The 56,440-nt window shown below is 56.1% G+C and carries 54 protein-coding genes (1 of these 54 cut by a window edge); 34 read left to right on the top strand and 20 right to left on the bottom strand.

The annotated features are described in order from the left end of the window. The 6 genes from ACLGE8_RS21030 to ACLGE8_RS21005 all read left to right on the top strand — a co-directional run. Positions 1-185: the 3' portion of a DUF2065 domain-containing protein gene (locus tag ACLGE8_RS21030; RefSeq protein ID WP_411000982.1), read on the top strand. It extends 13 nt beyond the left edge of the window; 185 of the gene's 198 nt are visible here — the last part of the coding sequence; the start codon falls outside the window, past its left edge; its stop codon occupies positions 183-185. A gap of 102 nt (positions 186-287) precedes the next feature. Further along, complete coding sequence (purA, locus tag ACLGE8_RS21025) at positions 288-1,586, top strand: adenylosuccinate synthase (RefSeq protein ID WP_035893315.1); 1,299 nt, start codon at positions 288-290, stop codon at positions 1,584-1,586. Positions 1,587-1,813: 227 nt separating this feature from the next. Continuing rightward, complete coding sequence (gene nsrR / locus ACLGE8_RS21020; RefSeq protein WP_035893314.1) at positions 1,814-2,239, top strand: nitric oxide-sensing transcriptional repressor NsrR; 426 nt, start codon at positions 1,814-1,816, stop codon at positions 2,237-2,239. A gap of 38 nt (positions 2,240-2,277) precedes the next feature. Next, positions 2,278-4,800, top strand: a complete 2,523-nt coding sequence (gene rnr / locus ACLGE8_RS21015) for a ribonuclease R (RefSeq protein WP_411000980.1) — start codon at positions 2,278-2,280, stop codon at positions 4,798-4,800. An 81-nt stretch (positions 4,801-4,881) separates the two neighbouring features. Beyond that, positions 4,882-5,613, top strand: a complete 732-nt coding sequence (gene rlmB / locus ACLGE8_RS21010; RefSeq protein ID WP_035893302.1) for a 23S rRNA (guanosine(2251)-2'-O)-methyltransferase RlmB — start codon at positions 4,882-4,884, stop codon at positions 5,611-5,613. A 185-nt stretch (positions 5,614-5,798) separates the two neighbouring features. Further along, positions 5,799-7,421 carry an isovaleryl-CoA dehydrogenase gene (locus ACLGE8_RS21005; RefSeq protein ID WP_411000978.1) on the top strand — a complete coding sequence of 541 codons (1,623 nt, stop codon included), beginning with the start codon at positions 5,799-5,801 and terminating at the stop codon, positions 7,419-7,421. A 60-nt stretch (positions 7,422-7,481) separates the two neighbouring features. On the opposite strand, the gene yjfN is transcribed toward ACLGE8_RS21005, so the two are convergent. Continuing rightward, positions 7,482-7,769: a DUF1471 family protease activator YjfN gene (gene yjfN, locus ACLGE8_RS21000; protein ID WP_305067772.1), complete on the bottom strand. Its 288-nt coding sequence runs from the start codon at positions 7,767-7,769 to the stop codon at positions 7,482-7,484. A 116-nt stretch (positions 7,770-7,885) separates the two neighbouring features. Then, positions 7,886-8,194: a biofilm peroxide resistance protein BsmA gene (bsmA, locus tag ACLGE8_RS20995; protein ID WP_220439642.1), complete on the bottom strand. Its 309-nt coding sequence runs from the start codon at positions 8,192-8,194 to the stop codon at positions 7,886-7,888. A gap of 205 nt (positions 8,195-8,399) precedes the next feature. Here bsmA and yjfP point away from each other — a divergent pair, with 205 nt between their 5' ends. Beyond that, positions 8,400-9,137, top strand: a complete 738-nt coding sequence (gene yjfP, locus ACLGE8_RS20990; RefSeq protein ID WP_411000976.1) for an esterase — start codon at positions 8,400-8,402, stop codon at positions 9,135-9,137. Here yjfP and ulaR read toward each other — a convergent pair. Beyond that, positions 9,134-9,889, bottom strand: a complete 756-nt coding sequence (gene ulaR, locus ACLGE8_RS20985; RefSeq protein ID WP_411000974.1) for an HTH-type transcriptional regulator UlaR — start codon at positions 9,887-9,889, stop codon at positions 9,134-9,136. The two genes, yjfP and ulaR, sit on opposite strands and share 4 nt — an antisense overlap. Before the next feature lie 222 nt (positions 9,890-10,111). Beyond that, on the bottom strand, positions 10,112-11,176 hold the full coding sequence (gene ulaG, locus ACLGE8_RS20980) for an L-ascorbate 6-phosphate lactonase (RefSeq protein WP_411000972.1): 1,065 nt from the start codon (positions 11,174-11,176) through the stop codon (positions 10,112-10,114). A 362-nt stretch (positions 11,177-11,538) separates the two neighbouring features. Between ulaG and ulaA the strand changes: the two genes are divergently transcribed. The 6 genes from ulaA to ACLGE8_RS20950 are packed head-to-tail and all read left to right on the top strand — an operon-like array spanning position 11,539 to position 15,944. Beyond that, on the top strand, positions 11,539-12,939 hold the full coding sequence (gene ulaA / locus ACLGE8_RS20975) for a PTS ascorbate transporter subunit IIC (protein ID WP_411000970.1): 1,401 nt from the start codon (positions 11,539-11,541) through the stop codon (positions 12,937-12,939). 12 nt (positions 12,940-12,951) lie between these two features. After that, the gene (gene ulaB, locus ACLGE8_RS20970; RefSeq protein ID WP_259834116.1) at positions 12,952-13,257 is read left to right on the top strand and encodes a PTS ascorbate transporter subunit IIB; all 306 of its coding nucleotides are present in this window, start codon (positions 12,952-12,954) and stop codon (positions 13,255-13,257) included. A 9-nt stretch (positions 13,258-13,266) separates the two neighbouring features. Then, entirely contained in the window at positions 13,267-13,734 is a 468-nt protein-coding gene (gene ulaC, locus ACLGE8_RS20965) for a PTS ascorbate transporter subunit IIA (RefSeq protein ID WP_411000968.1), read from the top strand. Positions 13,735-13,746: 12 nt separating this feature from the next. Next, complete coding sequence (gene ulaD, locus ACLGE8_RS20960; RefSeq protein ID WP_411000966.1) at positions 13,747-14,397, top strand: 3-keto-L-gulonate-6-phosphate decarboxylase UlaD; 651 nt, start codon at positions 13,747-13,749, stop codon at positions 14,395-14,397. A 9-nt stretch (positions 14,398-14,406) separates the two neighbouring features. Further along, the gene (locus ACLGE8_RS20955; protein WP_411000964.1) at positions 14,407-15,261 is read left to right on the top strand and encodes an L-ribulose-5-phosphate 3-epimerase; all 855 of its coding nucleotides are present in this window, start codon (positions 14,407-14,409) and stop codon (positions 15,259-15,261) included. Further along, positions 15,261-15,944 carry an L-ribulose-5-phosphate 4-epimerase gene (locus tag ACLGE8_RS20950; RefSeq protein ID WP_411000962.1) on the top strand — a complete coding sequence of 228 codons (684 nt, stop codon included), beginning with the start codon at positions 15,261-15,263 and terminating at the stop codon, positions 15,942-15,944. The genes ACLGE8_RS20955 and ACLGE8_RS20950 overlap by 1 nt, the downstream gene beginning before the upstream one ends. A 124-nt stretch (positions 15,945-16,068) precedes the next feature. Here ACLGE8_RS20950 and ACLGE8_RS20945 read toward each other — a convergent pair whose 3' ends face one another. After that, positions 16,069-16,344: a DUF1471 domain-containing protein gene (locus ACLGE8_RS20945; protein WP_411000960.1), complete on the bottom strand. Its 276-nt coding sequence runs from the start codon at positions 16,342-16,344 to the stop codon at positions 16,069-16,071. 339 nt (positions 16,345-16,683) lie between these two features. Between ACLGE8_RS20945 and rpsF the strand changes: the two genes are divergently transcribed. The 5 genes from rpsF to ACLGE8_RS20920 all read left to right on the top strand — a co-directional run bounded on the left by rpsF (position 16,684) and on the right by ACLGE8_RS20920 (position 19,194). After that, positions 16,684-17,079: a 30S ribosomal protein S6 gene (gene rpsF, locus ACLGE8_RS20940; protein WP_035893279.1), complete on the top strand. Its 396-nt coding sequence runs from the start codon at positions 16,684-16,686 to the stop codon at positions 17,077-17,079. 6 nt (positions 17,080-17,085) lie between these two features. After that, entirely contained in the window at positions 17,086-17,400 is a 315-nt protein-coding gene (priB, locus tag ACLGE8_RS20935) for a primosomal replication protein N (protein WP_062776065.1), read from the top strand. Positions 17,401-17,404: 4 nt separating this feature from the next. Beyond that, positions 17,405-17,632, top strand: a complete 228-nt coding sequence (gene rpsR / locus ACLGE8_RS20930) for a 30S ribosomal protein S18 (protein ID WP_002210155.1) — start codon at positions 17,405-17,407, stop codon at positions 17,630-17,632. Between the two features lie 39 nt (positions 17,633-17,671). Then, positions 17,672-18,121 carry a 50S ribosomal protein L9 gene (rplI, locus tag ACLGE8_RS20925; RefSeq protein ID WP_064546889.1) on the top strand — a complete coding sequence of 150 codons (450 nt, stop codon included), beginning with the start codon at positions 17,672-17,674 and terminating at the stop codon, positions 18,119-18,121. Positions 18,122-18,267: 146 nt separating this feature from the next. Next, on the top strand, positions 18,268-19,194 hold the full coding sequence (locus ACLGE8_RS20920) for a DMT family transporter (protein ID WP_411000957.1): 927 nt from the start codon (positions 18,268-18,270) through the stop codon (positions 19,192-19,194). A gap of 121 nt (positions 19,195-19,315) precedes the next feature. Here the strand turns inward: ACLGE8_RS20920 and ACLGE8_RS20915 are convergent, their stop codons facing one another. Then, positions 19,316-19,957, bottom strand: coding sequence for a LysM-like peptidoglycan-binding domain-containing protein (locus ACLGE8_RS20915; RefSeq protein ID WP_411000955.1), 642 nt, complete (start codon positions 19,955-19,957; stop codon positions 19,316-19,318). 199 nt (positions 19,958-20,156) lie between these two features. Here ACLGE8_RS20915 and fklB point away from each other — a divergent pair, with 199 nt between their 5' ends. The 3 genes from fklB (at position 20,157) to nudI (ending at position 23,171) form a co-directional block, all read left to right on the top strand. Continuing rightward, positions 20,157-20,777 carry an FKBP-type peptidyl-prolyl cis-trans isomerase gene (gene fklB / locus ACLGE8_RS20910; RefSeq protein ID WP_220439636.1) on the top strand — a complete coding sequence of 207 codons (621 nt, stop codon included), beginning with the start codon at positions 20,157-20,159 and terminating at the stop codon, positions 20,775-20,777. Between the two features lie 302 nt (positions 20,778-21,079). After that, positions 21,080-22,486 carry a D-serine/D-alanine/glycine transporter gene (cycA, locus tag ACLGE8_RS20905; RefSeq protein ID WP_411000953.1) on the top strand — a complete coding sequence of 469 codons (1,407 nt, stop codon included), beginning with the start codon at positions 21,080-21,082 and terminating at the stop codon, positions 22,484-22,486. Positions 22,487-22,745: 259 nt separating this feature from the next. Beyond that, a complete protein-coding gene (gene nudI, locus ACLGE8_RS20900) occupies positions 22,746-23,171 on the top strand; it encodes a nucleoside triphosphatase NudI (protein WP_411000951.1) in 426 nt (141 codons plus the stop codon). 36 nt (positions 23,172-23,207) lie between these two features. Here nudI and ytfE read toward each other — a convergent pair whose 3' ends face one another. Then, positions 23,208-23,870 (bottom strand): iron-sulfur cluster repair protein YtfE, encoded by a 663-nt coding sequence (ytfE, locus tag ACLGE8_RS20895; RefSeq protein ID WP_411000949.1) that lies wholly within the window; start codon positions 23,868-23,870, stop codon positions 23,208-23,210. A gap of 230 nt (positions 23,871-24,100) precedes the next feature. Here ytfE and ACLGE8_RS20890 point away from each other — a divergent pair, with 230 nt between their 5' ends. Continuing rightward, positions 24,101-25,750 carry a methyl-accepting chemotaxis protein gene (locus tag ACLGE8_RS20890; protein WP_411000947.1) on the top strand — a complete coding sequence of 550 codons (1,650 nt, stop codon included), beginning with the start codon at positions 24,101-24,103 and terminating at the stop codon, positions 25,748-25,750. Positions 25,751-25,824: 74 nt separating this feature from the next. On the opposite strand, the gene ACLGE8_RS20885 is transcribed toward ACLGE8_RS20890, so the two are convergent. From ACLGE8_RS20885 to ACLGE8_RS20875, 3 genes are all read right to left on the bottom strand, one after another. Then, positions 25,825-26,793, bottom strand: a complete 969-nt coding sequence (locus tag ACLGE8_RS20885) for a DMT family transporter (protein WP_411001000.1) — start codon at positions 26,791-26,793, stop codon at positions 25,825-25,827. A gap of 76 nt (positions 26,794-26,869) precedes the next feature. Next, a complete protein-coding gene (locus tag ACLGE8_RS20880) occupies positions 26,870-27,694 on the bottom strand; it encodes an AraC family ligand binding domain-containing protein (protein ID WP_411000945.1) in 825 nt (274 codons plus the stop codon). Positions 27,695-27,775: 81 nt separating this feature from the next. After that, complete coding sequence (locus ACLGE8_RS20875) at positions 27,776-28,624, bottom strand: SDR family oxidoreductase (RefSeq protein WP_411000943.1); 849 nt, start codon at positions 28,622-28,624, stop codon at positions 27,776-27,778. 84 nt (positions 28,625-28,708) lie between these two features. Here ACLGE8_RS20875 and ACLGE8_RS20870 point away from each other — a divergent pair, with 84 nt between their 5' ends. Beyond that, a complete protein-coding gene (locus ACLGE8_RS20870) occupies positions 28,709-29,095 on the top strand; it encodes a winged helix-turn-helix transcriptional regulator (RefSeq protein ID WP_411000941.1) in 387 nt (128 codons plus the stop codon). Between the two features lie 106 nt (positions 29,096-29,201). Here ACLGE8_RS20870 and ACLGE8_RS20865 read toward each other — a convergent pair whose 3' ends face one another. Continuing rightward, positions 29,202-31,145 carry a bifunctional 2',3'-cyclic-nucleotide 2'-phosphodiesterase/3'-nucleotidase gene (locus ACLGE8_RS20865; RefSeq protein WP_411000939.1) on the bottom strand — a complete coding sequence of 648 codons (1,944 nt, stop codon included), beginning with the start codon at positions 31,143-31,145 and terminating at the stop codon, positions 29,202-29,204. Positions 31,146-31,357: 212 nt separating this feature from the next. Between ACLGE8_RS20865 and cysQ the strand changes: the two genes are divergently transcribed. Then, positions 31,358-32,104, top strand: coding sequence for a 3'(2'),5'-bisphosphate nucleotidase CysQ (gene cysQ / locus ACLGE8_RS20860; protein WP_411000937.1), 747 nt, complete (start codon positions 31,358-31,360; stop codon positions 32,102-32,104). On the opposite strand, the gene ACLGE8_RS20855 is transcribed toward cysQ, so the two are convergent. Further along, positions 32,101-32,655, bottom strand: a complete 555-nt coding sequence (locus ACLGE8_RS20855) for a YtfJ family protein (protein ID WP_411000935.1) — start codon at positions 32,653-32,655, stop codon at positions 32,101-32,103. The two genes, cysQ and ACLGE8_RS20855, sit on opposite strands and share 4 nt — an antisense overlap. A 321-nt stretch (positions 32,656-32,976) precedes the next feature. Here ACLGE8_RS20855 and ACLGE8_RS20850 point away from each other — a divergent pair, with 321 nt between their 5' ends. Further along, positions 32,977-33,183: a DUF1107 domain-containing protein gene (locus ACLGE8_RS20850; RefSeq protein ID WP_035893246.1), complete on the top strand. Its 207-nt coding sequence runs from the start codon at positions 32,977-32,979 to the stop codon at positions 33,181-33,183. 70 nt (positions 33,184-33,253) lie between these two features. Here the strand turns inward: ACLGE8_RS20850 and ACLGE8_RS20845 are convergent, their stop codons facing one another. The 6 genes from ACLGE8_RS20845 to ACLGE8_RS20820 all read right to left on the bottom strand — a co-directional run bounded on the left by ACLGE8_RS20845 (position 33,254) and on the right by ACLGE8_RS20820 (position 40,948). Continuing rightward, complete coding sequence (locus ACLGE8_RS20845) at positions 33,254-34,597, bottom strand: hemolysin family protein (RefSeq protein ID WP_411000933.1); 1,344 nt, start codon at positions 34,595-34,597, stop codon at positions 33,254-33,256. 260 nt (positions 34,598-34,857) lie between these two features. Further along, complete coding sequence (locus ACLGE8_RS20840) at positions 34,858-36,402, bottom strand: MFS transporter (protein WP_411000931.1); 1,545 nt, start codon at positions 36,400-36,402, stop codon at positions 34,858-34,860. Positions 36,403-36,493: 91 nt separating this feature from the next. After that, positions 36,494-37,513: a Gfo/Idh/MocA family protein gene (locus ACLGE8_RS20835; protein WP_411000929.1), complete on the bottom strand. Its 1,020-nt coding sequence runs from the start codon at positions 37,511-37,513 to the stop codon at positions 36,494-36,496. 12 nt (positions 37,514-37,525) lie between these two features. Then, positions 37,526-38,593, bottom strand: a complete 1,068-nt coding sequence (locus tag ACLGE8_RS20830; protein ID WP_411000927.1) for a Gfo/Idh/MocA family protein — start codon at positions 38,591-38,593, stop codon at positions 37,526-37,528. A 2-nt stretch (positions 38,594-38,595) separates the two neighbouring features. Then, a complete protein-coding gene (locus ACLGE8_RS20825) occupies positions 38,596-39,774 on the bottom strand; it encodes a Gfo/Idh/MocA family protein (protein WP_411000925.1) in 1,179 nt (392 codons plus the stop codon). A 19-nt stretch (positions 39,775-39,793) separates the two neighbouring features. Then, positions 39,794-40,948, bottom strand: a complete 1,155-nt coding sequence (locus ACLGE8_RS20820; protein WP_411000923.1) for a Gfo/Idh/MocA family protein — start codon at positions 40,946-40,948, stop codon at positions 39,794-39,796. Between the two features lie 191 nt (positions 40,949-41,139). Here ACLGE8_RS20820 and ACLGE8_RS20815 point away from each other — a divergent pair, with 191 nt between their 5' ends. Next, on the top strand, positions 41,140-42,198 hold the full coding sequence (locus ACLGE8_RS20815; RefSeq protein ID WP_411000921.1) for a LacI family DNA-binding transcriptional regulator: 1,059 nt from the start codon (positions 41,140-41,142) through the stop codon (positions 42,196-42,198). Here the strand turns inward: ACLGE8_RS20815 and msrA are convergent. Next, a complete protein-coding gene (gene msrA, locus ACLGE8_RS20810) occupies positions 42,195-42,839 on the bottom strand; it encodes a peptide-methionine (S)-S-oxide reductase MsrA (protein WP_411000919.1) in 645 nt (214 codons plus the stop codon). The two genes, ACLGE8_RS20815 and msrA, sit on opposite strands and share 4 nt — an antisense overlap. A 269-nt stretch (positions 42,840-43,108) precedes the next feature. Here msrA and tamA point away from each other — a divergent pair, with 269 nt between their 5' ends. From tamA to ACLGE8_RS20795, 3 genes are read left to right on the top strand one after another with little or no spacing between them, the layout of a single operon-like run. Continuing rightward, the gene (gene tamA / locus ACLGE8_RS20805) at positions 43,109-44,842 is read left to right on the top strand and encodes an autotransporter assembly complex protein TamA (RefSeq protein ID WP_411000917.1); all 1,734 of its coding nucleotides are present in this window, start codon (positions 43,109-43,111) and stop codon (positions 44,840-44,842) included. Continuing rightward, complete coding sequence (gene tamB / locus ACLGE8_RS20800) at positions 44,839-48,615, top strand: autotransporter assembly complex protein TamB (protein ID WP_411000915.1); 3,777 nt, start codon at positions 44,839-44,841, stop codon at positions 48,613-48,615. Before tamA ends, tamB begins: the two co-directional genes overlap by 4 nt. 2 nt (positions 48,616-48,617) lie before the next feature. Continuing rightward, positions 48,618-48,962, top strand: a complete 345-nt coding sequence (locus tag ACLGE8_RS20795; RefSeq protein ID WP_411000913.1) for a gamma-glutamylcyclotransferase — start codon at positions 48,618-48,620, stop codon at positions 48,960-48,962. 110 nt (positions 48,963-49,072) lie between these two features. On the opposite strand, the gene ppa is transcribed toward ACLGE8_RS20795, so the two are convergent. Beyond that, complete coding sequence (gene ppa, locus ACLGE8_RS20790; protein ID WP_005134479.1) at positions 49,073-49,600, bottom strand: inorganic diphosphatase; 528 nt, start codon at positions 49,598-49,600, stop codon at positions 49,073-49,075. 402 nt (positions 49,601-50,002) lie between these two features. Between ppa and ytfQ the strand changes: the two genes are divergently transcribed. From ytfQ to ACLGE8_RS20765, 5 genes are all read left to right on the top strand, one after another. Further along, positions 50,003-50,959, top strand: a complete 957-nt coding sequence (ytfQ, locus tag ACLGE8_RS20785; protein WP_123651118.1) for a galactofuranose ABC transporter, galactofuranose-binding protein YtfQ — start codon at positions 50,003-50,005, stop codon at positions 50,957-50,959. A 128-nt stretch (positions 50,960-51,087) separates the two neighbouring features. Beyond that, positions 51,088-52,590, top strand: coding sequence for a galactofuranose ABC transporter, ATP-binding protein YtfR (ytfR, locus tag ACLGE8_RS20780; protein WP_411000911.1), 1,503 nt, complete (start codon positions 51,088-51,090; stop codon positions 52,588-52,590). 10 nt (positions 52,591-52,600) lie between these two features. Further along, positions 52,601-53,626 carry a galactofuranose ABC transporter, ATP-binding protein YtfT gene (ytfT, locus tag ACLGE8_RS20775; RefSeq protein WP_411000909.1) on the top strand — a complete coding sequence of 342 codons (1,026 nt, stop codon included), beginning with the start codon at positions 52,601-52,603 and terminating at the stop codon, positions 53,624-53,626. Beyond that, the gene (gene yjfF, locus ACLGE8_RS20770; protein ID WP_411000907.1) at positions 53,613-54,614 is read left to right on the top strand and encodes a galactofuranose ABC transporter, permease protein YjfF; all 1,002 of its coding nucleotides are present in this window, start codon (positions 53,613-53,615) and stop codon (positions 54,612-54,614) included. The genes ytfT and yjfF overlap by 14 nt, the downstream gene beginning before the upstream one ends. Positions 54,615-54,700: 86 nt before the next feature. Continuing rightward, complete coding sequence (locus tag ACLGE8_RS20765) at positions 54,701-56,263, top strand: methyl-accepting chemotaxis protein (RefSeq protein WP_411000998.1); 1,563 nt, start codon at positions 54,701-54,703, stop codon at positions 56,261-56,263. Positions 56,264-56,440: the final 177 nt, after the last annotated feature.

Here is a 56,440-nt window from a genome sequence, read left to right as displayed (position 1 = left end):
TCTGGCTGGCGCTTGCGCTGGTGTTAGTGCTTGAAGGCCTGGGGCCGATGCTGTATCCGAAGGCCTGGCGCAAGATGATTGCTACGATGAGCCAATTACCGGATACGATGTTACGTCGATTTGGCGGCGGTCTTGTGGTTGCGGGAGTCGTGATCTACTACATGTTGACGAAAACGATTGGCTGATTAAAAAGAGAACACTAAAGCGCGATTTTGTGGGTAAAAAGTGCTGTATATCTGAAAAAGCGATGGTAGAATCCATTTTTAAGCAATCGGTGATTTTGAAAAATGGGTAACAACGTCGTCGTACTGGGCACCCAATGGGGTGACGAAGGTAAAGGGAAGATCGTCGATCTTCTTACTGAGCGTGCAAAATATGTTGTTCGCTATCAGGGTGGTCACAACGCGGGCCATACTCTCGTAATCAACGGTGAAAAAACCGTCCTCCATCTTATTCCATCAGGTATTCTCCGTGAGAATGTAACCAGCATCATCGGTAACGGTGTTGTGCTGTCTCCGGCTGCGCTGATGAAAGAGATGAAAGGCCTGGAAGACCGTGGTATCCCGGTTCGCGAACGTCTGCTGCTTTCCGAAGCATGCCCGTTAATCCTCGACTATCACGTCGCGCTGGATAACGCTCGCGAAAAAGCGCGCGGTGCGAAAGCTATCGGTACTACCGGTCGTGGTATCGGTCCTGCTTACGAAGATAAAGTGGCTCGTCGCGGTCTGCGCGTGGGCGACCTCTTCGATAAAGCAACCTTCGCCGACAAACTGAAAGAAGTGATGGAATATCACAACTTCCAGCTGGTGAACTTCTACAAAGTTGACGCGGTTGACTACCAGAAAGTGCTGGACGATGTGATGGCGGTTGCCGACATCCTGACCAGCATGGTTGTTGACGTTTCTGATCTGCTGGATCAGGCTCGTCAGCGCGGTGACTTCGTGATGTTCGAAGGCGCGCAGGGTACGCTGCTGGATATCGACCACGGTACCTATCCGTACGTGACCTCTTCCAACACCACCGCAGGTGGCGTAGCAACCGGTTCTGGCCTTGGCCCGCGCTATGTTGACTACGTACTGGGCATCATCAAAGCGTACTCCACTCGCGTGGGTGCCGGTCCATTCCCGACCGAACTGTTTGATGAAACCGGTGAGTTCCTGTGCAAGCAGGGTAACGAATACGGTGCCACTACCGGCCGTCGTCGTCGTACCGGCTGGCTGGACTCCGTTGCCGTGCGTCGTGCTGTACAGATCAACTCCCTGTCTGGCTTCTGCCTGACCAAACTGGACGTTCTGGACGGCCTGAAAGAAGTGAAAATCTGCGTAGGCTACCGCATGCCAGATGGCCGCGAAGTGACCACCACTCCGCTGGCAGCTGATGATTGGGAAGGTATCGAGCCAATCTACGAAACCATGCCGGGCTGGTCTGAAACCACCTTTGGCGTGAAGGAACGTAGCGGCCTGCCACAGGCAGCGCTGGACTACATCAAGCGTATTGAAGAACTGACCGGTGTGCCGATTGATATTATTTCAACTGGCCCAGACCGTACCGAAACCATGATCCTGCGCGACCCGTTCGACGCATAATTCTGGTTCGTCGTGCAGCGCCCGATGGCGCTGCGCTTATCAGGCCTACTACTCGGTAGGCCGGATAAGACGCAAAGCGTCATTATCCGGCTTAATCGTGCGTTAAATCCTCGCTTTTTCCTTCCCGAACTGAAATAAATTAGCGGCTCAGTCGCTGGCTGGTTTATCATCAATATAATTAATATCAACAGGCTCACCCTGTTTTTCCCCTTTTTCCTGAGGTTGATGTGCAGTTAACAAGTTTTACCGATTATGGACTACGTGCGCTGATTTATATGGCGTCGCTGCCGGAAGGCAACATGACCAGCATCTCGGAGGTAACCGAGGTCTACGGCGTGTCGCGTAACCATATGGTTAAAATAATCAACCAGCTCAGTCGCGCCGGATACGTGATGGCCGTGCGGGGAAAAAATGGCGGGATCCGTCTGGGCAAACCAGCAAAGGATATCCGCGTCGGAGACGTGGTGCGTGAACTCGAACCGTTATCGCTGGTGAACTGCAGCAGCGAGTTTTGCCATATTACGCCTGCCTGTCGTTTGAAACAGGCGCTTGCTCAAGCCGTGCAATGTTTTCTCAAGGAGTTGGATAACTACACACTGGCTGATTTGGTTGAAAAGAATCAACCGCTATATAAATTATTGCTGGTGGAGTAACGACTCCCGCCAGCAGCGATGATGACGGAGGAACCGACATGTCAAAAGATCCTTTCCTGGAACGCGAAGCAGAAAAATATTCGAATCCTATCCCGAGCCGGGAATTTATCCTCGAACACTTAACAAAACGCGAAAAACCGGCCAACCGTGAAGAACTGGCCGTCGAACTCAATATTGAAGGCGAAGAGCAGATTGAAGCGCTGCGCCGTCGCCTGCGCGCCATGGAGCGCGATGGGCAACTGGTCTTTACCCGCCGCCAGTGCTATGCGCTGCCGGAACGTCTCGACCTGCTGAAAGGTATGGTTATCGGTCACCGCGATGGCTTCGGCTTCCTGCGCGTTGAAGGCCGTAAAGACGACCTGTATCTGTCGAGCGAACAGATGAAAATGTGCATGCACGGCGATGAAGTGCTGGCACAGCCGCTGGGCGCGGACCGCAAAGGCCGCCGCGAAGCGCGTATCGTCCGCGTACTGGTGCCGCGTAATGCGCAGATCGTCGGCCGCTACTTTACCGACGCTGGCGTGGGTTTTGTGGTCCCGGACGATAGCCGCCTGAGCTTTGATATCCTCATCCCGCCTGAGTCGGTGATGGGGGCGCGCATGGGCTTTGTGGTGGTGGTCGAACTGACCCAGCGCCCAACCCGCCGTACCAAAGCGATTGGTAAAATCGTTGAAGTGCTGGGTGACAATATGGGTACCGGCATGGCCGTTGAGATGGCGCTGCGCACCCATGAAATTCCATACGTCTGGCCACCAGCGGTTGAAGCGCAGGTTGCCGGGCTGAAAGAGCAGGTGCCTGAAGAGGCGAAAGTGGGTCGTGTCGACCTGCGCGACCTGCCGCTGGTGACCATCGACGGCGAAGACGCCCGTGACTTCGATGATGCGGTCTACTGCGAGAAAAAACGCGGTGGCGGCTGGCGCCTGTGGGTTGCCATTGCTGACGTCAGCTACTATGTGCGTCCGCCGACGCCGCTGGACGGTGAAGCGCGCAACCGTGGTACCTCGGTCTACTTCCCAACGCAGGTTGTGCCGATGCTGCCGGAAGTGCTCTCCAACGGCCTGTGCTCGCTGAACCCTCAGGTTGACCGCCTGTGTATGGTTTGCGAAATGACCATTTCGTCGAAGGGCCGATTAACCGGCTTCAAATTCTACGAAGCGGTGATGAGCTCCCACGCACGTCTGACCTACACCAAGGTCTGGCATATGCTGCAGGGCGACCAGGAGCTGCGCGAACAGTATGCGCCGCTGGTGAAACACATTGAAGAGCTGCATAACCTCTACAAGGTGCTGGATCAGGCTCGCGCAGAACGCGGCGGGATCTCGTTTGAGAGTGAAGAAGCGAAGTTCATCTTCAACGCTGAACGCCGCATTGAGCGTATCGAACAGACTCAACGTAACGACGCGCACAAACTGATCGAAGAGTGCATGATCATGGCGAACATCTCGGCGGCGCGTTTCGTCGAGAAAGCTCAGGAGCCTGCGCTGTTCCGTATTCACGACAAGCCAACGACCGAAGCGATTACCGCGTTCCGTTCGGTGCTGTCTGAACTTGGGCTCGAATTGCCTGGCGGCAACAAACCGGAGCCGCGCGACTACGCCGAGCTGCTGGAATCCGTTGCCGACCGTCCTGACGCCGAAATGTTGCAAACCATGCTGCTGCGTTCGATGAAGCAGGCTATCTATGACCCGGAAAACCGCGGTCACTTTGGCCTGGCGCTGCAGTCCTATGCGCACTTCACTTCGCCGATCCGTCGTTATCCTGACCTGTCGCTTCACCGCGCCATCAAGTATCTGCTGGCGAAAGAGCAGGGCCACAAGGGCAACAGCACCGACACCGGCGGCTACCATTATTCGATGGAAGAGATGCTGCAACTGGGTCAGCACTGTTCGATGACCGAACGTCGCGCTGACGAAGCCACCCGCGATGTCTCTGACTGGCTGAAGTGTGACTTCATGCAGGATCAGGTCGGTAACGTCTTTAACGGCGTTATCGCAAGCGTGACCGGCTTTGGCTTCTTCGTACGTCTGGACGAGCTGTTCATTGATGGTCTGGTGCATGTTTCTTCACTGGATAACGACTACTACCGCTTTGACCAGGTCGGTCAGCGCCTGATTGGTGAATCCGGCGGCCAGACCTATCGTTTGGGCGACCGCGTGGAAGTGCGCGTGGAAGCGGTCAACATGGACGAGCGTAAAATCGACTTCTCGCTGATCTCAAGCGAGCGCGGTCCGCGTAACGTCGGTAAAACTGAACGCGAGAAAGCGAAGAAAGGCAGCGGCGGCAAGCCGAGCGCCAGCCGTCGTCGTCAGGCGGGCAAGCGCACTAACTTTGAGCCGGACAGCGCCTTCCGCGGCGAGAAGAAAGGTAAAGCGAAAGCTAATTCCAATCAGACAGCGAAGAGTGGCAAAGTCAGCGCGAATCAAAACGCTGAGCAAGGCAAAGCGAAACCAGCCTCGGACAAAGCAGGGGCTAAAAAAGCCAAAAAGCCATCGGTGAAGACGCAGAAAATTGCTGCTGCGACCAAAGCGAAGCGCGCGGCAAAAAAGAAATCGTCTGAGTAAACTATTGTGATCCTTGCCCCCTTCCCGTACGGAAGGGGGAAATAAGGGCAACCCCGAATACACAAGTAACGAGTGAATTGAATGAGCGAAATGATTTACGGCATTCACGCAGTGCAGGCACTGCTGGAGCGCGCGCCTGAACGTTTTCAGGAAGTTTTTATTCTGAAAGGCCGCGACGATAAGCGCCTGATGCCGCTGATCCACGCGCTGGAAGCACAGGGCGTGGTGATCCAGCTGGCGAACCGTCAGTTCCTGGATGAAAAAAGCGAAGGTGCCGTGCACCAGGGCATTATTGCGCGCGTGAAGCCGGGCCGTCAGTATCAGGAAAACGATCTGCCGGATCTGATCGCTTCGCTCGATAGCCCGTTCCTGCTGATCCTCGACGGCGTGACCGATCCGCATAACCTCGGCGCCTGCCTGCGTAGCGCCGATGCCGCTGGCGTGCACGCGGTCATCGTCCCGAAAGACCGCTCGGCGCAACTGAACGCCACGGCAAAAAAAGTGGCCTGCGGCGCTGCCGAAAGCGTTCCGCTGATCCGCGTAACCAACCTGGCGCGTACCATGCGTATGCTGCAGGAAGAGAGCGTCTGGATTGTCGGCACCGCCGGTGAAGCGACCCACACGCTGTACCAGAGTAAAATGACCGGCGCGATGGCGCTGGTGATGGGCGCAGAAGGCGAAGGTATGCGTCGTCTGACCCGCGAACACTGCGATGAGCTGATCAGCATTCCGATGGCGGGCACCGTTTCGTCGCTGAACGTCTCCGTGGCGACCGGCATCTGCCTGTTTGAAGCGGTGCGCCAGCGCAGCTAACCGCCTGATGGCGCTGCGCTTATCAGGCCTACAAATCTTGTAGCCCATCGAGGCGAAGCGCCGCCGGGTTCTGCGTCAAACCACTTTCTGTATGATCTAAGCCACCCTTCCGGGTGGCTTTTTTATTGTGCATCTTCCCTGACCGTCCATACTTAAAAGGTTGCCCATTGACGGAGGGAGACACAATGAACTGGCAAACACACACCGTTTTTAATCAACCTACCCCCTTAAATAACAGTAACCTGTTCTTATCTGATATCGCACTGCTTGACGCGGTTAACCGCTATGACGCCGGCTGGGACAGCGAACTGCTGGCGAGCATCGGTCAACAGCTCGGCACCGCCGAATCGCTGGAGCTTGGCAGACTCGCCAACGCCCATCCCCCTGAATTATTGCGCTATGACCCGCAAGGGCAGCGGCTGGATGACGTTCGCTTTCACCCCGCCTGGCATTTACTGATGCAGGGGCTTTGCGCCAACCGTGTCCACAACCTGCCCTGGGAAGAAGAGGCACGCAGCGGCGCATTCGTTGCCCGCGCCGCGCGCTTTATGCTACATGCGCAGGTGGAAGCCGGCACGCTGTGCCCCATCACCATGACCTTTGCCGCCACGCCGCTGCTGCTAAAAACGCTGCCGTCGCTTTTTGCCGACTGGCACTCGGCGCTGCTTAGCGATCGCTATGACCCGCATCAGTTGCCCGGCGCGCAGAAGCGCGGGCTTTTGATCGGCATGGGGATGACTGAAAAACAGGGTGGTTCGGACGTGCTGAGCAACAGCACGCGAGCGGAAAGGCTGGAGGATGGCAGCTACCAGCTTATCGGGCATAAATGGTTCTATTCGGTGCCGCAAAGCGATGCGCATTTGGTGCTGGCACAGGCCAGCGGCGGGTTAACCTGTTTCTTTGTCCCGCGACTGCTGCCCGATGGCACCCGCAATGCCATTCGCCTTGAGCGGCTGAAAGACAAGCTCGGCAACCGCGCCAACGCCAGCAGCGAAGTCGAGTTCCAGCAGGCGCTTGGCTGGCCGCTGGGCGAAGAGGGGGATGGTATCCGGCAAATCCTCAAAATGGGCGGGCTGACGCGCTTTGACTGTGCGCTGGGCAGCCACAGCCTGATGCGCCGCGCGCTGTCGGTGGCGTTGTATCATGCCTTCCAGCGTCAGGCCTTCGGCCATAACCTGGTCGACCTGCCGCTGATGCGCCAGGTGTTGGGGAAGATGGCGCTCCAGCTGGAAGGGCAGACCGCGTTTATGTTCCGTCTTGCCAGCGCCTGGGGGCAGAATCATCAGCCGCAGGAAGCGCTGTGGGCGCGTCTTTTCACCCCTGCCGCCAAGTTTGCCATTTGCAAGGCGGGTGTTCCGTTCGTGGCGGAGGCGATGGAGGTGCTGGGCGGGATTGGCTACTGCGAAGAGAGCGAACTGCCGCGTCTGTACCGGGAGATGCCGGTGAACAGCATCTGGGAAGGTTCCGGCAATATTATGTGCCTCGACGTGCTACGGGTGCTGGTGAAGCAGCCTGACGCCGTGGCGCTGCTGGTGGCTGAATGTAACGAGGTTAAAGGCCAGGATCGTCATTTCGACCGGCACTGGCGACAGCTGCAGCAGCGGCTGCGTAAGCCTTCCGAATCTCAGGGACGTGAAATGACGCACCAGCTGTACCTGCTGGGAGTTGGCGCGCAGATGCTGCGTCATGCGTCGCCGCCGATGGCTCAGGCCTGGTGTCGAATGATGTTGGATCCGCGAGGCGGTGCGTTGCTGAGCGAAGCGGTGATTAATGACCTGCTGTGTCGGGCGACGGGCGGAGGAAGATAGGCAATAGAGCGGGTGGAAGAGGCGCGACGAGCGTAACGCTTCTTCCACTAGTGACGAGTATTAGGCATAGATAATCGCCTGCGCGCGCCAGTTGTCCTGCTGGGGCTCTTCATACATCTGCACAATGCGATACCAGGAAGCGCCCTGTTCATCTGCCTTACGAGCGATGACCTGTTCGACATCTTCCAGGCTTCCGGTGACGTTATTCACCGAAATCAGCCCAATTTCATTTAGCCCCGTTACGCAATCTGCGCTGGCGAACTCTGCAGATTGCGCCGCCGCGGCATGACTGCCGCCTGACAAAAGCAGGGTAGATAAGGTAAGTGTTTGTTTCATCGTCAGCTCCATTTCACATAACCCAGTGGGGGCAGTCCATAGCAGACGCATATCCTGTATCCAGACAGAGGCGCCATTGTGCATCAGGGAAACGTGAAACGGTGCAAACCTACGTAAAGCTCGTAAAACTACTTACGGTAGAGGATGGCCTGCGCATACCACTGGCCCGGCACTACGGTGTCATCCATCATGACGATCACGTAGTAATCTGCCTTTTGCGCGGTGACTTTCTCTTTGATAGACGCTTCAACGTCCATCGGAGAGCCAAACACCAGCGCGCTAACCGTACCCATGCGCTGCAAACCTTCCGTCTGGTTGCGGCGTATTTCTTGTGGATGGTCGGTGACCGGCGGAGGCGCTTCAGGCGTGCCTTCCAGAATGGTACAACCGCTCAACAAGAGCGCCAGCAACAGTGGGATAAACCGTCGTTTAGCCATTTCCCGTTTCCTGATAGTCATAGTGTAGTGGGGAAAGCATTTCGCTTTAGGCGAATGTTCCTGATTTGTTAACCATAGCGCTATTTTCGAATGAAAATATCACGATTTCGTAACCGGGTTCTCAATGTTATAAATCAGGCGTATTGTCGTCATCATACTGCATCAATTTTTGTATGCCATCTCAGCATAGCTAAGGAGATAACTCATGATTGAACTGGAAATGCGCACCCTGGCAGGACAGCAAATTTTGCACGCTTACCCAAAGGGATGTAGTGAAAAGGCGCTTCCCAGCATAGTGTTTTATCACGGTTTCACCTCGTCGAACGTTGTTTATAGCTATTTTGCCGTGGCGCTGGCGCAGGCGGGATTTCGAGTGGTGATGCCCAACGCAGCCGAGCATGGGGAACGCTTCAACGGCGATGGCGCCGAGCGGCTACAGCATTTCTGGCAGATTCTGGTGCAGAACTTTACCGAGTTCCCGGCGCTGCGCGATGCACTTCTGGCAAGCGGGCTGGTGGGCGACGGGCGATTGGCGGTGGCTGGTGCTTCAATGGGCGGCATGACCGCGCTGGGGCTGATGGCGCAGCATCCGGAGCTGAAATGCGTGGCGAGCCTGATGGGGTCGGGCTATTTCACATCGCTTTCCCAGACCTTATTCCCACCGTCTGCGGCAAACAGCATCGAGAAGGCGCGCCTGCTGGCTCCGCTGACGAAGTGGGACATCGGGCATCAGCTGGCGCGTCTGGCAGACCGTCCTTTGCTGTTATGGCATGGAGAAGAAGATGACGTGGTGCCAGCGGGGGAGACATTCCGTCTACAGCAGGCGCTGCGTGAGTCCGGACTGGACGAGCGTCTTACCTGCATTTGGCAGGCGGGTGTTCGCCACCGTATTACGCCTGAAGCGCTGGACAGTACGGTGGCCTTTTTCAACCAGCATCTTTAAACGCGGATAACCTTCACTCCCTGATCCTCAAGCTTTTTGAGGATCTCCGGATCAGCCTGCTTGCCGGTGATCAGCAGATCGATCTCATCGGCACGGCTAAACAGCATCCCCGCCCGTTCGCCGACCTTGCTGCTATCGACCAGTACGACAAGCTTGCCCACCACGTTCAGCATTTTCTGTTCTGCCATGGCGGTGAGCATGTCGGTTTTGTACAACCCTTCCGCCGTCAGCCCTTTGCCGCTGGTAAACATCCAGTGCCCGGCGTACAAGCTGTTTTCGCTGCCCTGTGGGCTGAGCGTGATGGCGTGGCTGCGGTTGTACTGCCCGCCCATAATGATCACGCTGTCGTGTTCTTGATCGATAAGGTAATTCGCCAGCGGCAGGTAGTTGGTGATGATCTGCACCGGTTTACCGCAGATCTCCTGGCCAACCAGGAAAGCGGTCGATCCACAGTTGATCACCACGCTTTCACCAGGCATCACCAGCTGCGACGCCGCTTTCGCAATGCGCACTTTCTCATCGTGATTTTGTGCCTGATGAATGTTCATTGGCGACCAGCGAGGACGCTGTTGGTTAACGGCTTCGGCACCGTTGCGCACTTTTTTCAGCTTGCCGCTTTCATCAAGCTTGTTGATGTCCCTACGGGCCGTAGCGGGTGAGATCCCCAGACGGGAAATCACCTGCTCTACTGTTATAAAACCCGCTTGCGCCAGCAGTTCCAGTAGAATCTGATGTCTTTGCGCTTCCGTCATGAGCTAATCCGAAAAAAAATGATGATTAAAGATGATATTTGAAAAATAGCCAAAATACTAAAAGTATATGGGCTATTTCCCGGGGTCGATGTTGACGTATCTCGCCCGGGTACGGAGGGGGTAGGCCTGATAAGCGCAGCGCCATCAGGCAACACGGAGCAGGATGCGGGATGGCGGCGTAACGCCTTATCCGGCCTACAAAGGTTCGCTCGCCCCCTAATTTTACAAGAATGATTTAAACGGCAGATCCGGCTCAATGGTGAAGCAATCGTCGAAGCCGCGCGGATAGTGATATTCGAAGTTATCTTTATCCAGCGGCCAGGTGAACTTGCCGCCAACTTGCCAGATAAACGGCTTGAATCCGTATTTCAGGCGGTCTTTTTTCATCTCCCACAGCACACGAATTTCCTGCGGATCGGCCTGGAAGTTTGACCAGATATCATGGTGGAAAGGGATCACCACTTTGGTGTTCAGCGCTTCGGCCATACGCAGCATATCGGCGCTGGTCATTTTGTCGGTGATCCCGCGCGGGTTCTCGCCGTAAGAGCCCAGCGCAACGTCGATATGATGCTCGTTGCCGTGCCTGGCGTAGTAGTTAGAGTAGTGGGAGTCACCGCTGTGATACAGGGTGCCGCCCGGCGTTTTGAACAGGTAATTTACGGCGCGCGCGTCCATACCGTCCGGCAGTACGCCAGCGGCTTTTTGATCGGCAGGCAACGTAATTAGTGCGGTACGGTCAAAGGCATCAAGCGCATGAATTTCAATATCTTTTACCTTCACCACGTCGCCTGGCTTCACCACGATGCAGCGCTCTTTTGGCACGCCCCAGCCAACCCACAGATCGACGCAGGTTTGCGGCCCGATAAACGGCACATCGTCCGCGCAGTTCTGCATGACGGCGGCCGCCACGTTGACGTCGATATGGTCGTTATGATCGTGGGTCGCCAGCACGGCGTCGATCTCGCGGATAGCGAATGGATCCAGCACAAACGGCGTGGTACGCAGATTCGGCTGTAATTTTTTCACCCCCGCCATGCGCTGCATCTGATGGCCCTGTTTCATCAGCGGGTTGCCGTGACTCTGTTTCCCCGTGCCGCACCAGAAATCGACGCAGACGTTGGTGCCGCCCTCGGATTTCAACCAGATACCGGTACAACCCAGCCACCACATCGCAAAGGTGCCCGGTGCAACCTGCTCCTGCTCAATCTCTTCATTCAGCCAGCTGCCCCACTCAGGGAAGGTGCTCAGGATCCAGGATTCTCGCGAGATGGTCTCAACTTTACTCATCGTGTTTTCCTCTTAAATCGTCATAAGTAATCATTTTGTGATTTGTTGTGATTGATACTGTCACCGTTTTTTCATTATTGCAATCATGATTTTTGGCGCCAGAGAGGAGTGTCGCAATAAGAGGTAACCATAATTCAATAATTGTTAAGCTATGTTTATTTTATATCTAGTTGATTTTATTCGATTATTTTAATGGTGATTAAATGGTTATTAATTCCATAGTGTTGATATGTTTATTATTGCGGCGCACGTCACATTTAATCAAATTGAATCTTGTTGTGATTATTTTTGATTATTAGAGTGTGTCACACCACCGCTGAGCAGGGTTGCTGGTTCAGCCACTTCATTTATCGGAGAGCGTTATGGAGATCCTCTACAACATCTTTACCGTCTTTTTTAATCAGGTGATGACCAACGCCCCGCTGTTGCTGGGTATCGTGACCTGTGTCGGCTATATCCTGCTGCGCAAAAGCGTCAGCGTGATTATCAAAGGCACCATCAAGACGATTATCGGCTTTATGCTTCTGCAGGCGGGGTCTGGCATCCTGACCAGCACCTTCAAACCGGTTGTGGCGAAGATGTCTGAGGTGTACGGCATCAACGGTGCCATCTCCGATACCTACGCCTCAATGATGGCGACCATCGAACGCATGGGCGATGCCTATAGCTGGGTGGGGTATGCGGTGCTGTTAGCGCTGGCGCTGAACATCTGCTACGTGCTGCTGAGGCGCATCACGGGGATTCGCACCATCATGCTCACCGGGCACATCATGTTCCAGCAGGCCGGGCTGATTGCGGTGTTCTTCTATATCTGCGGATACTCGATGTGGACCACCATTATCTGCACCGCGGTGCTGGTGTCGCTCTACTGGGGCATTACCTCCAACATGATGTACAAGCCGACGCAGGAAGTGACGGATAACTGCGGCTTCTCCATCGGTCACCAGCAGCAGTTTGCCTCGTGGATTGCCTACAAAGTTGCGCCGTTCCTCGGTAAGAAAGAGGAGAGCGTGGAAGAGCTGAAGCTGCCTGGCTGGCTCAATATTTTCCACGACAACATTGTTTCTACCGCCATCGTCATGACGGTCTTCTTCGGCGCCATTCTGCTTTCGTTCGGTCTGGACGTGGTGCAGGCCATGGCCGGTAAGACCCACTGGACTATCTACATTCTGCAAACCGGCTTCTCGTTTGCGGTGGCGATTTTCATCATCACTCAGGGTGTGCGCATGTTCGTCGCCGAGCTGTCCGAAGCCTTCAACGGCATCTCTCAGCGCCTGATCCCTGGCGCCGTGCTGGCGATTGACTGCGCCGCGATTTATAGCTTTGCGCCAAACGCCGTTGTGTGGGGCTTTATGTGGGGCACCATCGGCCAGTTGATTGCCGTGGGCATTCTGGTCGGCTGCGGCTCTTCCATCCTGATTATTCCTGGCTTTATCCCGATGTTCTTCTCTAACGCCACTATCGGCGTCTTCGCTAACCACTTCGGCGGCTGGCGTGCGGCGCTCAAGATTTGTCTGGTGATGGGGATGATTGAAATCTTCGGCTGCGTATGGGCGGTGAAACTGACCGGCATGAGCGCCTGGATGGGGATGGCCGACTGGTCAATTCTGGCACCACCGATGATGCAGGGCTTTGCCTCCATCGGGCTGATTTTTATGGCCGTCATTATCGTGATTGCTCTGGCTTATATGTTCTTCGCTGGCCGCGCGCTGCGCGCCGAAGAAGATGCGGAAAAACAAATGGCAGAAGTTTCTGCTTCATAAGGAATTTTGACTATGACTGTACGTATTCTGGCTGTATGTGGTAACGGGCAGGGCAGCTCCATGATCATGAAGATGAAAGTGGACCAGTTTTTAACCCAATCAAATATCGACCATACCGTAAATAGCTGCGCGGTAGGCGAATACAAAAGCGAACTGAATGGGGCAGACATCATCATCGCGTCCACCCATATTGCCGGTGAAATCACCGTGAGCGGAAATAAATATGTGGTTGGTGTGCGCAACATGCTGTCGCCTGCCGATTTTGGGCCAAAACTGCTGGAAGTGATCAAAGAACATTTCCCGCAGGATGTGAAGTAAGGACGCCCCATGAAATTACGTGATTCGCTGGTGCAGAACCATTCCATTTTGCTCCAGGCTGAAGCCAACACCTGGCAGGAAGCCGTCAAGCTGAGCGTCGATCTGCTGGTTAAAGCTGATGTCGTTGAGCCGCGTTACTACCAGGCCATTCTCGATGGTGTTGCTGAACACGGCCCCTATTTTGTGATTGCACCAGGCCTGGCGATGCCGCACGGTCGCCCGGAAGAGGGGGTGAAGAAAACCGGTTTTGCGCTGGTCACGCTGAAAACGCCGCTGGTGTTTAACCATGAAGATAACGATCCGGTCGATATCCTCATCACCATGGCAGCAGTAGATGCCAATACCCATCAGGAGGTGGGCATCATGCAGATCGTTAACCTGTTTGATGATGAAGCCAATTTTGACCGCTTACGGGCCTGCCGCACCGAGCAGGAAGTTCTGGATTTAATCGATCACGCCACTGCGGCGGCTGTTTAAGAGGGAATTGAAATGTCATTACCAATGTTGCAGGTTGCGCTGGATAACCAAACGATGTCTTCAGCCTACGAAACGACCCGTCTGATTGCGGAAGAAGTGGATATCATTGAAGTGGGAACCATTCTGTGCGTCGGTGAAGGCGTGCGCGCCGTTCGCGACCTGAAGGCGCTCTATCCGCACAAAATCGTGCTGGCGGATGCCAAGATTGCCGATGCGGGCAAAATCCTCTCCCGTATGTGCTTTGAAGCCAACGCCGACTGGGTGACAGTGATCTGCTGCGCGGATATCAACACCGCTAAAGGCGCGCTGGACGTAGCAAAAGAGTTTAACGGCGACGTACAGATTGAACTGACCGGCTACTGGACCTGGGAACAGGCCAAAGAGTGGCGCGATGCGGGTATTCAGCAGGTGGTGTATCACCGCAGCCGCGATGCGCAGGCGGCCGGTGTGGCCTGGGGCGACGCGGATATTACAGCGATCAAGCGCCTGTCAGATATGGGCTTCAAAGTGACCGTTACCGGAGGTCTGGCGCTGGAAGATCTGCCGCTGTTTGCGGGCATTCCAATTCACGTCTTTATTGCTGGTCGTAGCATTCGTGATGCGGCATCCCCGGTGGAAGCAGCGCGTCAATTCAAGCGTTCTATTGCTCAGCTTTGGGGCTAAGGAGCGGGTATGTTGTCGAAACAGACACCGCTCGGCATCTATGAAAAAGCGCTCCCTGCCGGGGAGTGCTGGCTGGAACGCCTGCGTCTGGCGAAAGAGCTGGGTTTTGATTTTGTTGAAATGTCGGTGGATGAAACCGACGAGCGTCTGTCGCGCCTCGACTGGAGTAGCGAGCAGCGTTTAGCGCTGGTGAGTGCGATAGCGGAAACCGGTGTTCGCGTGCCGTCGATGTGTTTGAGCGCGCATCGCCGTTTCCCGCTGGGTTGCGAAGACGATGACGTTCGCAACCAGGGGCTGGAGATTATGTGTAAAGCTATCCGCTTCGCACAGGATATCGGCATCCGGGTGATTCAGCTGGCGGGATACGACGTCTATTACCAGCAGGCAAACGACGAAACGCGTCGGCGCTTTCGCGACGGCCTGAAGGAGAGCGTGGAAATGGCCAGCCGCGCGCAGGTCACGCTAGCGATGGAGATCATGGATTACCCGCTGATGAACTCCATCAGTAAGGCGCTTGGCTACGCGCACTACCTGAATAACCCGTGGTTCCAGCTTTATCCGGACATCGGCAACCTGTCGGCCTGGGATAACGACGTACAGATGGAGTTACAGGCCGGGATAGGGCATATCGTCGCCGTACACGTGAAGGATACGAAGCCTGGCGTCTTTAAAAACGTCCCCTTCGGCGAAGGTGTTGTCGATTTTGAACGCTGCTTTGAAACGTTACGCGAAAGCGGCTACTGCGGCCCGTATCTGATTGAGATGTGGAGTGAAACCTCGGACGACCCGATGCGGGAAGTAGCAAAAGCGCGCGATTGGGTGAAGGCCAGAATGGCCCGCGCCGGACTGGTGGAGGCGGCATAATGCAACAGCTAAAACAGCAGGTGTTCGATGCCAACATGGATTTGCCGCGCTATGGTCTGGTGACCTTTACCTGGGGCAACGTCAGCGCTATCGACCGTGAACGCGGCCGGGTGGTGATTAAACCTAGCGGCGTCGCGTATGAGACTATGACCGTGGATGACATGGTGGTGGTGGATATGGACGGCAACGTGGTCGAAGGTCGCTACCGTCCTTCTTCCGACACCGCGACGCATCTGGCGATGTACCGCCGCTATTCGTCGCTCGGCGGCGTCGTGCATACCCACTCCACCCATGCGACATCGTGGGCGCAGGCGGGGCTGGCGATTCCTGCGCTGGGAACGACCCATGCGGACTACTTTTTTGGCGATATTCCCTGCACCCGTGCGTTAACGGAGGCTGAAGTTCAGGGGGAATATGAGCTGAATACCGGCAAGGTGATCATCGAGACGCTGGGCGACGTTGAACCACTGCATACGCCGGGGATCGTGGTGTATCAGCATGGCCCGTTCGCCTGGGGGAAAGATGCGCACGACGCGGTGCATAACGCGGTGGTGATGGAAGAGGTGGCAAAAATGGCGTGGATTGCGCGTGGTATCAACCCGGCGCTCAACCCAATTGACAGCTACCTGATGAATAAACATTTTATGCGTAAGCATGGGCCGAACGCCTATTACGGGCAGTGACCGTTTAACCCAAAATATGCTCCGGGATTTGTACGCCTTCGGGATGTTACTGGTCTGATTCCGGAGCCTTTTTATGGCTGGCGTTCTTCGCCCTCGGGGCGGGGGCGAAGAACGAAGCACGGGATTAGCGATACAGCGCAGCGCTCGCGTGGATCAAACCGTTGCTTCCGGGTTCATGTATCAGGATAGGCTGGAAGTATTTCGCCCCCCGAGCATCGCTCTTCTGACTGAGCGCCTGGTCGGCCTCTTGCTCAGTGGCGATATTATGGTTGATATAGATAACCCCCAGGCTCTGAACATCGTCCATGTTACGTGCCTGATGGCCATCGATCTTAATGGCAGCCTGTGCGCTGGCGCTTGCCAGTAACACAGCCATTGCGGCAATGACGATAGATTTCATACTCGACTCCTTACTGACAGTCCTGGCGCTAACGCGGGGCTCTCCTCTTGCTGTGGTTGACTACTGACTTAATTGTAATCGGTCTTTGGCAACTGTATGGCGACCTTTTCTGATGCTGTTGTTCAAAAAATTGCCGCATTCGGGGCTGTTTAATTTTAAATCACTGACTTAGTTCGACTTTGCGTTTTGTGTGAATTTTTTGCGCAATCAGCTTGAGTTTCCCGGGGCTGGCAAGTATTATTACGCGTCATTTTTCAGCCGACCTTTAACACGTTCCTTGCCTCCATGGGCCTCGGCTGACCCAGACAGGAGGCTGAATAATCCGTAAGGAGCAATTCGATGCGTCATTACGAAATCGTTTTTATGGTCCATCCTGACCAGAGCGAACAGGTTCCGGGTATGATCGAGCGCTACACTGGTGCAATCACTGCAGCAGAAGGCACGATCCACCGTCTGGAAGACTGGGGCCGCCGTCAGCTGGCTTACCCGATCAACAAACTGCACAAAGCTCACTACGTTCTGCTGAACGTTGAAGCGCCGCAGGAAGTGATCGATGAGCTGGAAACTAACTTCCGCTTCAACGATGCCGTTATCCGCAGCATGGTTATGCGTACTAAGCACGCTGTTACCGAAGCGTCTCCGATGGTTAAAGCGAAAGACGAGCGTCGTGAACGTCGCGATGATTTCGCAAACGAAACCTCAGATGATGCTGAAGCTGGGGATTCTGAAGAGTAATTTCTGATGACCAATCGTCTGGTGTTATCCGGCACAGTGTGCAGAACACCGCTTCGCAAGGTCAGCCCATCAGGAATTCCTCATTGCCAGTTCGTGCTTGAGCATCGTTCTGTGCAGGAGGAAGCCGGTTTTCACCGGCAGGCGTGGTGCCAAATGCCCGTTATTATTAGCGGTCACGAAAACCAAGCCATTACTCACAGTATAACGGTCGGTAGTGCAGTCACCGTTCAGGGTTTTATCTGTTGCCACAAAGCAAAGAATGGCCTGAGCAAAATGGTTCTGCATGCCGAGCAGATTGAATTGATAGATTCTGGAGACTAGCCATATGGCACGTTATTTCCGTCGTCGCAAGTTCTGCCGTTTCACCGCGGAAGGCGTTGTTGAGATCGATTACAAAGACATCGCAACGTTGAAAAACTACATTACCGAAAGCGGTAAAATTGTCCCGAGCCGTATCACCGGTACTCGTGCAAAATACCAGCGTCAGCTGGCTCGCTGCATCAAGCGCGCTCGCTACCTGTCCCTGCTGCCGTATACCGATCGTCATCAGTAATCGGCCGCTGTCTATTAACGACTTTAAGAGGATAAGGTAATGCAAGTTATTCTGCTTGATAAAGTAGCAAACCTGGGTAGCCTGGGTGATCAGGTTAACGTTAAAGCGGGCTACGCTCGTAACTTCCTGGTACCACAGGGTAAAGCTGTTCCTGCTACCAAGAAAAACGTTGAATTCTTCGAAGCACGCCGCGCTGAACTGGAAGCCAAACTGGCTGACGTTCTGTCTGCTGCTGAAGCTCGTGCTGCGCAGATCAATGCACTGGAATCCGTAACCATCGCGTCTAAAGCAGGCGACGAAGGTAAACTGTTCGGTTCCATCGGTACTCGCGACATCGCTGACGCTGTAACTGCAGCTGGCGTTAAAGTTGCTAAGAGCGAAGTTCGTCTGCCGAACGGCGTTCTGCGTACCACTGGTGAGCACGAAGTGGACTTCCAGGTTCACAGCGAAGTGTTCGCTAAAGTTATCATCAACGTTGTTGCTGAGTAATCTGCAACCCACGTTTTGATAACAACAAACCGCCGGCCTTGTGCCGGCGTTTTGCTTTTTAGGCCCACCACTTTTCGACTGGCTATCTTTCGTCCTTTTCGCGATAATCAAAAAATTAAAACAATATTTTAATTTTCGGTGAAAGAATGGAAACTCTGCGCCAGCATCCTCTGTTTTCCCGTAAAAACATCGTTTATCTCTGTGCCGCATTCTGCTGTCTGCTGTGGGGAAGCGCCTACCCGGCGATTAAGAGCGGGTATGAGCTGTTTCAGATCGCCGCCGATGATATCCCGACTAAAATCGTCTTTGCAGGCTACCGCTTCCTGTTTGCCGGGCTGATACTGCTTCTGCTGGCGATGGCGCAGCGCAAGCCGGTGGCACGGCTGAGCGCGCGCCAGTTTGGTCAGCTGACCCTGCTGGGGCTAACGCAGACTTCTCTGCAGTACATCTTCTTCTACATCGGTCTCGCCTTCACCACCGGGGTGAAAGGCTCCATCATGAACGCTACCGGCACCTTCTTTAGCGTGCTGCTGGCGCACTTTATCTACCAGAACGACCGGCTGAGCTATAACAAGACGCTGGGCTGTATTCTCGGTTTTGCCGGGGTGATGGCGGTGAACTTCAACAGCGGGCTGCTGGACTTCAACTTTAGCCTGGGCGATGGCTCGGTGGTGCTGGCGGCGTTTATCCTGTCGGCGGCGTCGCTGTACGGGAAACGTATCTCCCAAACGGTCGACCCGACGGTGATGACAGGCTATCAGCTGGCGCTGGGCGGTCTGGCGCTGGTGGTCGGCGGCTACTTGAGCGACGGTACACTGACTTTCCACGGTTTCTCATCGGTGGCGATTCTTGGCTATCTGACGCTGCTCTCGTCGGTGGCCTTCGCGCTGTGGAGCATTCTGCTCAAGTACAACCGCGTGGGCATGATTGCACCGTTCAACTTCCTGATCCCGGTATCGGGTTCGGTGCTGTCGGCGATTTTCCTCGGTGAAAATATTCTCGAGTGGAAATACGCGCTGGCGCTGGTGCTGGTCTGTTCGGGGATTTGGTGGGTGAACAAGGTGAAGCGGTAATGCCTGATGGCGCTACGCTTATCAGGCCTACCATCGCCGGCCTGCTTGGGGATTTGGTGGGTAAGTAGCCCGGTCGAGCGAAGCGACGCCGGGGAGACCCGGCATCGATATGAAAGAAGCGTTAACGTGCGCGAATAAAGCTGCCGTCCTGCTGGCGGGTAAACAGCACCTGACCGTTGTCAGATTCGATGGTTAACCCGGTAACAACACCGTTTGCGTTCTTACGAATCTGCACTTTCTGACCATTCTTCAGGTTACTCAGCGGCTTACCAGCACCCTCAACCTGAGCCATGGCATACACATCGGTTGGCGGCAGATTGTTATCGCGGAAAAGCTGCGCCAGCGTTTTGCCTGCCTCGACCTGGTAGCTGCGCCATTCATTGTTGCCGCGGCTCTCCTGATAAGGCTGAGTACGCGAAGGTGCGGCCTGCTGTTCGCTCGGCTGCTCTTCCTGCACCGGCTCCGGTGCCACAGGGGCAACCTGATCGAGATCGTTAGACGGTGTCACCAACTGAGCATGTAGCGGCTGGGCATCCGGCTGCGGCGTTTGCGATTGTGACTGAAAATCCAGCTGCGCGTTGCGGGCGACCTGCGGCGGCGGGCTGTCGTCAGCAGAAGGCAGCAGGAAGCCGATGATAATAGCCAATGCAGCAACGATCACGCCGCGACGATGGGCATGCGGCAGCGGGTCCATAATGCGGAGATTGTCCGGCGCATGCCAGATTTTCGCCAGCAAAGGTTTTATTTCAACTCTCCCGGGCATGGCTCTCCTCCTGCTCCGTGTCGATGCTATCCAGTATAGATGGCTAACTGCCTGATGAACGTGGCAAAGCGTACTTTCATCATATCCTGTATTGTTTCTTTTTCCCGGTAATTTGTCATCTTTCCTGACACAAAGTTTTACCCTGTGCGGCGTGGCTGCTATGCTGCCCGCTACTTTATACCCGAAGAAAGGAAAGACGATGGCCACCCCGACTTTTGACACTATTGAGGCACAGGCAAGCTACGGTATCGGCCTGCAGGTAGGGCAGCAGCTGAGCGAGTCCGGTTTGCAGGGTTTACTGCCGGAAGCACTGGTTGCCGGTATCGCCGATGCGCTGGAAGGCAAACAGCCTGCCGTGCCGGTAGACGTTGTTCATCGTGCGCTGCGTGAAATCCACGAACGTGCTGATGCCGTGCGTCGTGAGCGTTTTGCGGCGATGGCCGAAGACGGCGTGAAATATCTGGAAGAAAACCGTGAGAAAGAAGGCGTCAACAGCACCGAATCCGGTCTGCAGTTCCGCGTTCTGACCCAGGGCGAAGGCGCAATCCCAGCGCGTACCGATCACGTTCGCGTACACTACACCGGTAAGCTGATTGACGGCACCGTATTTGACAGCTCCGTCGCGCGTGGCGAACCGGCTGAATTCCCGGTTAACGGCGTTATCGCGGGCTGGATTGAAGCACTGACCCTGATGCCGGTTGGCTCTAAGTGGGAACTGACTATCCCTCACAACCTGGCCTACGGCGAGCGCGGCGCGGGTGCTTCCATCCCTCCGTTCAGCACGCTGGTCTTCGAAGTCGAGTTACTGGAAATCCTGTAATCCTCGCACTTATCCTCTCTCCGTCCGGGGAGGGGATACAAACTCCTGAAGTTAGATATATGTTGGGATTTAATTTTGCAAATACAGCAATTGCGTGTATTTTTGTGAGCTGTTTCCCATAGGTGAGGTGATATAACACTCACTTTAAACATATAATTAACATTATATTTAAATCATAGTATTCATCCCTCCGATTCTTACCTAATATCGAGACATCCTATTGATAGGATCGTCTTGCATGACGACATAAAGGGCCAGTAGAGCCCGCACAACACAGACAGAAACAACAGGAAGAAAATTACATGGTTGATCAGATCAAAGTCGCTGCTGCCGCTGAGCAGGAGCCGGCTGAACAATCGCTACGGCGAAACCTCACAAACCGACATATTCAGCTTATTGCCATCGGCGGCGCCATTGGTACCGGGCTGTTTATGGGATCGGGCAAAACTATCAGTCTCGCTGGGCCATCGATCATCTTCGTTTATATGATCATCGGCTTTATGCTTTTCTTCGTGATGCGCGCAATGGGCGAGCTGCTGCTCTCCAACCTCGAGTACAAATCGTTCAGCGACTTTGCCGCTGACCTGCTTGGCCCATGGGCCGGGTATTTTACCGGCTGGACCTACTGGTTCTGCTGGGTGGTGACCGGGATGGCGGACGTCGTTGCGATTACTGCCTACGCGCAGTTCTGGTTCCCCGGGCTCTCTGACTGGGTGGCCTCGCTGGCGGTAGTCGTCCTGCTGCTGAGCCTGAACCTCGCCACCGTGAAGATGTTCGGTGAGATGGAGTTCTGGTTTGCGATGATTAAAATCGTCGCCATCGTGGCGCTGATTATCGTCGGCCTGGTGATGGTGCTGATGCACTTCAAATCGCCGACCGGCGTAGAAGCGTCGTTTGCCCACCTGTGGAACGACGGCGGCTGGTTCCCGAAAGGCATCAGCGGCTTCTTTGCGGGCTTCCAGATAGCGGTCTTCGCCTTCGTGGGGATTGAGTTGGTTGGCACCACCGCGGCGGAAACCAAAGATCCGGAGAAATCCCTGCCGCGCGCGATTAACTCGATTCCCATTCGTATCATCATGTTCTACGTGTTCGCGCTGATTGTTATTATGTCCGTGACCCCGTGGAGCTCGGTGGTACCGAACAAGAGCCCGTTTGTTGAACTGTTCATGCTGGTCGGCCTGCCAGCGGCGGCGAGCATCATCAACTTCGTGGTGCTGACTTCTGCGACGTCCTCCGCCAACAGCGGCGTGTTCTCAACCAGCCGTATGCTGTTCGGCCTGGCGCAGGACGGCGTAGCACCAGGCCTGTTCGCGAAGCTTTCTAAGCGCGCGGTACCGGCAAAAGGGCTGACCTTCTCCTGTATCTGCCTGCTGGGCGGCGTGGTGATGCTGATGGTGAACCCTAGTGTAATCGCGGCCTTCACCATGATAACCACCGTGTCGGCGATTCTGTTTATGTTCGTCTGGACGATTATCCTGTGCTCTTACCTGGTATACCGTAAGCAGCGCCCACACCTGCATGAGAAATCCATCTACAAAATGCCGCTGGGCAAGGTGATGTGCTGGGTCTGCATGGCGTTCTTCGCCTTCGTCCTGGTGTTGCTGACCCTGGAAGCGGATACCCGCGAAGCGCTGATGGTGACGCCAATCTGGTTCATCGTGCTGGGGCTGGGTTGGATGTTCCTGCGTAAGAACAAGCTGGCTAAGTAAGAGAATTTGCCCCCTCACCCCGGCCCTCGCCCCAGAGGGGCGAGGGAGAAAACCGTATCGAGCGGTCCCATCCCCGGTGAGCGAGGACGAAAACCGCACCGAACGGTCCCCTCTCCCCTTTGGGGAGAGGGTTAGGGTGAGGGGAAACGACACAAAGCGCCCATCGTGGCGCTTTCTTCGTTTTTGAGCCCCATCTCGTAGTCCCCCTTTTCTTAACGTGCTACTTTCCCCGCCACAACGAAACGCGTATGGAGATGAAATGCGTCAGAGAACGATTGTCTGCCCGGTGATTCAAAACGAGGGCGAATACCTGCTGTGTAAAATGGCTGATGACCGCGGCGTTTTCCCCGGGCAATGGGCGATTTCCGGCGGCGGAATGGAGCCTGGCGAAACCATGGAAGAGGCGCTGAGACGTGAAATTGGTGAAGAGCTGGGAGACGCGCTGGAGATTACCGAAGTGAAGCCGTGGGCCTTCCGCGATGATGTGCGGGTAAAAACCTACGCCGACGGAACGACCGAGCAGATCTACATGATATATCTCATCTTCGACTGCGTGAGCTCCAACCGGGATATTACGTTTAACGAGGAGTTTCAGGAGGTCGCCTGGGTGAAACCCGAAGCGTTGGCCGATATGGATCTCAACGTCGCGACGCGGGAAACCTTCCGTCAGAAAGGCCTGCTGTAAAAAAAACGCCTCCCGCTGGGGAGGCGCTTAGCCATCTTATTCGCCTTTGAGCGCGCGTGGGAACAGCACGTTATTCTCGAGGCTGATGTGTTCCATCAGGTCGTCGATCATTTCGTTGATGCCGTTATACATCGCCTTCCAGGTGGTGCAGGCTTCCGGCGGAATGGTGACGTTCTGGGTGGTGTGCTTGATCACTTCCAGCAGTTCACCCGCCTCGTCATGCTCGCTTTCCATTACGCTGATCGGCCCCATCGCCTGGCTGCCCATACCTTGTTTGATCATCGGGAACAGGATCTGTTCCTCTTTCATCATGTGGCTGGAAAGCTCCTGGTGCAGCATGGTCAGGTATTTCGCCAGACCTTTCGGCACGTTCGGTTTGTCGGCGTGGACGCGTTCGACTTTGGTGGCCTGCAGAATCAGCTCCGGCAGCTGTTCGCGGTGACGGTCATGGTAACGGACGATGATGTGGTCGATGATTTCGGCCAGCGGCGCAACGCGCCAGTCTTTTTCCACCGGCTGCTCGGCCAGCTTCGCCAGCTCGGCTTCAATCACGGCAACGTCGAGCTCTTTGCGGTCCGCCGCGCGGCCCAGCGTCTGCTTACCGCCACAGCAGTAATCCATATCGTATTTACGGAACAGCGCGGATGCGCGTGGGATGGAGAGCGCCAGCTCTCCTAATGGTTGGTCGCGAAAGGCCATTGCAGTTACCTCGTCATCAATAATATAAGATGCATTTTAAATGCATCTTTAAATCGAATATATACCCCTTTGTAGGCAGGGGAATTAAGTGATGGTTGTCACAAAAAATTATTACGCTTTAACGTGCTGAATCTTATTAAGAATGATGCTGGTAAGACCTGAATCGATTAAACAAGCGCGTGGCGCTGCCGATAGTGAGACTTCAGACCACCTGCACTTAAAGGCAAATGATGTTTAAAAGAATAAAAGTGATTACCGTACTGATTGTCGTGCTGGTCGCGCTGGGCGCGATGCAGCTGATTTCGGCGGGCGTATTCGTGCGCGCGCTGAATAACGACAAGCAGAATTTTACCGTCTCGCAGCTCTCCAGCCAGAACGTGGCGGAGTTTACCGATGCGTGGATCAGTCTTAACCAGGCGCGTGTGACCCTCAACCGCGGCATGCTGCGTCTGCAGGGCACAATGGCGAGCAGCGTTAACGGCGGCGAACTGAAAACGCTGGTGGAGACGGCCAACAATCTGCTGGCCGATGCGAAACGTCATTACGACACCTATTACGCTTTACCGGAAACGCCGGGCATGGACGGCCATCTGTCAGACAGCCTCGAGAAACAATACGGTATCTACTCCGCAACGCTCGCCCGCATGAATGAATTGCTGGCGGAAGGTAAGCTGGAAGAGATGTTCAAGCAAAACGCTGAGCAAAAACAGCAGGCGATGCAGGCGGTTTATCAAGACTGGCGTGCGGCGCAGGCAACGCTGACCAGCGCCGGGGTGAAACAAAACGAGAGCGACTACGTGCGGATTTTGTGGAGCCTTGGGGCCATGCTGGCAGTGGCGCTGGCGGTTATTGTGGTGAGCTGGGTGGCGATGCAGCGCGTGCTGCTCAAGCCATTGCATAACGTGATGGACCACATTCGTCACATTGCCGAAGGCGACCTGACCAACGATATCAATACCGAAGGCAGTAACGAAATGGCGCTGCTGGCGCGTAATGTCAACGATATGCAGCAGTCGCTGGCGAAGACGGTTGGTGTGGTTCGCGAAGGGGCGGACACCATCTACACCGGCGCAGGCGAAATTTCTGCTGGCAGTAATGACCTTTCTTCCCGCACCGAACAGCAGGCGGCCTCGCTGGAACAGACCGCTGCCAGCATGGAACAGCTGACCGCGACGGTGAAGCAGAACGCCGACAACGCGCGTCAGGCCACCCAACTGGCGCAGAACGCCTCTGCAACCGCGCAGAAGGGCGGTAATGTCGTCGACGGCGTGGTGCGTACTATGGACGAGATTGCCGCCAGCTCCAGCAAAATTGCCCAGATCACCAACGTCATTGATGGCATTGCCTTCCAGACCAATATTCTGGCGCTGAACGCGGCGGTAGAAGCGGCGCGAGCCGGTGAGCAAGGGCGCGGCTTTGCCGTGGTTGCTGGTGAAGTGCGTACGCTGGCGCAGCGCAGCGCGCAGGCGGCGAAAGAGATTAAAGGGCTGATTGATGATTCGGGTAACCGCGTCAACGCCGGCTCCGCGCTGGTGCACGAAGCGGGTGAAACGATGGCGGAGATCGTCAATGCCGTTACCCGCGTCAGCGACATCATGGGCGAAATCGCTTCCGCCTCCGATGAGCAGAGCCGCGGTATTGACCAGGTGGGCCAGGCGGTTGCCGAAATGGACCGCGTTACCCAGCAGAACGCCTCGCTGGTGGAGGAGTCCGCCAGTGCAGCATCAGCGCTGGAAGAGCAGGCAGCACGCCTGAATGAGACGGTGGCGGTATTTAAAATCTCCCGCCAGCAGTCGATGCAGAAAGCGCCAGTGAAGAAAGCCTTCGTGCCAACGGCGAAAGCCGCGCCGCTCAACGAAGCGAACTGGGAAACGTTCTAAGCCTCAGGCGTCAACGCCTTATCCGGCCTACATGAGATCGTGCAGTCCTTGTAGGCCTGATAAGCGCAGCGCCATCAGGCATCCCCCGAAACCGGCACCACCGTCGGTTTCTGTGGTTTTGACCGCACCGCAATCACCACGCCAATCACCAGCAGCGTAATTCCGCTCAGCGTCAACATCGGCGGCATCTCCTGGCGTAAGAGGAAGGTGTACAGCAACCCCGCCAGCGTTTCAAAGACGATCAATGGCCCAAGGATCACCGTCGGAAGCCGCTGGCTCGCCACGTTCCAGCACAGTGCACCGACCCATGAACAGAGCACGGCGATGGCGATCATCAACCCAATAAACACCGTTGGCCGTGGGCCGAAAGGTAGCGCAAACTCCGGCGTCTGGGCGTTCAGCCACCAGCAGGCCGCGACGTAGCCGACAACGGAAACCGGCAGCGTGACCAGCGCCTGTGCGGTCGCCCACATCAGCGGTGGCTGGTGCGGGTTTTCTCGAAGCCAGCGGGCGTTACGCAGGGCATACCACGCCCAGCACACTACTGAAACGCTCGCCAGCGCAATCCCGGTGCCGTAGCGCCAGCCGCTAAAGTCCGGCAGCCCCTGACGCAGTTCGGCGATATTCACGCACAGCAGCCCGATGCCAATCAGTACCAGCGCGGGCATCAGCCGCATCCACGACAGCTTACCGTCGCGTTGGCTATAGAGCAGGTTGGCAAAAATCGGGATCACCACCGGCAGCGTGGCGATGATCATCGTGGAAACCGGCGCTCCGGTGCGCTGAATGGCGCTGGCAAGGCAGACGTAATAGATAAGGTTGCCAACCATCGTCAGCCCCAGCGCTGTCCACCAGTCCTGACGCGTCAGCTGGCCCAGACGCGCCCGGCCAAGCCACGCCAGCGGCAGGGCAATCAGCCCCAGCGCCAGATAGCGCCCCATCGATTGCAAAACCGCCGGGTAATCCGGCACGATTAACGGCCCGACAAAAATCAGCCCCCACATCAAACCCGCTAACAGGGCATACAGCACACCGCTAATCATCATGATTTCCACTTCTGTTGAACATGCTGAAAAGTGTAGGAGGGTAAAGAGATGCCGTATTGTATGAGATTGCTGATTAGCGACGGGCAACCTGTTTTTGGTAGCGCACTGGCGTGATGCCGTAGCGTTGGGTAAAGGCGCGGGTGAGGTGCGACTGGTCGGTTAGCCCGGTTGCGGCGGCGACTTCAGCGGCGGGCATGCCGTGGGTCAGAAACTCTTTGGCGCGCCATAAGCGTACGGCCATCAGCATCTGGTGCGGCGTGACGTGGAAATGGGCTTTGAACTGACGCTGGAAGTGCCACGGGCTCAGAGCCGCGACGTTCGCCAGTTCGTCGAGGGTGATGGGGTGCATGTAGTTGTCGTAGAGATAGTCGCGCACGTGGGCAAAGCGGTGCGCCCCTTCAGCCAGTACAGGCGCATGACAGGCCAGCGGCTGGAAGGTGTCGATCATATCCAGCAGCAGCCCTTTTTGCGCGAGCGGGTCGTCGGTATGCCAGAGGGCGTGGATCTGGCGACCAATCAACAGTGAGCGCTGCGGGTCGTGGCGGGTGACGTCATCAAACCACCAGTGGCGAACGCCGGTGACCTCTTCAAGCAGGTCGGGCTGGAGGTAAATCATCCGGTAGCGCCAGCCGTCGGCGGTTTCTGCCTCGCCGGTGTGCAGTTCGTCCGGGTTCATGGTGACAACCGAGTGAATTGGCGCAACGTACTGGGTACCGCGATAGCGAAAGCGCTCGGCACCGGCTTCAATCACGCCAATACCAAAGGCTTCGTGGGTGTGGGGTTCAAAGGCGTAGCGGGAGATATGGGCATGATAAAGCTCAACGCCCGGCACCTGCGCCAGATGGCGAAAGCGGGCGCTGTCTTTCTCATCGCTGAACTGTTCTGGTACGCCTTGCACGTGATGTTTCCCCCTGGACCATTCTTTTATTATCAGAGATGGCCCGCGGGGGCGCTACCACATTTAACCGATTTTTAACGATTACAGGATGCCTTTGACGCTCTCAGCAAGCGGCGTGGTTGGGCGACCAATCAGTTTGCTCAGGGTATGGCTGTCGTCGAACAGACCGCCTTTGGAGGCGCCAACGTCAGAGTCCGCCAGCATGTCAGCCAGACCGGCAGGCAGGCCCACGCTTTTGAGCGCGGCAGCGAAATCGGCCTGGCTCAGGTTCTGATACACCACTTTTTTACCGCTCTGTTTTGCCAGTTCGGCGGCCAGTTCGCCGAGCGTCCAGCCGTGGTCCCCTGCCAGCTCGTAAACCTTCCCTGCGTGCCCTTCTTCAGCGATGACGCGCGCGGCAGCAGCAGCGTAATCTTCACGGGTGGCTGAGGCAATTTTGCCTTCACCGGCAGCACCGATAAACACGCCGTGCTCCAGCGCAGGCGGTGCGCTCGCCAGATAGTTTTCGGTGTACCAGCCGTTACGCAGCAGCGCGTAAGGAATGCCGGAATCAGCCAGCATCTTCTCAGTTTCGACGTGTTCAACGTGCAGGCCCAGCGGCGATGTATCGGCGTGCAGCAGGCTGGTGTAGGCGATAAATTTCACGCCCGCGGCTTTGGCGGCATTGATGATGTTACGGTGCTGCGGCGCGCGCTGGCCGACTTCGCTGGAGGAGATAATCAGCAGCTTATCCACGCCCTGCAAGGCTTTGGTCAGCGCTGCTTCGTCGCCGTAATCGGCCTGACGAACGACGATCCCTTTCTGGCTCAGCGCTTCAGCTTTTGCCGGGTTGCGGACAACGGCAACCAGCTGGCTGGCGGCGGTAGTGTTGAGCAGGTTAGCAATCACGTGCTGGCCAAGCTGGCCGGTGGCTCCGGTAATGGCGATCATGGGTCTTCTCCTTCGTGTTCGTATGGTGTTGTGGTAAGCTATCATCATAACTAACTTTTAGTAAGTACGTACAAAAAGGTAAGTATGAAAGAAATGAATCCGACGCTGACGCAAAAGCTGCGCAATGGCAATCTGTTTGCCGAAAGCTGCCCTTCGCGGGACGTGCTCAAACACGTGACAAGCCGTTGGGGTGTGCTGATTCTGGTGGCGCTGCGCGAAGGCACACATCGCTTTAGCGACCTGCGCCGCAAGATGGGCGGGGTCAGCGAAAAAATGCTCGCCCAGTCGCTGCAGGCGCTGGAGCAGGATGGTTTTATCAACCGCATCTCCTACCCGGTGGTGCCACCGCACGTTGAGTATAGCCTGACGCCGCTGGGTGAAGAGGTGAGTGAGAAGGTGGCGGCGCTGGCAGATTGGATTGAGGTGAATTTGCCGGTGGTGATGGCACAGCAGATCCCGGCGTCGGCGTAAACGCCTCGGCCGGACGACGTTTGCCGGATGGCGCTGCGCTTATCCGGCCTACCATGCTAACTCGCGTGTAGGCCGGGTAAGGCGTAGCCGCCACCCGGCAGGTCTTTTACTTACTCAAATCCAGCTGATAAATTGCAAACCCAATATCATCCGTCGCCACCTGCTTCATCGGATACTGTGCTTTCTCTTTGATAAACGCCGCTGCTTTTTCTGATGGCGAGGTTTCAAAGCGGATATCCAGTTTGGTGTCGCTGTGTATCGGGGCCAGGCGCCAGTTGTTATCCGCCGCTGGGTGAATTTCCCCGTTTTTCTTCGACTGTTCGCTAATCCACGCCGCCAGCACCGAACGGTTTTCATCTGGTGAAGCGAAAGCGATATGGCTGTCGCCAGTGCCCGCGAACTTGCCGCCGTAAGCGCGGTAGTTATTGGTGGCGACGAGGAAGGTGGCGTTCGGGTCAATCGGCTTGCCGTTAAAGGTCAGGTTCTTGATACGCTCAGATGTCGGGTTAATGCTCTGACATTCGCCGTCGTAGCGCGCCGGTTGGGTGACATCTACCTGATAATCGACACCGTCGATAACATCGAAGTTATAGGTGCGGAAACCGTCCCAGTTAATCAGCGACTGCGGCTTGCTGCTGTGTGGGTCAATCTGGTTGAACTGCCCGGCAGAGCACTCCAGCCACTCTTTCACCTCTTTGCCGCTGGCTTTCACCACTACCAGGGTATTCGGGTAGAGATAGAGGTCGGCGGCATTACGGAAGGTGAGCTGGCCTTTTTCCACTTCAACGTAGCTTGCCGGGTCGTTCTTACGTCCGCCGACTTTAAACGGCGCGGCGGCAGAAAGCACCGGCAGTTTTGCCAGGTCCGGGTCGCCCTGAATAAAGTGCTCAACGTAGGCTTTCTGCGCCATGTTCACCACCTGCACGGTCGGGTCATCCTGCACCAGTGACAGGTAGCTGTACATATTGTCGGAAGACTTGCCGATAGGCTTGCTGACAAACTCGCGGGTGGCATCGTGATCGGCCTTCAGCGCATCAACCAGCTTGTGGTCTTCTGCCGCCAGTGATTTCTTCGCTGCTGCATCGTAAATCGGACGCGCCTGCGCCTGTGCAGAGGTCACCTGCCATTTGCCGCTGTCATTGTTCAGCACCAGGTCCACCACACCCAGATGGTCGCCCCACATTCCCGGCATTACCGCTGGAATACCGTTAAGTGTGCCTTTGGCGATATCCGCCCCTTTGATGCTGGCGAAGTCTTTGCTCGGGAAGACCGCGTGCGCGTGACCAAACATAATCGCATCGACGCCCGGCACCTGGCTTAAGTAATAGACGGAGTTCTCCGCCATCGCCTGATACGGGTCAGCGGAGAGGCCGGAGTGGGCAATCACCACCACCACGTCTGCGCCCTTGGCGCGCATCTCTGGTACATATTGACGTGCGGTTTCGGTGATGTCGTTCACCGTCACTTTGCCGCTCAGATTGGCCTTATCCCAGGTCATGATCTGCGGCGGTACAAAACCGATATAGCCAATTTTCAGCGTCTGCTTATGACCGTCTTTATCGACGACCTCAGTTTCTTTAATCAGATACGGCGTAAACAGCGGCTTTTTGGTCTTAACGTCGATGATATTGGCGTTAACGTACGGAAATTTGGCGCCTGCCAGCGCTTTATGCAGATAATCCAGACCGTAGTTGAATTCGTGGTTACCGAGGTTACCGACGCTGTAATCGAGCAGGTTCATGGCCTTATAAACCGGGTGTACATCGCCCTGTTTCAGCCCTTTGGCCGCCATGTAATCGCCCATCGGGCTGCCCTGGATAACGTCGCCGTTATCGACCAGTACGCTGTTTTTTACTTCATCGCGGGCGGCGTTAATCAGGCTCGCGGTGCGCACCAGGCCGAACTTCTCGGTGGCGGTATCTTTGTAGTAATCAAAATCCATCATATTGCTGTGCAAATCAGTGGTTTCCATAATGCGGAGATCCACCGTGGCGGCATTTACGCTGGCAGCAATCAACGTCGCCAGAAGCGTTGCGCTAAACTTGATCATCAGAGGCATCCTTTTTTTAGATCTGACACACAGATTTAAATGTATTTGTATTCTGTTACTTACGAGGATGTGAATCATGCCAGAAAAGCGTGACAGGAAATCGGCAGCGGTTCACAGATATCCGGGACGATGATGGGAATAGCAGAATTAACGGCGATGCGATATAAATAAAACAATAAGTTAACGCCACTGTAATCTCAACGAGGTGGAGAATGTTAGAACAAGTCTGTCAGCTTGCGCGTGACGCAGGCGATGCCATTATGCAGGTGTACGACGGAAAGCTGCCGCTGGACGTCACCAGCAAGCAGGATGATTCGCCGGTTACGGCCGCCGATATCGCCGCGCACCATGTGATCATCAAAGGGCTGAAGGCGCTGACGCCGGACGTGCCCATTCTCTCAGAAGAGGACCCGCCGGGCTGGGACGTACGCCAGCACTGGCAGCGCTACTGGCTGGTGGACCCGCTCGACGGCACCAAAGAGTTTATCAAGCGCAACGGCGAGTTCACGGTTAATATCGCGCTGATTGAAAACGGCAAAGCGGTGCTGGGCGTGGTGTTCGCGCCGGTGCTGAAGGTGATGTACAGCGCGGAAAGCGGCAAGGCGTGGAAAGAAGAGTGCGGCGTACGCAAGCAGATTCAGGTGCGCGACGCGAACCCGCCGAAGGTGGTGGTGAGCCGCTCCCACTATGCCAACGATGATGAGCTGAAAGAGTATCTGCAGCAGCTGGGCGAGCACGATACCGCGTCTATCGGCTCGTCGCTGAAGTTCTGCCTGGTGGCGGAAGGCGAAGCACAGCTTTACCCGCGCTTCGGGCCAACCAATATCTGGGATACCGCCGCAGGGCATGCGGTGGCTGCCGCAGCCGGCGCTCACGTCAACGACTGGCAGGGGAAAACGCTGGATTACACCCCGCGCGAATCGTTCCTGAACCCCGGCTTCCGGGTCTCTATTTTTTAATTGAGTAGCTTATGCAGCAGGGCAACCACCTGCTGCACTTCTGCCTGCGTTAACGCGCCATCTTTGGCCCACTGAACCCGCCCCTCTTTATCCAGAACCACAATGGCAGAGCTGCCTTCATCCAGCTGCCAGGCTTTGCGCACCAGACCATCGCTATCGACAACAAATTGCGACCACGGATAGAGCTTTTTATTGCTCTCAATGCTGCTGCGCACGAACATCGACGAACCTGGAATCGCGTCATCTGTATTCACAATCGTAGTGGTCTGGTAACGGTCGTGCGGCAGATTCGCCGCTTTAATCGCCTCAACGAGTGTGGCGTTTTTCTCTTTTGCCGATGTGCGGCCAGCAATATGTTGCACCACTCTCACTTTTCCAGGCAGCTGCGCGCTGTTCCAGTTTTTATAGCTAAACTTATCGTTATCAAGAATGAGTTCGCCGCGATCCGCCACGCCAACCGGCGAAACACGTTGTCCATTTGTAAAGTTATGCGCGGCAGCCATTAACGGCATTAACAGGCATGAAACCGCCAGCAGGGTACGTAGGGTCATGGTTTTTCCTTTTTATATGCAGGTGATCCGACCACTTGGTCGATAGCTTTAATCATATGTGCGATCTATGTTTTTTTCCCGCAAAGGCGGTGCCAGTTTGTGGAGGAACGCACACAATCTCACTAAATCGAAGGCTTATACTGTGTTCGTCGTATAGCTGAAAAGAAAGTTCTGAATTATTGTAATAAAAAGGTAAATAAGGTCCTCTAAGATAGAGGACCTCTGTTGTTATGGACTATAGTTAACAAGTACTTCACTTTGCGCCCCGGAGCGTTGAGCCAAATGTGGACAACAAGGGCGTAGTACTTGCAGGAGATTAGAATGAAAATTTTCCAACGCTACAACCCGTTTCAGGTAGCCAAATACGTTAAGACCCTGTTCCGTGGACGGTTGTACATCAAGGACGTTGGCGCTTTTGAATTTGATAAGGGCAAAATCCTTATCCCAAAAGTCAGAGACATTCAGCACCTTTCTGTGATGTCTGAAGTTAACCGCCACGTGTTACGCCTACAGACTGACATGGCGTAATCAGAACACGATGCGGCAGAATTAAAAACGGCTCCCAATGGGAGCCGTTGATGTTTCTGGCACTCGCGTTTTACGCGGTGCGCTGTTCGCTTTCGATGATATCGGCCTGTTTCGGCACCAGCACCGTCGGCTTGTTATCAATGCGCGTCACCAGCAGCTGGTCGATGCGGTAGTTATCAATATCCACCACCTCGAACTTGTAGCCGGAGAACTTCACCGCATCGGTGCGTTTCGGGATTTTACGCAGCATAAACATCATAAAGCCGCCGATGGTTTCGTAGTTGTCCGACTGCGGGAAATCGTCGATATCCAGCACGCGCATCACGTCATCGATTGGCGTACCGCCATCGATCAGCCAGGAGTTTTCGTCACGGGCAACGATCTGCTCTTCCAGACCCTGGCCGACCAGGTCGCCCATCAGCGTGGTCATCACGTCGTTAAGGGTGATGATCCCCACCACTAGCGCGTATTCGTTCATGATAACTGCGAAGTCTTCTCCGGCGGTTTTGAAGCTTTCCAGCGCCTCAGAGAGGGTCAGGGTGTCCGGCACGATCAGCGTGTTGCGGATCTGCACGCCGCTGTTCAGCGCCATGCTCTGGTTAGCCAGCACGCGGTTCAGCAGGTCTTTGGAGTCGACATAGCCAATGATGTGGTCGATGTCTTCATTACACACCAGGAACTTGGAGTGCGGGTGTTCGGCGACTTTGTTTTTCAGGCTTTGCTCATCTTCGTGCAGATCGAACCAGATGACGTTTTCGCGCGGGGTCATGGATGACGGCACGGTACGGGATTCCAGCTCGAACACGTTTTCAATCAGCTCGTGCTCCTGCTTACGCAGCACGCCAGCCAGCGCACCGGCTTCCACCACCGCGTAGATATCGTCAGAGGTAATGTCGTCTTTGCGCACCATCGGCAGTTTGAAGATGCGGAAGATGATGTTGGCCATGCCGTTGAAGAACCACACCAGCGGCCGGAAAACCGCCAGGCAGAAGCGCATCGGGTTGATGATACGCAAAGCCACGGCTTCAGGCGCAATCATACCGATGCGTTTCGGGGTTAAATCCGCGAACAGGATAAACATCCCGGTCACCAGCGAGAAGGAGAGAATAAAGCTCAGCTGCTCGGAGAGTTCCGCTGACATATATTGGGAGAACAAGGAGTTGAATGCGGGAGAGAAAGCTGCGTCGCCGACGATACCGCCGAGAATGGCAACGGCGTTAAGACCGATTTGCACCACGGTAAAGAACATACCGGGGTTTTCCTGCATTTTAAGAACACGTAGGGCGTTGATATTGCCTTCATCAGAAAGCAGTTTCAGTTTGATCTTGCGTGATGCCGCAAGTGAGATCTCAGAGATAGAGAAGAACGCACTTACAGCGATCAGACAGAGTATGATTAATATACTGTTTAACATATCTTATCCAGCCCGTCGGGCCAGATCCTCGGAAGGGGAAGTTTATAAATCCGTGTGGAATACACATTGAAAACCGCCCCGTAGGTGATGGGGCGACAATTTCAGCGGTTAGTATAGCGTAAAGCACTGTAAAGCCGCCAGAGGTCACATTTTGTTTAGGTGGGGAGAGCGGTAGGCCGGATAAGCGAAGCGCCATCCGGCAATGCACGCGGGTTATGCCGGATGGCGCTTCGCTTATCCGGCCTACGGTGTGACTGAGGTTATCCGCTGGTGGCGAGCGATTTACCTTTCTCGTGCCCTTGCGGCTTTGCGTCCCACACCTCGTTATAGCCATACCCCGTCAGCGCCATAATCACCTCGCGCGTCTCCTGGTCGCAGTCCTCCGCATCTCCCCCTAACTTCCGCCGTGCCACCTCTTTAATCAGCAGGCTGTGCGTTTTCTGCGTCAGCTTAAAGCGATAGGTCATGTAGAAGCTCACGGCCAGCATCCCGGCGGTGGCGAACACCATCAGGCCGATGATCGCGTGTAGCGCGCTGGCAGGCTGTGCGCCGCCGCCTTTTACGAAACCGCTCTCCTCGAGCACGATACCAATCAGCATAATCGCTAGTGCGACGGTGCTTTTGCGCGTCAGCACCATCACGCCCGCGAAGATCCCTTCGCGACGCTGACGGGTGACAATTTCATCGACGTCAGGAATAAAGCTATAGATGTTCCAGGGAATGTAATACAGCCCGGCCTTCGCCAGACCCAGCAGCACGAACACGGCGGAAAACAGCAGCGTCGGCACCTGCAAATTACCGATATAGACGATAAACAGAAACGCCAGCACTACCATAATGCTGCCGTACGAGAGCCTCAGCGCTGCCGAAGGCGTGAGGTTAAATTTATTCATCAGCATCATAAAGCCGAAAGTACCGGGAATCGAAACAAAGGCAGCAATACTTAATAGCCCGGAGACCATTTCGGTATCGTGATGCAAGGCGTAAACCACGTAATAGGTAAATACCGAACCAAAAATATCCATCGCGGTAAATGAGCAGATGTAAATGATAATATGCTGACGAAATATTCTTATTTTGAATGAAGATATAAGATCAATAACCATGTATTTTAAATGGTTAAAAAGGCCGCTGCTCCGGTGACTATCGGATTGAAATTCATACTCCTCTCTAACGTCTTTCGCTTCCCAGGTACAAGCCCAGGTGGTAAATACCGCGATGCAATAAATGGTCGCAAAAACAATCCCGGTTAACGTGTAGGTGAGCGAATTATCTTTGCCGGTGTATTGCATAATAATACCCGGCACGGACACCGCTAGAAAACCGCCGAGCGCAGAGCACATCATACGTACGCCGGAGAGACGCGTACGCTCGCTGAAGCGGTTGGTCATTTCCGCCGACAGCGTTTCCCACGGCACCAGCACCATCGCGGAGAGCAGTTCAATGGAAAGATAGGTGCCCAGGTAGTACCAATAGTTCATGTCGGTAATCCACACCAGCGCGTAGAGAAACATCAGCGGGGAACTTATCAACAGGAAGAAACGGCGGCGGCCAAATTTACGGCCAAGCCAGGTATTACCAAAATTATCCGTAACATAGCCCATCACCGGGCTTAAAATAGCATCAATAATACGAGCAATAGCAAATATTGACCCGGCTTCTAAAACGCTCAGGCCACAATAGGTGGTGTAAAAGAATAAAAGCCAGGTTCCTATAACGGCAAATGCGCCGCCGCCAAATAAATCTGTTACGCCGTAGCCGATAGCGGTGCCATAGCCAACGCGGCGTTCGGTTGGTTTAACCATAATATTATTATTCCTGTACTGGTAGGGTGTCAGTGCAGAGTTACCCCTGCACCTTATATTATTGACAGCAGGAAAAATCGGATGACGATCGCTAGTTTATATTCACCCATTTCCTCAATAGTGACGAGTGGTAAATAGCATTAACTATCTGTAATGATTTGGCCGCCTCCGCAATATCGCAGTAGTCTGCACAAGCGGGATCGTTTAATGCCTGATAAAAATGGAGAATAGCCAGCCGGTGGCCGATTCCCCAGTAGCTTTTGCCGATGCCATCGGGCGCGGCATCGCTGGCAAGCTGCGTGCGTTCGTCGCCGCGGAACTGCCACAAGACGTTGTCCGTCAGGCGCAGCATTCCCCGTTCAAACTCCAGCTCAAGCAGCAGCGGCGAGTCGCTGATATGGCTGTTGCTGGCGTAAAACAGCCCGCGCGCGCCGTTGTGAAAGCGCAGGGTGACCATGGCGCTATCTTCAGTTTCAATCTCGTCGGCAAGCCAGGCGCTGTCGACGATCCCTTTCAGGCTCTTGACCCCCTCGCCAAACCACTGCATCAGATCCAGCGTATGAATCGCCTGATTAATCAATAGACTACCGCCTTCGGTGGCAAAACTGCCGCGCCACGGGCTGGCAGCATAGTAATCCCCGGAGCGCGACCAGGTGAGCACCGCCTTGATGGCGCGCAGACTGCCCAGCGTACCGTCGGCGATGCAGCGTTGAATGGCTAAGCTGGTGGGGTTCAGTCGATTCTGGTAGCAGACACCGACGCGACGCTGGTGGCGCGTTGCTGCTGCCTGAATCTCGTTGACCTCCAGCGGGTTCATCACTACCGGTTTTTCGCAGAAAACCTGTTTCCCTGCCGCCAGCGCGGCAAGGATCATCGGTTTATGCAGGTAGTGCGGCGTGCAGATATGCACCACGTCAATGGCATCATCCAGCAGCATCTCGCGATAGTCCTGATAAAAATGACAACCATAGTCGGCCGCAAGCTGGCTTCCTTTGGCGCTATCAATATCAACAATCGCGCGCAGGACAACGCCCGGCACATGGCGCAGCGCGTCTACGTGGCAGGTATGGATGGCGCCACAGCCGATAATGGCCGCATGACGTGTTTTCATTTCTGCCTCCCCTTATTCCACCGCGTTCGCCAGCATCTGCGCCTTCACGCACAATTCCGCCGCTTTAAAGGTATGTGCCTGGGTCATGGCGTTTTCGGTACGGTTCAGGCAGTCACGAATCAGCTCGCCGAAATAAGGGAAGCCCACTTTGCCCGCCACCGGATAGCGGAACTCGCCCTCTTTGTTGACCAGGTAGACCACATCCTGCTCGCCGTGGGTGATATCGACGTACTTACGGATTTCGATATAACCGTCGGTGCCGAGCAGAGTTAAGCGCCCGTCGCCCCAGCTGGAAAGGCCATCTGGCGTAAACCAGTCGCAGCGGAAGTAGCCAGTGGCGCCGTTGTCACCCGCCAGCATGGCATCGCCGAAATCTTCAAACTGCGGATACTGCGGATGGTTCACGTTGCGAACCTGGCTTGCCACGATGCGCGCATTGCTGTTGCCGGTATAAAACAGGAACTGCTCAATCTGGTGGCTGCCGATATCGCACAGGATGCCGCCGAAGAATTCTTTTTCGTAGAACCAGTCCGGGCGGCCAGAGCCTTCGCGGTGTGGGCCGACGCCCAGCGTCTGCATTACGCGGCCAATCGCGCCCTCGGCAACCAGTTGCCCGGCAAAGACCGCGCTTTCCACGTGCAGGCGTTCGCTGTAGTACACCGCATATTTACGGCCGGTTTCCGCCACTTTGCGCTTCGCGGCTTCCAGCTGCGCCAGCGTGGTCAGCGGGGCTTTATCGGTGAAGTAGTCTTTGCCGGCATCCATCACTTTCAGCCCTAGCGCGCAGCGCTCGGACGGAATCGCCGCCCCGGCAATGAGCTGGACGCTGCCGTCGTTTAAAATCGTTTCCAGCGTCGGCGCAACCTGCACCTGTGGGTATTGCTGCACAAACTTGTCGACCTTCGCCGGGTCCGGGTCATAAACCCATTTCAGCGTTGCACCGGCTTCAATCAGACCGTTACACATCCCGTAGATATGGCCGTGGTCTAACGCCGCCGCCGCAATAATAAACTCGCCCTCGCCAACAACCGGCTGTGGTTTGCCCACCGGGGCGTAGTTCATACCGTCTTTGATGCTCATGTTTATGCTCCTTTGTCCAAATCTTTACCCAACGGAATTGCGCCCACTTCGCTGAAGTTCTCGACCGATGCCGCCTTCTCGTAGAAGTGCGGGGCGAGGGAAACCAGGCCGCCGGTTTTATACCAGGGCTCATCCGGGCTGACGGGCAGCGTCACGACGCGCCCGGTAATGGAAGATTGATAGATGGCGGTAATCAGCTCGAGCGAGCGTTTACCCTGCACGCCGTCAATCAGCGGTTCGCCGCGCTGCTCCACCGCGTTCAGCAGGTCGTTAATCTGCCCGGTATGCAGCGTGTAGTTGAGCTTCGGCGTGTTGCGAAAGAGTGAGTCCAGCCGCGCTTCCAGCTCGTCGTTATGCTGCTCCTGCGGGAAGCCGTTATCGGCAGAGACGCTGGCCCACACGTCCCACGGCGCGGAGATACGTGCTTTGTCGCCCTGAATAACAATTTTCTGGTCTTCGCCGTGATGCACCACCGAGGCGGTCAACTGGGTCAGCGCGCCGCTGCTGTAGCGGAAAATGGCGGCGGAAAGGTCTTCAACTTCGGCGTTATCGTGGGCAACGTTGGTCATCATCGCCACCACCTCGGTTGGGAAGCCCAGCATCCACTGGATGGCGTCGATATGGTGCACCGCATGATTCAGGGTGCAGCCGCCGCCCTCTTTTTCCCAGGTACCGCGCCACCACAGGTCGTAGTAGCAGTGGCCGCGCCACCAGAAGGAGTCCACCTGCGCGTGGCAGATTTTCCCCAGTTCGCCGGAATCCACCACCTGCTTTAAGCGCCAGAAGGCGTCGGTGAAGCGGTTCTGGGCGATAATGGAGAGGATTTTGCCGCTGGCGCGCTGGGCGGCAATCATCGCGTCGCACTCTTCCAGCGACGCCGCCATTGGCTTCTCGCACAGCACGTGCTTACCGGCGTTTAGCGCATCAATACTGATTTGGGCGTGGACGTACGGCGGGGTGCAGACATCGACAATATCCACCTCAAGACCAGACTCCAGCAGCGCCTGATGGCTGCTGAATACCGTGGCGTTCGCCAGCCCGTAGCGTTCCTTCTTCTCCTGCGCTTTTTCCGGATAGATATCGACCAGCGCAACTATCTGGCAGCGGTCGGCAAATTCCTGATAGCCCTGAATATGGTTGTGGGAGATGTTCCCGGTTCCCACGATAGCAATGCGTAACATGTGTCTCTCCTGAGGCGGATTACCAGGTGCCGGAGGCATCCAGCGTTTTACTTTCGACCTGTTTTTCAACGGAGGTGGCGATGCGCTCGTCCAGCAGCTTTTTAAACAGCGCCTCGTCAAACGGCAGGTTGACCCAGTCGTCGGTCCAGGTGGATAGATGCATGGCGTTAGAGAGCGTCAGGCCGCGAATCCCGTCGGTGCCGTGGGCAATCAGCGGTTTACCGTGCAGCACGGCGTCGCAGAAGTTAGCGGTGACCACGTGGTGCTCGCTGCTCTCAGGTGGAGTTGGGATGATGACTTCCCAGCACTCCGGCTCGCCAAAGCCGTTCTGCCAGCGGGCGTTGAATTCTGGTTCGGATTCGCGCAGACGCCAGAAGCGCAGGCGGCCTTCTTCCACCACCACCTTGCCGCGATCGCCGGTGATCTCCAGACGGTTGGTTCCCGGCGCTTCTGCGGTGGTAGTAATAAATACGCCGGTCGCGCCGTTGGCGTACTCAGCGTAGGCGGTGACGTCGTTTTCCACTTCAATATCGCGGTGCTTGCCGAACTGGCAGAATGCGCGCATGCGTACCGGCATGCCGACCAACCACTGCCACAGATCGAGCTGATGCGGGTCTTGATTGAGCAGCACGCCGCCGCCTTCACCTTTCCAGGTGGCGCGCCAGCCGCCCGAGTTGTAATAGCTCTGCGAGCGATACCAGTTGGTGATAATCCAGTTGGAACGGCGCAGTTCGCCCAGCTCGCCGCTGTCGATCAGCTCTTTGACTTTCTGATACAGCGGGTTAGGGCGCTGGTTGAACATCATGCCGAACACCACGTTGCAGCCGCGGGCAAATTCGTTCATTTCGCGCACCTGGGCGGTATAAACCCCGGCCGGTTTTTCGCAAAGGGTATGGATGCCGTGGCGCATCGCCATCATCGACAGGCCCGGATGGTCGTAGTGCGGCGTTGAAACGATAACCGCGTCGATCAGCCCGCTTTTCAGCATGGTTTCGGCATCGTCGAATAGCGTAATGCCGTCGCCAACCAGCTGGCGAATGGCCGGATGCTTGCTGAGATCGTTATCGCACACTGCCGTCAGGCAGGCCTCTTTCACCGTACCTGCCATCAGGTAACGGGCGTGAAGGGTACCAATGTTACCCACGCCGATAATGCCAAAACGCACCTTATCCATGTTGCACCTTAACCGTGATAGGAATGACTGAAATCTGAAAATAGGGAAGGCGAGGAAAGCGGACAAACGGAATTTGTGAGAATGCTCGCAGGCTGGACAGGAATCTGCGCGGGAAACTGAAAATGGGTTTTAAAATCAGCAGAATGCATCTGCAAATATTTGCAAAATATGATTGCGAGCGAGGTCACACAATGCCAGGAAAGCTAAAAATGGATGAAATTGCCGCCCAGACGGGCTACTCGGTCAGCACCGTCTCCCGGGTGCTGAGCGGCAAATCCTATACCAGCGAAAAGGCGCGCGAGGCAATTGTGAAATGTGCTCGCCAGCTGGGTGTGCTGGACTCGCTAGCCAACGGACGGCTGCTGATTAACGGCATTGCGGTGTTTGCGCCAGAGCGCACGTTCCAGGGGCGCGGCGATACCTTTTATCTGGAGGTCACCAAAGGGATTGCCGAAGCCAGCGCACCGCATGATGTCTGGATCAGCCATTGTGCGCTGGAAGAACAGCATGCAGACGTGAAATTATTCCTCGAAAAAGCCAATCAGAAGAGCATCAATGCCGTAGTCATCATCGGCACGGACGACCCAACGATCCTCAAGCTGGCCAGCACGCTGAATAAGCCCTGCGTGCTGATTAACTCGATTGACCGGGAAATGGCGCTGGATTGCGTCTCGCCCGACCACCGGGCTATTGGCTTTACCGCGATGCGCTATCTCTTTGAACAAGGGCATCGGCGCGTGTTGACGATGACCTGCCTGCGCAGGGAGACCCTCTATGCGCGGCTGGACGGAATTAAAGAGGCCTATCGCTATCACCACGTGCCTTTCAACCCTCAGCACGACCTGTTAGTCACCGAGTGGTTTACGGCGGAGGAGGCGGAACGGGCGCTGGATACGTGGCTGGCGACGCACGATCGTGCGCAGTGGCCTGACGTTATTTTTCCCAACAGCACGAGCATGACCGATGGGGTGATGAGGGCGTTGCAGCGCCACGGGCTGCGCGTTCCAGAGGATATTTCGCTTATCACCACCGATTTCACATGGAATCTGGAAAATAGCCTGACCGCGCCGGTGACCGGTATTTGCGTCCCGTGCCGGGATCTCGGCATTGAGGCCGTGCATCTGCTGCAAACCCGGCTTAACCGGCCGCAGGCACCGGTTTATAATCTGTTATTGCAGGGGAAAGTCATGGACTACGGGACGGTGGCGAATGCCACGCGCCATGCGGCGCGCGTGGCGTTGGACGGTTAACCCTGCAGCTGAGGCGGCAGGCACACGCCAATCCCACCGATGCCGCAGTAGCCGTGCGGATTTTTGTACAGGTACTGCTGGTGCTCATCCTCGGCATAGTAGAACGGCTTCGCGTTGGCGATTTCGGTGGTGATGGTGCGCGCATCGCCTGAGAGGCGCATCGCCTCCTGGAACTGCTGCTGGCTGGCGTGGGCTTCCTGCTCTTGTTCTGGCGTCAGAGGGTAAATCGCCGAGCGATACTGCGTGCCCTGATCGTTTCCTTGTCTCATCCCCTGCGCCGGGTCGTGGTTCTCCCAGAATACTTTCAGCAGCTCGCCATAGCTGACGACCGTCGGGTCATACACCACGCGTACCGCTTCGGCGTGCCCGGTCAGGCCGCTGCACACTTCGCGATAGGTCGGATTTGGCGTATAGCCGCCGGTGTAACCCGCTGCGGTGCTGTAAACCCCAGGGATCTGCCAGTACAGACGTTCGACGCCCCAGAAGCAGCCCATGGCGAATAAAGCGACCTCCATCCCCTCCGGAACGTGCGTCATTGAGTGTTCGGTCACAACATTGAGCGTGGCAACCGGCATTGGCGTATTTCGTCCGGGTAGTGCATCCGATTGAGATACAAGGTTTTTCTTATCAACTAGACTCATGGGCCAGGCCTCCGGTGTACGGTAATTTCCGTTAGGGTTGTAACCGGGCGTGTCTTTTAACACAATAAACACGCCGAATACGTCTAAATTTAAACATAAGAATAATTTGGGGCTCTGTCTTTATTTCAACCCGACAAAGAGTGGGTTTTTTGAGCTGACGTTAAATGCCGTGCGCCTTTAGCGCGCAATTTTGGCGAAAACGCAGTCGTGGCCGCGGAGCGGACTTTCGTTTCCCGTTGGGGTGGGAACAAGGATATTCAGGAGAAAATGTGCGACAAATCCGCCAGTTATGTTTGGTGAGCTTGCTGCTGACCAGCGGTGTTGCCAGTGCAGCAAACGTCCGTCTGCAGGTTGAAGGGCTCACAGGCGAGCTACAAAAAAACGTGCGTGCGCAGCTTTCGACGATCGACAGCGATGAGGTGACCGCCGATCGTCGTTTTCGCGCACGCGTCGATGATGCTATTCGTGAAGGGCTGAAGGCTCTCGGCTACTATGAGCCGACCATCGATTTCGAACTCAAGCCACCGCCGGCCAAAGGCCGCCAGGTGCTGTTGGCGAAAGTCACGCCCGGCGAGCCGGTGCTGATTGGCGGCACCGACGTTATCCTGCGCGGCGGCGCGCGGACCGACAGCGATTATCTGGCGCTGCTGAAAACCAGGCCAAAGATTGGGTCCGTCCTGGATCACGGTGATTATGACCACTTTAAAAGCTCGTTAACCAGCGTCGCGCTGCGCAAAGGCTACTTTGATAGCGAGTTTAAAAAGAGCCAGCTCGGCGTATCGCTCGAACGTCATCAGGCGTTCTGGGATATCGACTATGATAGCGGCGAACGCTACCGCTTTGGCGACGTCACCTTTGAAGGCTCGCAGATCCGCGAAGAGTATTTGCAGCATCTGGTGCCGTTTAAAAAGGGCGATTATTACCAGTCCAGCGATCTCGCTGAACTGAACCGCCGCCTCTCTGCTACCGGCTGGTTTAACTCGGTAGTGGTGGCCCCTGAATTTGATAAATCCCGGGAAACGAAGGTGCTACCGCTGCATGGCGTCGTCTCGCCGCGCAGCGAAAACACCGTTGAACTGGGTGGCGGCTACTCCACCGACGTGGGGCCGCGGGTGAAAGCCTCGTGGAGAAAACCGTGGGTTAACTCCTACGGTCACAGCCTGACGACCAGCGTCAGCGTCTCCGCTCCAGAACAGCAGCTGGATTTCAGCTACAAAATGCCGCTGCTGAAGAACCCGCTGGAGCAGTATTACCTGGTGCAGGGCGGCTTCAAAAGTACCGACCTTAACGACACCAAAGCGGACTCCACCACGCTTGCCGTCTCGCGCTTCTGGGACTTGTCGAGCGGCTGGCAGCGCGCCATCAACCTACGCTGGAGCCTCGACCACTTTACCCAGGCCGATGTCACCAACACCACCATGCTGTTCTACCCCGGCGTCTCTATCAGCCGAACCCGCTCGCGCGGCGGCCTGATGCCAACCTGGGGTGACTCACAGCGCTACTCAATCGACTACTCCAACACCGCCTGGGGCTCGGACGTCGACTTCTCGGTGATTCAGGCACAAAACGTCTGGATCCGTACGCTCTATGATCGCCATCGCTTCGTGATGCGCGGCAACCTCGGCTGGATTGAAACCGGCGATTTCGATCGTGTACCGCCGGATCTGCGTTTCTTCGCCGGTGGCGACCGCAGCATTCGTGGCTATAAGTACAAGTCGATCGCCCCGCGTGACGATAAAGGCAAGTTGATTGGTGCCTCCAAACTGGCCACCGGCTCGCTGGAATATCAGTACAACGTGACCGGGAAGTGGTGGGGCGCGGTGTTCGTTGACGGCGGCGAAGCGGTCAGTGATATCCGCCAGAGCGACTGGAAAAAAGGCGCGGGCGTCGGCGTACGCTGGCAGTCGCCGGTTGGGCCTATCAAGCTCGATTTTGCTGCCCCGCTGGGTGACAAAGATGAACATGGATTGCAGTTTTATATCGGACTGGGGCCTGAACTATGACGTTATGGAAGAAGATAAGCCTCGGCGTGCTGATTTTTCTCGTGCTGCTGGTGGGGATCGTTGGGTTCCTCGTCGGCACGACGACAGGGTTACATCTGCTGTTTAACGCGGCAAACCGTTGGGTGCCGGGGCTGGAAATCGGCAAAGTGACCGGCGGCTGGCGCGATCTGACGCTGAAAAACGTCCGCTATACCCAGCCGGGCGTGGCGGTAGATGCCGGGGAATTCCACCTGGCGGTGGATCTCAACTGCCTGTGGCACAGCAGCGTGTGTGTGAATGACATTGCGCTTAGTAACATCAACGTGGCTATCGACAGCAGCAAAATGCCGCCTGCCGCGCCGGTGAAAGAGGAGGACAGCGGCCCGCTGAACCTCTCCACGCCGTACCCGATTACCCTCAAGCGGTTCGCGCTTAACAGCGTCAATATCAAGATTGATGACACCACGGTGTCGGTGATGGACTTTACCAGCGGCCTGCAATGGCAGGATAAAAACCTGACCCTAACGCCAACCACGCTGCAAGGGCTGCTGATAGCCCTGCCGAAAGTGGCTGACGTGGCGCAAAAAGAGGTGGTTGAACCGAAAATCGACAACCCGCAGCCGCAGGAAAAACCGCTCGGCGAAACCATGACCGAGCTGTTCTCCAAACCGGTGCTGCCGGAGATGACCGATGTTCATCTGCCGCTAAACCTGAACATTGAGTCCTTTAGCGGCGAGCAGCTGCGCATTACCGGCGACACAGACCTGACGGTCTACAAAATGCTGCTGAAGGTGAGCAGCATCGACGGCAATATGAAGCTCGATGCGCTGGACGTTGACTCCAGCCAGGGGACGGTGAACGCCAGCGGTACCGCGCAGTTGATCAACGACTGGCCGGTAGACATCACGCTCAACAGTACGCTGAACATGGACCCGCTAAAAGGCGAGAAAGTGAAGCTGAAAGTGGGCGGCGAGGTGCGTAAGCAGCTGGAGCTGGGCGTGAATCTCTCCGGCCCGGTGGATATGAGCCTCCGTGCTCAGACGCAGCTGGCGGAAGCCGGGCTGCCGTTCAACCTGGAAATCAACAGCAAGCAGCTTTACTGGCCCTTTACCGGCGAGAAGCAGTATCAGGCCGATGACCTGAAGCTGAAGCTCGGCGGCAAGATGACCGACTACACGCTCTCATTCCGCACCGCGGTGAAAGGGCAGGGCGTGCCGCCAGCGGATATCACGATTGACGCGAAAGGCAACGAGCGGCAGGTGAGCCTCGACAAGCTGACCGTGGCCGCGCTGGAGGGGAAAACCGAACTGACCGCGCTGCTCGACTGGCAGCAGGCAATCAGCTGGCGCGGCGAACTGGCGCTTCGTGGCATCAATACCGCGAAGGTGGCGCCAGACTGGCCGTCGAAGCTGGATGGCCTGATTAAAACGAACGGCAGTCTCTACGGCGGCACCTGGCAGATGAACGTACCGGAGGTGAAAATCACCGGCAACGTGAAACAGAACAAGGTAAACGTCGATGGCTCAATGCGCGGCAACAGCTATATGCAGTGGACCATTCCAGGCCTGCACGTGGCGCTGGGTAACAACACCGCCGACGTGAAGGGCGAGCTGGGGGTGAAAGACCTCAACCTGGATGCCAACATTGATGCGCCGAAGCTCGACAACATGCTGCCGGGCCTTGGCGGCACGGCGAAAGGGCTGGTAAAAATTCGCGGTACGGTGGAAGCGCCGCAGCTGCTGGCGGATATCACCGCGCGCGGCCTGCGCTGGCAGGAGCTGTCGATTGCTCAGGTACGTGTGGATGGCGACGTTAATTCCACCGACCAGATTGCCGGTAACCTTGACGTGCGCGTAGAGCGTATCGTCCAGCCGGGGGTGAATATCGGCCTGGTGCATCTGGCAGCGAAAGGCAACGAAAAGCAGCACGCGCTGCAATTGCAGATTCAGGGTGAACCGGTCTCCGGCCAACTGGCGCTGTCGGGCAGCTTCGACCGCAAAGAAGAACGCTGGAAGGGGGCGCTAAGCAATACGCGCTTCCAGACCCCGGTTGGCCCGTGGTCTATTAACCGCGATATCGCGCTGGACTACCGCAATCTCGAACAGAAAATCAGCATCGGGCCGCACTGCTGGGTGAACCCGAACGCCGAGCTGTGCGTGCCGCAGACGATTGATGCCGGAGCTGCGGGCCATGCGATAGTCAACCTTAACCGCTTTGACTTAGCGATGCTCAAACCGTTTATGCCGGAAGCGACGCAGGCCAGCGGGGTGTTTAGCGGTAACGCCGACGTCACGTGGGACACCACCAAAGAGGGGCTGCCGCAGGGCAAAGTGACGCTCTCCGGGCGCAACGTGAAGGTGACGCAAATCGTCAACGATGCGCCGCTGCCGGTGGCTTTCGACACGCTGAACCTGAGTGCCGATCTGCACAACAACCGCGCCGAGCTGGGCTGGCTTATCCGCCTGACCAACAACGGCCAGCTGGACGGGCAGGTACAGGTCACCGACCCACAAGGGCGGCGTAACCTGGGCGGTAACGTCAATATCCGTAACTTCTCGCTGGCGATGATTAACCCGATTTTCTCCCGTGGCGAAAAGGCAGACGGTAAGCTCAATGCGAACCTGCGTTTGGGGGGCAACGTGCAAAGCCCGCTGCTCTATGGTCAGATGCAGCTGAACGGTGTCGACGTGGACGGCAACTTTATGCCGTTCGATATGCAGCCAAGTCAGATAACCATGAACTTCAACGGCGCCAGCTCAACGCTGCTTGGCGATATTCGTACCCAGCAGGGGCAAATCAGCCTGAACGGGGACGCGGACTGGCGGCAGATAGACAACTGGCGGGCGCGTATTGCCGCCAAAGGCAGCCGGGTGCGTATTACCGTGCCGCCGATGGTGCGCCTGGATGTGTCGCCGGACGTTGAATTTAAAGCCACGCCAAGCCTGTTCACGCTGGATGGTAACGTTGATATCCCATGGGCGCGTATTGTGGTGAAAGACGTGCCGGAAAGCGCCGTGGGTGTCTCCCGCGACGAAGTGATGCTCAACAGCAACCTTCAGCCGGAGAAAACGCAGTCCGCGTCGATTCCTATCAACAGCAACCTGAATATCCATGTCGGCAACAACGTCCGTCTGGATGCTTTCGGCCTGAAGGCGCGCCTGACCGGTGACCTGAAGGTGGCGCAGGATAAACAGGGGCTGGGGCTGAACGGGCAGATCAACATTCCGGAAGGGCGCTTCCACGCCTACGGCCAGGATTTGATCGTGCGTAAAGGCGAACTGCTGTTCTCCGGCCCGCCTGATCAGCCGTTGCTGAATATCGAAGCCATTCGTAACCCAGACTCTACCGAAAATGATGTGATCGCCGGCGTTCGCGTCACCGGCTCAGCCGATCAGCCTAAGGCGGAAGTCTTCTCCGACCCGGCGATGTCGCAGCAGGAAGCGCTCTCCTACCTTGTGCGTGGGCAGGGACTGGACAGCGGCCAGAGCGACTCTGCGGCAATGACGTCTATGCTTATTGGTATGGGGGTTGCACAAAGTGGTCAGGTTGTGGGTAAAATCGGCGAGACGTTTGGCGTAAGTAATCTGGCTCTGGATACGCAAGGGGTGGGTGATTCCTCCCAGGTGGTGGTCAGCGGTTACGTATTGCCAGGTCTGCAGGTGAAATATGGCGTGGGGATCTTTGACTCTTTAGCGACGCTCACGTTACGCTATCGCCTGATGCCTAAGCTGTATCTGGAAGCGGTGTCTGGCGTAGACCAGGCGCTCGATTTGCTCTATCAGTTTGAGTTTTAGCAATGCGAATATTTGTGTACGGCAGTTTACGGCGCAAACAGGGTAACAGCCACTGGATGACTAACGCCCAGTGGCTGGGCGATCACAGCGTTTTCGATTATCAACTGTACAGCCTGGGCCACTATCCAGGCGCGGTGCCCGGTGATGGCACGGTACACGGTGAGGTTTATCGGATCGACGCGTCGACGCTGGCCGAACTGGATGCGCTGCGCACCAAAGCGGGCGAATATGCACGTCATCTTATCCAGACGCCTTACGGTAGTGCCTGGATGTATGTCTATCAGCGCCCGGTCGACGGGCTGAAGCTGATAGAAAGCGGTAACTGGTTGGACAAAGACCAGTATTGAATATGACAACGCCACCCCAGGGTGGCGTTGTTTTTTTGTCTTGCTGATATCGGGTTCCGCACAAACAAAAACACCGCCCGAAGGCGGTGCTTTGTCACGCTCGAAAAATCTTATTTCTTCGCGCGCTCGAAGGAAGCAACGATTTCAGCTTTAGCCGCTTCAGCGTTGTCCCAACCGTCAACCTTAACCCATTTGCCCGCTTCGAGGTCTTTGTAGTGCTCGAAGAAGTGGGTGATCTGCGCTTTCAGCAGGTCTGGCAGGTCGTTCACATCTTTGATGTGATCGTATTCTTTGCTCAGCTTGGTGTGCGGTACCGCAACCAGCTTCGCATCTTCACCTGATTCGTCGGTCATTTTCAGCACGCCAACTGGACGGCAGCGAATGACGGAACCTGGCTCCAGTGGGTATGGAGTTGGGACCAGAACGTCTACCGGGTCACCGTCCAGAGACAGGGTGTGGTTGATGTAGCCGTAGTTGCACGGATAGAACATCGCGGTGGACATGAAACGGTCAACGAACAGCGCGCCGCTCTCTTTGTCGACTTCGTATTTGATAGGATCTGCGTTAGCCGGGATTTCGATGACTACGTAGATATCTTCCGGCAGATCTTTACCCGCAGGGACGTTGAGTAAGCTCATGTCTGTTTCCTTTAGAATGTATGGCAAACTAGTGCCCGGTATTATAGCCAACTCGCCGGGAAAGTCTTGACCTGTTTTACGCCTCTCCCCCTGGAACCCGGCCTTTTCAGTGTCTTCTTACGACAGAAAAATCCATAAACGTAGCCACATCATGAATAAAATCATGAAACCGTTTACAGCACGGTAAAAAATGGCGGCGTCACGGTCAAAAAAAACACAAAAACGATTGCCATCAATGGGTGCGCGACGCCTACTCCTTCCTGAACTCTGATGTTCGCTGCTAATTAACAAATAATTTACTTTTTTGAATTGTGATGTAACGCATTCCGTTACATATCCCATTGTCTATAGTTTTCCCGCAGAGGAATATTTGACCAACAATAACCCTACGAGGATAACTCTATGTGGAAGCGTTTACTTCTTGTCACAGCAGTTTCCGCAGCCATGTCGTCTATGGTCATGGCTGCTCCTTTAACGGTGGGATTTTCGCAGGTCGGATCTGAATCCGGCTGGCGCGCGGCGGAAACCAACGTCGCGAAGCAGGAAGCGGAAAAACGCGGTATCACCCTGAAGATCGCCGACGGGCAGCAAAAACAGGAAAACCAGATTAAAGCCGTTCGCTCGTTTATCGCTCAGGGCGTAGACGCCATCTTTATCGCCCCGGTGGTCGCCACCGGCTGGGAACCGGTGCTGAAGGAAGCTAAAGAGGCCAAAATCCCGGTCTTCCTGCTCGACCGCTCCATTGATGTTAAAGATAAATCGCTCTACATGACCACGGTCACCGCCAACAACGTGCTGGAAGGCCAGCTGATTGGTGAATGGCTGATTAAGACCGTCGACGGCAAACCGTGTAACGTCGTCGAACTGCAGGGTACCGTCGGCGCAAGCGTGGCGATTGACCGTAAGAAAGGCTTCGCCGATGCGATTTCAAAAGCGTCAAACATCAAGATTATTCGCTCCCAGTCCGGCGACTTTACCCGCAGTAAAGGTAAAGAGGTGATGGAGAGCTTTATCAAGGCGGAGAACAACGGCAAGAACATCTGCATGGTTTACGCCCATAACGACGACATGGTGATCGGCGCAATCCAGGCTATCAAAGAGGCCGGGCTGAAGCCGGGCAAAGATATCCTCACCGGCTCCATTGACGGCGTGCCGGATATCTACAAAGCGATGATTGCCGGTGAGGCCAATGCCAGCGTCGAGCTGACCCCGAACATGGCCGGCCCGGCGTTTGATGCGCTGGAGAAATTCAAGAAAGACGGCACCATGCCGGAAAAAGTGACGCTGACCAAGTCCACGCTGTATCTGCCTGATACGGCGAAAGAAGAGTTGGAGAAGAAGAAAAATATGGGCTATTAAGCGGGTTGTACCCTCACCCCAACCCTCTCCCTGAAAGGGAGAGGGAGCCGGGCGGTGCGGGTTACACGTTGGGCACAATATGTTCCCTCTTCCCTTCGGGGAGAGGGCCAGGGTGAGGGGGAGCGCACATGACCACTGAAACCAACCCGGAAATCCTCCGCACCGAGGGGCTCTGCCAGTACTTCCCCGGCGTTAAGGCGCTGGATAACGTCAACTTTAGCCTGCGGCGCGGTGAAATTATGGCGCTGCTCGGCGAAAACGGCGCGGGAAAATCCACGCTCATCAAGGCGCTGACCGGCGTCTACCACGCCAACAGCGGCAGCATCTGGCTGGAAAGCCAGCAAATCAACCCGAAAAATACCGCCCATGCCCAACAGCTGGGGATTGGCACCGTCTACCAGGAAGTGAACCTGCTGCCGAACATGTCGGTGGCGGACAACCTGTTTATTGGTCGTGAACCGAAGCGCTTTGGCTTTATCCAGCGCAAAGAGATGGAAAAGCGCGCTACCGAGCTGATGGCCTCCTACGGCTTTTCCCTCGACGTGTGTGAGCCGTTAAACCGCTTTTCTGTCGCGATGCAGCAAATTGTCGCTATCTGCCGGGCCATCGATCTCTCAGCAAAAGTGCTGATCCTCGATGAACCGACCGCCAGCCTCGACACCAAAGAAGTGGAGATGCTCTTCACCCTGATGCGCCAGCTGCGCGATCGTGGCGTCAGCCTGATCTTTGTCACCCACTTCCTCGATCAGGTCTATGCGGTCAGCGATCGGATCACCGTACTGCGCAACGGATCGTTCGTCGGCTGCCGGGAAACCGCCGAGCTACCGCAGATTGAACTGGTCAAAATGATGCTGGGCCGCGAACTGGAACATCAGGCCCTTCAGCGCGCCGGGCGCACGCTGCTCAGCGATAAACCGATCGCCTCGTTTGAGGGCTACGGCAAAAAAGGCACCATCGCGCCGTTCGATCTACACGTTCGCCCCGGCGAGATCGTCGGCCTGGCGGGGCTGCTGGGATCGGGACGTACCGAAACTGCCGAGGTGATCTTCGGTATTCATCCAGCCGACAGCGGGCAAGCGACGATCAAGGGCAAACCGCAAACCCTGCGATCGCCGCATCAGGCCTCCTGCCTCGGGATCGGATTCTGCCCTGAGGACAGGAAAACCGACGGCATTATTGCCGCGGCCTCGGTGCGGGAAAATATCATCCTCGCACTGCAGGCCCAGCGCGGCTGGCTGCGGCCGATCCCGCGCAAAGAACAGAACGACATTGCCGAACGCTTTATCCGCCAGCTGGCAATCCGCACCCCCAGCGCCGAGCAACCGGTAGAGTTTCTCTCCGGCGGCAACCAGCAGAAGGTGTTGCTTTCCCGCTGGTTGCTGACGCGCCCGCAGTTCCTGATACTCGACGAACCGACCCGCGGGATCGACGTGGGCGCCCACGCGGAGATCATTCGTCTGATCGAAACGCTCTGCGCGGATGGTCTGGCGCTGCTGGTTATCTCATCTGAACTGGAGGAGCTGGTGGGCTACGCCGACCGGGTGATCATCATGCGCGATCGCCAACAGGTAGCGGAGATCCCGCTCGATAAGCTCTCCGTCCCTGCCATCATGAACGCTATTGCGGCCTAAGGAGTACACCGTGATGCCTCGATCCGTTCCTCAACCCGGCCAGCCCGCGCGACGTTTTCGCTGGCCGCCGGGCATGCCGCAGATTGCGGCGCTGATTCTGGTGCTGCTGGTGGATAGCCTCGTCGCACCGCACTTTTTCCAGATAACGCTACAGGATGGCCGTCTGTTCGGCAGCCCGATTGATATCCTCAACCGCGCCGCCCCGGTGGCGCTGCTGGCGATTGGCATGACGCTGGTGATAGCCACCGGCGGTATCGATCTTTCCGTGGGCGCGGTGATGGCGATTGCCGGGGCGACCGCCGCCTCGATGACCGTGGCCGGGCACAGCCTGCCGGTGGTGCTGCTGGCGGCGCTGGGCTCCGGCGTGCTGGCGGGGCTGTGGAACGGCATCCTGGTTGCCATCCTCAAGATCCAGCCCTTTGTGGCGACGCTGATCCTGATGGTGGCCGGGCGCGGCGTGGCGCAACTGATCACCTCCGGGCAGATCGTCACCTTCGACTCGCCGTCGCTGGCGTGGATTGGCAGCGGCAAGTTTCTGCTGTTTCCGACGCCGGTGATTATCGCGCTGGTGACGCTGGTCCTCTTCTGGCTGCTGGCGCGTAAAAGCGCCCTCGGCATGTTTATTGAAGCGGTAGGGATCAACATCCGCGCGGCGAAAAACGCCGGGGTAAATACCCGTATTGTAGTGATGCTGGCCTATGTGCTGAGCGGTGTCTGCGCGGCCATTGCCGGCACCATTGTAGCGGCGGATATTCGCGGGGCTGATGCCAACAACGCCGGGTTGTGGCTGGAGCTGGATGCCATTCTGGCGGTGGTGATTGGCGGCGGCTCGCTGATGGGCGGGCGCTTTAACTTGCTGCTGTCGGTGGTCGGCGCGCTGATTATTCAGGGTATGAACACCGGTATTTTGCTCTCCGGGTTCCCGCCTGAACTGAATCAGGTAGTGAAAGCAGTGGTGGTGATGTGCGTGCTGATCGTCCAATCGCCGCGCTTTATTCAGATGCTGAAGAGGGTTCGCCGCGATGATAAAACGTAATTTACCGCTGATGATCACCCTGGGCGTGTTCATTCTCGGCTATCTCTACTGCCTGACCCAGTTTCCCGGCTTCGCGTCCACGCGGGTGATTTGCAACATCCTGACCGATAACGCCTTTCTGGGCATCGTGGCGGTAGGGATGACCTTTGTGATCCTTTCCGGCGGTATCGATCTCTCCGTCGGTTCGGTGATCGCTTTTACCGGCGTGTTCTTAGCCAAAGCTATCGGCGTATGGGGGCTGTCGCCGCTGGTGGCCTTCCCGCTGGTGCTGGTGATGGGCTGCGCCTTCGGTGCGTTTATGGGCTGGCTGATTGATGCCCTGAAGATCCCGGCGTTTATCATCACCCTTGCCGGGATGTTCTTTCTGCGCGGCGTCAGCTATCTGGTTTCCGAAGAGTCGATTCCTATCGACCATCCGCTCTATGACACCCTCTCCGGGCTGGCGTGGACTATTCCCGGCGGCGGTCGCCTGAGCGCCATGGGGCTGCTGATGCTGCTGGTGGTGATTCTGGGGATCTTCCTTGCTCACCGTACCCGCTTTGGCAATCAGGTGTACGCCATCGGCGGCAATGCCACCTCGGCGAACCTGATGGGGATTCCGACCCGCAGCACCATCGTGCGCATCTATATGCTGTCGACCGGGCTGGCGACGCTCGCCGGTATCGCCTTCTCCATCTATACCCAGGCGGGCTACGCGCTGGCAGGCGTTGGGGTAGAGCTGGATGCCATTGCCTCGGTGGTCATTGGCGGTACGCTGCTGAGCGGCGGCGTGGGGACGGTGCTCGGCACGCTGTTCGGCGTCGGCATTCAAGGGTTGATTCAGACCTACATCAACTTCGACGGTACGCTCAGCTCCTGGTGGACGAAGATCGCCATCGGCATTTTGCTGTTTATTTTCATCGCGCTCCAGCGTGCGCTGACGGTGCTGTGGGAGAACCGCCAGAACGCGGCGGTGACCCGCGTAAGCCCGGCAGTAACAAAGGACTAACACACTGAAACACTAATGTTTTTCCGGTAGCGGCCGATACTGACTTTTTACGCCAAACAGTACCCCTGCTACCGGACAACACTATGATGCTAAAAACGCTCTCTATCCGTACCGGCTTGCTGTCCCTGCTCGCCGTGATGACCCTGCTGCTGGTTTTAGTCAGCGGCATCGGCATTTATGCCCTCACCAAAAGCTCCACTTCTCTGCAACGTATCGACCATCTGCAAAGCGACCAAATGACCCAACTGAACGAAGGTTACACACTGCTATTGCGTGCGCGTAACGAAGCTAGTCAGGCGGTCCGCTTGATGGAAATCGGCATGCTGGACGATGCGACGAAAGCGGTAAAAGTCCTTAACGGTGAAGTCGCTCAGGGGCAAAAGATTATTGCCGAAGTGGGCCAGTCTTCCATGGATGACGCCGACGGTGCGCAGCTGCTGGCGAACGTGACCAAAAGCTTCGAAGCCTACAACACGCAAGGGATCGTGCCGATGCTGGCGGCGCTGAATCAACAAAACGTCGACGCCTATTACGATCTGCTGGAAAAGACCATGATCCCGGTCTCCCGCCAGTTTGATGAGGCGATCCACGCGTTTCAGGACTGGGGTGAGTCTCGCGGCCAGATTGAAATCGCAGCGGTGCACAGCACCAAAAACCGCGTGCTGGCGCTGATGGTTATCGCCATTCTCCTGACCGCAGGCGTAATGGCGCTGGGCTGGCTGCAGCTGCGTCATCTGCTGCTTAAACCGCTGGCGGCGGCGATTGCTCAACTGGAGCAGGTGGCGGCGGGGGATTTAACCCATTCACCGCTGAAGGCGCGCAGCGCGGAGATTAAGCGCCTGAACGTGGCGATTACCGGTATGCGCGAGTCGATGATGAACTCGGTGATGCGCGTGCGGGATGCCAGCTCGCAGATTGACGTTGGCAGCCGTGAGCTGACAGCGGGCAACAACCATCTGGCGCAGCGCACCGAGTCGACGGCGACGTCGCTTGAGCAGACCGCGGCCAGCATGGAAGAGATCACCGCTACCGTGAAGCAGAACGCCGATAACGCCGACCAGGCGCACAAGCTGGCACAGGAAGTCTCAGATACCGCCGACCGCGGTAGCGAAATGGTCTGCTATGTGATTGAAAAAATGCAGGATATTTCCGGTAGCGCCAATCGTATCGCCGATATCCTCAGCGTGATTGACGGGATTGCCTTCCAGACTAACATTCTGGCGCTGAACGCCTCGGTAGAAGCGGCGCGAGCGGGTGAGCAGGGACGTGGATTCGCGGTGGTGGCGGGTGAAGTACGTAATCTGGCGAGCCGCAGCGCGGATGCCGCCAAAGAGATTCGTCAGCTGATTTCCGCTTCCCAAACCCACGTCAGCGAAGGCAGCGACCTTGCGCAGCAGGCGGGGGAAACCATGGATGAGATTGCCAGTGAAGTGATGCGTATGACCAAGCTGATGCGCGAGATTGCCAGCGCGTCGCAAGAGCAGAGTCGCGGCATTGAGCAGGTGAATATTGCGGTAAGTCAGATGGATGAGACGGCGCAGCAGAACGCCGCGCTGGTACAGCAGTCGTCAGCGGCAACCCGTTCGCTGGAAGAACAGTCGCAGGCGCTGGTGGCGGCGATGTCATCATTCCGGTTGCAGGTGTCGTAATCGGGTTACCGATTTTGTAGGCCGGATAAGGCGTTTACGCCGCCATCCGGCAATATCACCGCATCGTGCCGGATGGCGCTTCTGTATGACCGGATACATAGGTGACAGATCAGACCGGGAACATAGGTAACACTTTTCAGTCTATCCGGACCACACTCTGGGTTTTCCGGTCGTAGT

The sequence above is a fragment of the Kluyvera sp. 142486 genome (assembly GCF_046569695.1).
Taxonomy (GTDB): Bacteria; Pseudomonadota; Gammaproteobacteria; order Enterobacterales; family Enterobacteriaceae; genus Kluyvera.
This window is presented reverse-complemented; position numbering and strand designations above follow the sequence as displayed.

What these genes read in the sequence shown, in the direction of transcription:
- ACLGE8_RS20955 (WP_411000964.1), top strand. Translation starts at nt 14,407, where the DNA reads ATGTTGTCGAAACAGACACCGCTCGGCATCTATGAAAAAGCGCTCCCT.
- ppa (WP_005134479.1), bottom strand. Translation starts at nt 49,600, where the DNA reads ATGAGCTTACTCAACGTCCCTGCGGGTAAAGATCTGCCGGAAGATATC.
- ulaD (WP_411000966.1), top strand. Translation starts at nt 13,747, where the DNA reads ATGTCATTACCAATGTTGCAGGTTGCGCTGGATAACCAAACGATGTCT.
- ACLGE8_RS20950 (WP_411000962.1), top strand. Translation starts at nt 15,261, where the DNA reads ATGCAACAGCTAAAACAGCAGGTGTTCGATGCCAACATGGATTTGCCG.
- yjfP (WP_411000976.1), top strand. Translation starts at nt 8,400, where the DNA reads ATGATTGAACTGGAAATGCGCACCCTGGCAGGACAGCAAATTTTGCAC.
- ACLGE8_RS21005 (WP_411000978.1), top strand. Translation starts at nt 5,799, where the DNA reads ATGAACTGGCAAACACACACCGTTTTTAATCAACCTACCCCCTTAAAT.
- ACLGE8_RS20825 (WP_411000925.1), bottom strand. Translation starts at nt 39,774, where the DNA reads ATGTTACGCATTGCTATCGTGGGAACCGGGAACATCTCCCACAACCAT.
- ACLGE8_RS20835 (WP_411000929.1), bottom strand. Translation starts at nt 37,513, where the DNA reads ATGAAAACACGTCATGCGGCCATTATCGGCTGTGGCGCCATCCATACC.
- rnr (WP_411000980.1), top strand. Translation starts at nt 2,278, where the DNA reads ATGTCAAAAGATCCTTTCCTGGAACGCGAAGCAGAAAAATATTCGAAT.
- ACLGE8_RS20865 (WP_411000939.1), bottom strand. Translation starts at nt 31,145, where the DNA reads ATGATCAAGTTTAGCGCAACGCTTCTGGCGACGTTGATTGCTGCCAGC.
- purA (WP_035893315.1), top strand. Translation starts at nt 288, where the DNA reads ATGGGTAACAACGTCGTCGTACTGGGCACCCAATGGGGTGACGAAGGT.
- yjfF (WP_411000907.1), top strand. Translation starts at nt 53,613, where the DNA reads ATGATAAAACGTAATTTACCGCTGATGATCACCCTGGGCGTGTTCATT.
- ulaG (WP_411000972.1), bottom strand. Translation starts at nt 11,176, where the DNA reads ATGAGTAAAGTTGAGACCATCTCGCGAGAATCCTGGATCCTGAGCACC.
- ytfE (WP_411000949.1), bottom strand. Translation starts at nt 23,870, where the DNA reads ATGGCCTTTCGCGACCAACCATTAGGAGAGCTGGCGCTCTCCATCCCA.
- ACLGE8_RS20795 (WP_411000913.1), top strand. Translation starts at nt 48,618, where the DNA reads ATGCGAATATTTGTGTACGGCAGTTTACGGCGCAAACAGGGTAACAGC.
- rplI (WP_064546889.1), top strand. Translation starts at nt 17,672, where the DNA reads ATGCAAGTTATTCTGCTTGATAAAGTAGCAAACCTGGGTAGCCTGGGT.
- ACLGE8_RS20845 (WP_411000933.1), bottom strand. Translation starts at nt 34,597, where the DNA reads ATGTTAAACAGTATATTAATCATACTCTGTCTGATCGCTGTAAGTGCG.
- ACLGE8_RS20820 (WP_411000923.1), bottom strand. Translation starts at nt 40,948, where the DNA reads ATGGATAAGGTGCGTTTTGGCATTATCGGCGTGGGTAACATTGGTACC.
- yjfN (WP_305067772.1), bottom strand. Translation starts at nt 7,769, where the DNA reads ATGGAGCTGACGATGAAACAAACACTTACCTTATCTACCCTGCTTTTG.
- fklB (WP_220439636.1), top strand. Translation starts at nt 20,157, where the DNA reads ATGGCCACCCCGACTTTTGACACTATTGAGGCACAGGCAAGCTACGGT.
- bsmA (WP_220439642.1), bottom strand. Translation starts at nt 8,194, where the DNA reads ATGGCTAAACGACGGTTTATCCCACTGTTGCTGGCGCTCTTGTTGAGC.
- nudI (WP_411000951.1), top strand. Translation starts at nt 22,746, where the DNA reads ATGCGTCAGAGAACGATTGTCTGCCCGGTGATTCAAAACGAGGGCGAA.
- ACLGE8_RS20890 (WP_411000947.1), top strand. Translation starts at nt 24,101, where the DNA reads ATGTTTAAAAGAATAAAAGTGATTACCGTACTGATTGTCGTGCTGGTC.
- rpsF (WP_035893279.1), top strand. Translation starts at nt 16,684, where the DNA reads ATGCGTCATTACGAAATCGTTTTTATGGTCCATCCTGACCAGAGCGAA.
- ACLGE8_RS20915 (WP_411000955.1), bottom strand. Translation starts at nt 19,957, where the DNA reads ATGCCCGGGAGAGTTGAAATAAAACCTTTGCTGGCGAAAATCTGGCAT.
- tamB (WP_411000915.1), top strand. Translation starts at nt 44,839, where the DNA reads ATGACGTTATGGAAGAAGATAAGCCTCGGCGTGCTGATTTTTCTCGTG.
- msrA (WP_411000919.1), bottom strand. Translation starts at nt 42,839, where the DNA reads ATGAGTCTAGTTGATAAGAAAAACCTTGTATCTCAATCGGATGCACTA.
- rpsR (WP_002210155.1), top strand. Translation starts at nt 17,405, where the DNA reads ATGGCACGTTATTTCCGTCGTCGCAAGTTCTGCCGTTTCACCGCGGAA.
- ytfR (WP_411000911.1), top strand. Translation starts at nt 51,088, where the DNA reads ATGACCACTGAAACCAACCCGGAAATCCTCCGCACCGAGGGGCTCTGC.
- ACLGE8_RS20885 (WP_411001000.1), bottom strand. Translation starts at nt 26,793, where the DNA reads ATGATTAGCGGTGTGCTGTATGCCCTGTTAGCGGGTTTGATGTGGGGG.
- ACLGE8_RS20840 (WP_411000931.1), bottom strand. Translation starts at nt 36,402, where the DNA reads ATGGTTAAACCAACCGAACGCCGCGTTGGCTATGGCACCGCTATCGGC.
- ulaA (WP_411000970.1), top strand. Translation starts at nt 11,539, where the DNA reads ATGGAGATCCTCTACAACATCTTTACCGTCTTTTTTAATCAGGTGATG.
- ACLGE8_RS20875 (WP_411000943.1), bottom strand. Translation starts at nt 28,624, where the DNA reads ATGATCGCCATTACCGGAGCCACCGGCCAGCTTGGCCAGCACGTGATT.
- ACLGE8_RS20855 (WP_411000935.1), bottom strand. Translation starts at nt 32,655, where the DNA reads ATGACCCTACGTACCCTGCTGGCGGTTTCATGCCTGTTAATGCCGTTA.
- ACLGE8_RS20945 (WP_411000960.1), bottom strand. Translation starts at nt 16,344, where the DNA reads ATGAAATCTATCGTCATTGCCGCAATGGCTGTGTTACTGGCAAGCGCC.
- rlmB (WP_035893302.1), top strand. Translation starts at nt 4,882, where the DNA reads ATGAGCGAAATGATTTACGGCATTCACGCAGTGCAGGCACTGCTGGAG.
- ulaC (WP_411000968.1), top strand. Translation starts at nt 13,267, where the DNA reads ATGAAATTACGTGATTCGCTGGTGCAGAACCATTCCATTTTGCTCCAG.
- ulaR (WP_411000974.1), bottom strand. Translation starts at nt 9,889, where the DNA reads ATGACGGAAGCGCAAAGACATCAGATTCTACTGGAACTGCTGGCGCAA.
- ytfQ (WP_123651118.1), top strand. Translation starts at nt 50,003, where the DNA reads ATGTGGAAGCGTTTACTTCTTGTCACAGCAGTTTCCGCAGCCATGTCG.
- ACLGE8_RS20830 (WP_411000927.1), bottom strand. Translation starts at nt 38,593, where the DNA reads ATGAGCATCAAAGACGGTATGAACTACGCCCCGGTGGGCAAACCACAG.
- ACLGE8_RS20815 (WP_411000921.1), top strand. Translation starts at nt 41,140, where the DNA reads ATGCCAGGAAAGCTAAAAATGGATGAAATTGCCGCCCAGACGGGCTAC.
- ACLGE8_RS20765 (WP_411000998.1), top strand. Translation starts at nt 54,701, where the DNA reads ATGCTAAAAACGCTCTCTATCCGTACCGGCTTGCTGTCCCTGCTCGCC.
- ACLGE8_RS20870 (WP_411000941.1), top strand. Translation starts at nt 28,709, where the DNA reads ATGAAAGAAATGAATCCGACGCTGACGCAAAAGCTGCGCAATGGCAAT.
- ACLGE8_RS20920 (WP_411000957.1), top strand. Translation starts at nt 18,268, where the DNA reads ATGGAAACTCTGCGCCAGCATCCTCTGTTTTCCCGTAAAAACATCGTT.
- cysQ (WP_411000937.1), top strand. Translation starts at nt 31,358, where the DNA reads ATGTTAGAACAAGTCTGTCAGCTTGCGCGTGACGCAGGCGATGCCATT.
- ulaB (WP_259834116.1), top strand. Translation starts at nt 12,952, where the DNA reads ATGACTGTACGTATTCTGGCTGTATGTGGTAACGGGCAGGGCAGCTCC.
- priB (WP_062776065.1), top strand. Translation starts at nt 17,086, where the DNA reads ATGACCAATCGTCTGGTGTTATCCGGCACAGTGTGCAGAACACCGCTT.
- ACLGE8_RS20850 (WP_035893246.1), top strand. Translation starts at nt 32,977, where the DNA reads ATGAAAATTTTCCAACGCTACAACCCGTTTCAGGTAGCCAAATACGTT.
- cycA (WP_411000953.1), top strand. Translation starts at nt 21,080, where the DNA reads ATGGTTGATCAGATCAAAGTCGCTGCTGCCGCTGAGCAGGAGCCGGCT.